Source organism: Pseudomonas sp. SD17-1, from assembly GCF_029201585.1.
GTDB classification, from domain to species: domain Bacteria; phylum Pseudomonadota; class Gammaproteobacteria; order Pseudomonadales; family Pseudomonadaceae; genus Aquipseudomonas; species Aquipseudomonas palmensis.
The window spans coordinates 4638757-4694484 of record NZ_CP104044.1; the positions used below are offsets into that span (position 1 = coordinate 4638757).

Annotated in this window: 54 protein-coding genes (2 of these 54 cut by a window edge); 26 read left to right on the plus strand and 28 right to left on the minus strand. The window is 64.9% G+C overall.

Translation table 11 applies throughout. From position 1 onward, the window contains the following. The 3 genes in view from N0B28_RS21060 to N0B28_RS21070 are tightly spaced (each overlapping or abutting the next) and all read left to right on the plus strand, a layout consistent with a single transcriptional unit that may run on beyond the window. A protein-coding gene (locus tag N0B28_RS21060; RefSeq protein ID WP_116052210.1) for a glycosyltransferase family 1 protein crosses the window boundary here: on the plus strand, positions 1 to 71 show its 3' end. 1054 nt of this gene lie to the left of the window's left edge; 71 of the gene's 1125 nt are visible here — the last part of the coding sequence; the start codon falls outside the window, past its left edge; the stop codon is at positions 69 to 71. Further along, complete coding sequence (locus N0B28_RS21065; RefSeq protein ID WP_058540899.1) at positions 64 to 837, plus strand: polysaccharide deacetylase family protein; 774 nt, start codon at positions 64 to 66, stop codon at positions 835 to 837. Before N0B28_RS21060 ends, N0B28_RS21065 begins: the two co-directional genes overlap by 8 nt. Then, positions 834 to 1826: a lysylphosphatidylglycerol synthase transmembrane domain-containing protein gene (locus tag N0B28_RS21070; protein WP_054914811.1), complete on the plus strand. Its 993-nt coding sequence runs from the start codon at positions 834 to 836 to the stop codon at positions 1824 to 1826. Before N0B28_RS21065 ends, N0B28_RS21070 begins: the two co-directional genes overlap by 4 nt. 50 nt (positions 1827 to 1876) lie before the next feature. Here the strand turns inward: N0B28_RS21070 and purU are convergent, their stop codons facing one another. Then, on the minus strand, positions 1877 to 2725 hold the full coding sequence (gene purU, locus N0B28_RS21075) for a formyltetrahydrofolate deformylase (protein ID WP_043862127.1): 849 nt from the start codon (positions 2723 to 2725) through the stop codon (positions 1877 to 1879). A 300-nt stretch (positions 2726 to 3025) separates the two neighbouring features. Between purU and mvaT the strand changes: the two genes are divergently transcribed. Continuing rightward, positions 3026 to 3403, plus strand: a complete 378-nt coding sequence (gene mvaT / locus N0B28_RS21080) for a histone-like nucleoid-structuring protein MvaT (RefSeq protein WP_043862126.1) — start codon at positions 3026 to 3028, stop codon at positions 3401 to 3403. Between the two features lie 72 nt (positions 3404 to 3475). Here mvaT and sbcB read toward each other — a convergent pair whose 3' ends face one another. From sbcB to N0B28_RS21095, 3 genes are all read right to left on the minus strand, one after another. Beyond that, positions 3476 to 4909, minus strand: coding sequence for an exodeoxyribonuclease I (sbcB, locus tag N0B28_RS21085; protein ID WP_058540898.1), 1434 nt, complete (start codon positions 4907 to 4909; stop codon positions 3476 to 3478). A gap of 38 nt (positions 4910 to 4947) precedes the next feature. Next, a complete protein-coding gene (locus tag N0B28_RS21090; protein WP_043862124.1) occupies positions 4948 to 5307 on the minus strand; it encodes a PilZ domain-containing protein in 360 nt (119 codons plus the stop codon). A gap of 157 nt (positions 5308 to 5464) precedes the next feature. Further along, a complete protein-coding gene (locus N0B28_RS21095) occupies positions 5465 to 5854 on the minus strand; it encodes a lipoprotein (RefSeq protein WP_043862123.1) in 390 nt (129 codons plus the stop codon). 203 nt (positions 5855 to 6057) lie between these two features. Between N0B28_RS21095 and pyk the strand changes: the two genes are divergently transcribed. Continuing rightward, positions 6058 to 7509 (plus strand): pyruvate kinase, encoded by a 1452-nt coding sequence (gene pyk, locus N0B28_RS21100; RefSeq protein WP_043862122.1) that lies wholly within the window; start codon positions 6058 to 6060, stop codon positions 7507 to 7509. A gap of 547 nt (positions 7510 to 8056) precedes the next feature. Here pyk and N0B28_RS21105 read toward each other — a convergent pair. After that, entirely contained in the window at positions 8057 to 8983 is a 927-nt protein-coding gene (locus N0B28_RS21105; protein ID WP_275728552.1) for an iron-sulfur-binding ferredoxin reductase, read from the minus strand. After that, on the minus strand, positions 8976 to 10088 hold the full coding sequence (locus tag N0B28_RS21110) for a GGDEF domain-containing protein (RefSeq protein WP_043862120.1): 1113 nt from the start codon (positions 10086 to 10088) through the stop codon (positions 8976 to 8978). Before N0B28_RS21110 ends, N0B28_RS21105 begins: the two co-directional genes overlap by 8 nt. Positions 10089 to 10371: 283 nt before the next feature. On the opposite strand from N0B28_RS21110, the gene N0B28_RS21115 reads away from it, so the two are divergent. Beyond that, positions 10372 to 11895, plus strand: coding sequence for a fumarate hydratase (locus tag N0B28_RS21115; protein WP_275728554.1), 1524 nt, complete (start codon positions 10372 to 10374; stop codon positions 11893 to 11895). Between the two features lie 104 nt (positions 11896 to 11999). On the opposite strand, the gene N0B28_RS21120 is transcribed toward N0B28_RS21115, so the two are convergent. The 4 genes from N0B28_RS21120 to N0B28_RS21135 all read right to left on the minus strand — a co-directional run bounded on the left by N0B28_RS21120 (position 12000) and on the right by N0B28_RS21135 (position 15350). Next, complete coding sequence (locus tag N0B28_RS21120) at positions 12000 to 12581, minus strand: DJ-1/PfpI family protein (RefSeq protein WP_043862118.1); 582 nt, start codon at positions 12579 to 12581, stop codon at positions 12000 to 12002. A gap of 41 nt (positions 12582 to 12622) precedes the next feature. Then, positions 12623 to 13780 carry a phosphatidylserine/phosphatidylglycerophosphate/cardiolipin synthase family protein gene (locus tag N0B28_RS21125; RefSeq protein WP_054914815.1) on the minus strand — a complete coding sequence of 386 codons (1158 nt, stop codon included), beginning with the start codon at positions 13778 to 13780 and terminating at the stop codon, positions 12623 to 12625. Position 13781: 1 nt separating this feature from the next. Then, positions 13782 to 14363, minus strand: coding sequence for a YceI family protein (locus tag N0B28_RS21130; protein ID WP_043862116.1), 582 nt, complete (start codon positions 14361 to 14363; stop codon positions 13782 to 13784). Between the two features lie 93 nt (positions 14364 to 14456). Next, positions 14457 to 15350, minus strand: coding sequence for an acyl-CoA dehydrogenase family protein (locus N0B28_RS21135; RefSeq protein ID WP_043862115.1), 894 nt, complete (start codon positions 15348 to 15350; stop codon positions 14457 to 14459). A gap of 133 nt (positions 15351 to 15483) precedes the next feature. On the opposite strand from N0B28_RS21135, the gene olsB reads away from it, so the two are divergent. Together olsB and N0B28_RS21145 are read left to right on the plus strand one after the other, a co-directional pair. Next, positions 15484 to 16239 (plus strand): L-ornithine N(alpha)-acyltransferase, encoded by a 756-nt coding sequence (gene olsB, locus N0B28_RS21140; protein WP_043862114.1) that lies wholly within the window; start codon positions 15484 to 15486, stop codon positions 16237 to 16239. Next, entirely contained in the window at positions 16239 to 17024 is a 786-nt protein-coding gene (locus tag N0B28_RS21145; protein ID WP_275728560.1) for a lysophospholipid acyltransferase family protein, read from the plus strand. Before olsB ends, N0B28_RS21145 begins: the two co-directional genes overlap by 1 nt. On the opposite strand, the gene N0B28_RS21150 is transcribed toward N0B28_RS21145, so the two are convergent. Then, complete coding sequence (locus N0B28_RS21150) at positions 17000 to 17590, minus strand: ACP phosphodiesterase (protein ID WP_043862112.1); 591 nt, start codon at positions 17588 to 17590, stop codon at positions 17000 to 17002. The two genes, N0B28_RS21145 and N0B28_RS21150, sit on opposite strands and share 25 nt — an antisense overlap. A 159-nt stretch (positions 17591 to 17749) precedes the next feature. Between N0B28_RS21150 and N0B28_RS21155 the strand changes: the two genes are divergently transcribed. From N0B28_RS21155 to N0B28_RS21165, 3 genes are read left to right on the plus strand one after another with little or no spacing between them, the layout of a single operon-like run. Further along, entirely contained in the window at positions 17750 to 18052 is a 303-nt protein-coding gene (locus N0B28_RS21155; protein WP_043862111.1) for a helix-turn-helix transcriptional regulator, read from the plus strand. A gap of 13 nt (positions 18053 to 18065) precedes the next feature. Then, complete coding sequence (locus N0B28_RS21160; RefSeq protein WP_210014209.1) at positions 18066 to 19235, plus strand: MFS transporter; 1170 nt, start codon at positions 18066 to 18068, stop codon at positions 19233 to 19235. 20 nt (positions 19236 to 19255) lie between these two features. Then, complete coding sequence (locus tag N0B28_RS21165; RefSeq protein WP_043862109.1) at positions 19256 to 20305, plus strand: alkene reductase; 1050 nt, start codon at positions 19256 to 19258, stop codon at positions 20303 to 20305. Positions 20306 to 20414: 109 nt separating this feature from the next. Here N0B28_RS21165 and N0B28_RS21170 read toward each other — a convergent pair whose 3' ends face one another. From N0B28_RS21170 to N0B28_RS21180, 3 genes are read right to left on the minus strand one after another with little or no spacing between them, the layout of a single operon-like run. Further along, complete coding sequence (locus tag N0B28_RS21170; protein WP_254996598.1) at positions 20415 to 21239, minus strand: ATPase; 825 nt, start codon at positions 21237 to 21239, stop codon at positions 20415 to 20417. A gap of 39 nt (positions 21240 to 21278) precedes the next feature. Beyond that, positions 21279 to 22274: an NAD-dependent epimerase/dehydratase family protein gene (locus N0B28_RS21175; protein WP_058540892.1), complete on the minus strand. Its 996-nt coding sequence runs from the start codon at positions 22272 to 22274 to the stop codon at positions 21279 to 21281. 12 nt (positions 22275 to 22286) lie between these two features. Continuing rightward, positions 22287 to 23213, minus strand: coding sequence for a LysR family transcriptional regulator ArgP (locus N0B28_RS21180; RefSeq protein WP_043862106.1), 927 nt, complete (start codon positions 23211 to 23213; stop codon positions 22287 to 22289). Positions 23214 to 23335: 122 nt separating this feature from the next. Between N0B28_RS21180 and N0B28_RS21185 the strand changes: the two genes are divergently transcribed. From N0B28_RS21185 to N0B28_RS21225, 9 genes are all read left to right on the plus strand, one after another. Beyond that, entirely contained in the window at positions 23336 to 23935 is a 600-nt protein-coding gene (locus N0B28_RS21185) for a LysE/ArgO family amino acid transporter (RefSeq protein WP_043862105.1), read from the plus strand. A gap of 186 nt (positions 23936 to 24121) precedes the next feature. Continuing rightward, positions 24122 to 24718 (plus strand): Fe-Mn family superoxide dismutase, encoded by a 597-nt coding sequence (locus tag N0B28_RS21190; protein ID WP_054914821.1) that lies wholly within the window; start codon positions 24122 to 24124, stop codon positions 24716 to 24718. A 294-nt stretch (positions 24719 to 25012) separates the two neighbouring features. Beyond that, on the plus strand, positions 25013 to 27064 hold the full coding sequence (locus N0B28_RS21195) for a bifunctional diguanylate cyclase/phosphodiesterase (RefSeq protein ID WP_054914822.1): 2052 nt from the start codon (positions 25013 to 25015) through the stop codon (positions 27062 to 27064). A 144-nt stretch (positions 27065 to 27208) separates the two neighbouring features. Further along, positions 27209 to 28540, plus strand: coding sequence for an imelysin family protein (locus N0B28_RS21200; protein ID WP_043862102.1), 1332 nt, complete (start codon positions 27209 to 27211; stop codon positions 28538 to 28540). A 169-nt stretch (positions 28541 to 28709) separates the two neighbouring features. After that, positions 28710 to 30137 (plus strand): di-heme oxidoredictase family protein, encoded by a 1428-nt coding sequence (locus N0B28_RS21205; protein WP_078479535.1) that lies wholly within the window; start codon positions 28710 to 28712, stop codon positions 30135 to 30137. 14 nt (positions 30138 to 30151) lie between these two features. After that, positions 30152 to 31216 carry an imelysin family protein gene (locus tag N0B28_RS21210; protein WP_275728569.1) on the plus strand — a complete coding sequence of 355 codons (1065 nt, stop codon included), beginning with the start codon at positions 30152 to 30154 and terminating at the stop codon, positions 31214 to 31216. A gap of 2 nt (positions 31217 to 31218) precedes the next feature. Continuing rightward, complete coding sequence (locus tag N0B28_RS21215; RefSeq protein ID WP_078479534.1) at positions 31219 to 32316, plus strand: DUF1513 domain-containing protein; 1098 nt, start codon at positions 31219 to 31221, stop codon at positions 32314 to 32316. A gap of 176 nt (positions 32317 to 32492) precedes the next feature. Further along, positions 32493 to 33644 (plus strand): efflux RND transporter periplasmic adaptor subunit, encoded by a 1152-nt coding sequence (locus tag N0B28_RS21220; RefSeq protein WP_104571979.1) that lies wholly within the window; start codon positions 32493 to 32495, stop codon positions 33642 to 33644. Between the two features lie 13 nt (positions 33645 to 33657). Beyond that, positions 33658 to 36705, plus strand: a complete 3048-nt coding sequence (locus N0B28_RS21225; protein WP_275728573.1) for a multidrug efflux RND transporter permease subunit — start codon at positions 33658 to 33660, stop codon at positions 36703 to 36705. Between the two features lie 86 nt (positions 36706 to 36791). On the opposite strand, the gene N0B28_RS21230 is transcribed toward N0B28_RS21225, so the two are convergent. From N0B28_RS21230 to colR, 5 genes are all read right to left on the minus strand, one after another. Further along, positions 36792 to 37019 carry a hypothetical protein gene (locus N0B28_RS21230; protein ID WP_043862096.1) on the minus strand — a complete coding sequence of 76 codons (228 nt, stop codon included), beginning with the start codon at positions 37017 to 37019 and terminating at the stop codon, positions 36792 to 36794. Next, complete coding sequence (locus N0B28_RS21235) at positions 37016 to 37729, minus strand: lipopolysaccharide kinase InaA family protein (RefSeq protein ID WP_116052217.1); 714 nt, start codon at positions 37727 to 37729, stop codon at positions 37016 to 37018. Before N0B28_RS21235 ends, N0B28_RS21230 begins: the two co-directional genes overlap by 4 nt. A 4-nt stretch (positions 37730 to 37733) precedes the next feature. Next, entirely contained in the window at positions 37734 to 38414 is a 681-nt protein-coding gene (locus tag N0B28_RS21240) for a class I SAM-dependent methyltransferase (protein ID WP_043862094.1), read from the minus strand. Positions 38415 to 38511: 97 nt separating this feature from the next. Then, positions 38512 to 39813: a HAMP domain-containing sensor histidine kinase gene (locus N0B28_RS21245; RefSeq protein WP_100633518.1), complete on the minus strand. Its 1302-nt coding sequence runs from the start codon at positions 39811 to 39813 to the stop codon at positions 38512 to 38514. Continuing rightward, on the minus strand, positions 39803 to 40486 hold the full coding sequence (gene colR, locus N0B28_RS21250; protein ID WP_043862092.1) for a two-component system response regulator ColR: 684 nt from the start codon (positions 40484 to 40486) through the stop codon (positions 39803 to 39805). The genes N0B28_RS21245 and colR overlap by 11 nt, the downstream gene beginning before the upstream one ends. Before the next feature lie 181 nt (positions 40487 to 40667). On the opposite strand from colR, the gene N0B28_RS21255 reads away from it, so the two are divergent. Next, positions 40668 to 41423: a phosphatase PAP2 family protein gene (locus N0B28_RS21255; protein ID WP_054914826.1), complete on the plus strand. Its 756-nt coding sequence runs from the start codon at positions 40668 to 40670 to the stop codon at positions 41421 to 41423. 87 nt (positions 41424 to 41510) lie between these two features. Here N0B28_RS21255 and groL read toward each other — a convergent pair whose 3' ends face one another. The 5 genes from groL to N0B28_RS21280 all read right to left on the minus strand — a co-directional run bounded on the left by groL (position 41511) and on the right by N0B28_RS21280 (position 46135). Then, positions 41511 to 43169 (minus strand): chaperonin GroEL, encoded by a 1659-nt coding sequence (gene groL, locus N0B28_RS21260; RefSeq protein WP_275728580.1) that lies wholly within the window; start codon positions 43167 to 43169, stop codon positions 41511 to 41513. Positions 43170 to 43215: 46 nt separating this feature from the next. Beyond that, complete coding sequence (locus N0B28_RS21265) at positions 43216 to 43509, minus strand: co-chaperone GroES (protein WP_009050540.1); 294 nt, start codon at positions 43507 to 43509, stop codon at positions 43216 to 43218. 261 nt (positions 43510 to 43770) lie between these two features. Continuing rightward, positions 43771 to 44229 (minus strand): FxsA family protein, encoded by a 459-nt coding sequence (locus N0B28_RS21270; RefSeq protein WP_054914827.1) that lies wholly within the window; start codon positions 44227 to 44229, stop codon positions 43771 to 43773. Between the two features lie 66 nt (positions 44230 to 44295). Continuing rightward, complete coding sequence (locus N0B28_RS21275) at positions 44296 to 45027, minus strand: HugZ family protein (RefSeq protein ID WP_043862088.1); 732 nt, start codon at positions 45025 to 45027, stop codon at positions 44296 to 44298. 100 nt (positions 45028 to 45127) lie between these two features. Continuing rightward, the gene (locus N0B28_RS21280; RefSeq protein WP_043862087.1) at positions 45128 to 46135 is read right to left on the minus strand and encodes a DUF481 domain-containing protein; all 1008 of its coding nucleotides are present in this window, start codon (positions 46133 to 46135) and stop codon (positions 45128 to 45130) included. Positions 46136 to 46278: 143 nt separating this feature from the next. On the opposite strand from N0B28_RS21280, the gene N0B28_RS21285 reads away from it, so the two are divergent. Both N0B28_RS21285 and N0B28_RS21290 read left to right on the plus strand, forming a co-directional pair. Beyond that, positions 46279 to 46632 (plus strand): MGMT family protein, encoded by a 354-nt coding sequence (locus N0B28_RS21285; protein WP_275728585.1) that lies wholly within the window; start codon positions 46279 to 46281, stop codon positions 46630 to 46632. A gap of 43 nt (positions 46633 to 46675) precedes the next feature. Next, the gene (locus N0B28_RS21290; RefSeq protein ID WP_043862085.1) at positions 46676 to 48229 is read left to right on the plus strand and encodes an AmpG family muropeptide MFS transporter; all 1554 of its coding nucleotides are present in this window, start codon (positions 46676 to 46678) and stop codon (positions 48227 to 48229) included. Here N0B28_RS21290 and N0B28_RS21295 read toward each other — a convergent pair. From N0B28_RS21295 to N0B28_RS21305, 3 genes are all read right to left on the minus strand, one after another. Then, positions 48226 to 49470 carry an MFS transporter gene (locus tag N0B28_RS21295; protein ID WP_043862084.1) on the minus strand — a complete coding sequence of 415 codons (1245 nt, stop codon included), beginning with the start codon at positions 49468 to 49470 and terminating at the stop codon, positions 48226 to 48228. The two genes, N0B28_RS21290 and N0B28_RS21295, sit on opposite strands and share 4 nt — an antisense overlap. Before the next feature lie 195 nt (positions 49471 to 49665). Then, positions 49666 to 50511: a mechanosensitive ion channel family protein gene (locus N0B28_RS21300; RefSeq protein WP_043862083.1), complete on the minus strand. Its 846-nt coding sequence runs from the start codon at positions 50509 to 50511 to the stop codon at positions 49666 to 49668. A gap of 117 nt (positions 50512 to 50628) precedes the next feature. After that, the gene (locus N0B28_RS21305) at positions 50629 to 51114 is read right to left on the minus strand and encodes a YajQ family cyclic di-GMP-binding protein (protein ID WP_043862082.1); all 486 of its coding nucleotides are present in this window, start codon (positions 51112 to 51114) and stop codon (positions 50629 to 50631) included. Between the two features lie 116 nt (positions 51115 to 51230). On the opposite strand from N0B28_RS21305, the gene N0B28_RS21310 reads away from it, so the two are divergent. The 3 genes from N0B28_RS21310 to N0B28_RS21320 are packed head-to-tail and all read left to right on the plus strand — an operon-like array spanning position 51231 to position 54794. Next, positions 51231 to 52148 (plus strand): putative 2-dehydropantoate 2-reductase, encoded by a 918-nt coding sequence (locus tag N0B28_RS21310; protein WP_043862081.1) that lies wholly within the window; start codon positions 51231 to 51233, stop codon positions 52146 to 52148. Positions 52149 to 52194: 46 nt separating this feature from the next. Further along, positions 52195 to 54231 carry an ATP-binding protein gene (locus N0B28_RS21315; RefSeq protein ID WP_043862080.1) on the plus strand — a complete coding sequence of 679 codons (2037 nt, stop codon included), beginning with the start codon at positions 52195 to 52197 and terminating at the stop codon, positions 54229 to 54231. Between the two features lie 2 nt (positions 54232 to 54233). Further along, a complete protein-coding gene (locus N0B28_RS21320) occupies positions 54234 to 54794 on the plus strand; it encodes a cob(I)yrinic acid a,c-diamide adenosyltransferase (protein ID WP_043862079.1) in 561 nt (186 codons plus the stop codon). Between the two features lie 78 nt (positions 54795 to 54872). Here the strand turns inward: N0B28_RS21320 and N0B28_RS21325 are convergent, their stop codons facing one another. Then, positions 54873 to 55728 carry the 3' portion of a Nudix family hydrolase gene (locus N0B28_RS21325; RefSeq protein ID WP_275728595.1) on the minus strand. The gene runs 89 nt beyond the window's last position, so 856 of the gene's 945 nt are visible here — the last part of the coding sequence; the start codon falls outside the window, past its right edge; it ends in the stop codon at positions 54873 to 54875.

Genomic DNA, 55728 nt, shown 5'->3' on the forward strand with positions numbered 1-55728 from the left:
TCGGCGGCCTGCTCGAACACTATCGGGCCGTGCTGGGCCATCACGAGCAACCGGTGCGCGCCCATGCCTGAACAGCCTGACCTGCACAACCAGCACCCCAGCGTGCTGCTGGTGCTGCACGACGTGGCCCCGGAAACCTGGCCCGACTACCAGCCCTTCGTCGAAGCCGTCGACGCCCTGGGCGACATCCCCATGACCCTGCTGGTGGTACCCGACTTCCACCGGCGCAACCCTGTGCAGCAGGCCCCGGCCTTTCGCCAGGTGCTGGAGCGGCGACTGAGCCGGGGCGACGAACTGGCCCTGCATGGCTACTACCATGCCGACGACGGCCCGCCGCCACGTTCGCCGCGCGAGTACTTCATGCGCCGCATCTATACCTGGGAGGGTGAGTTCTACGCCTTGGGCCAGGCCCAGGCGCTGCATCGCCTGAATGCCGGGATCGAGCTGTTCCAGGCCTGCGATTGGCCGCTGACCGGCTTCGTTGCCCCGGCCTGGCTGATGAGCGAAGGCACTCGCCAGGCCCTGCGCGAAACCCCGCTGCACTACACCAGCGACCCGCAGCACCTGTTCCGCCTGCCCGACTTCAGCCGCATCGACGCCCCGGGGCTGGTGTGGAGCGCCCGCAGTGCCTGGCGCCGCGGGCTGTCGAAAGTACTCAGCGAGGCGCGCCGGGCACGCCTGCAGCAGGCGGCCACGATCCGCCTCGGGCTGCACCCGGTGGACATGCGCCATGCCTATTCGCGCCGCTACTGGCTCGACACCCTGCAGCAACTGCTGCAGCAGGGCCGTACCCCCATGACCAAGATGGCGTGGCTGGCCAGCAGGCCCGGCGCATGACTCGCCTGGGCTGGCTCACGCTGGCCCTGCTGCTGGCGCTGCTGGTACCGACGCTGCTGGGCGGCAGCGACCTGCTGCCGCGCCTGCAGCGGTTCCCGCTGGCGCTGCTGATGGGGTTGTTCGGCATGATCGTGCTGTGCTGGTGCATCAACGCCCTGCGCCTGCGTCTGCTGCTCGGCACCCAGGGGGCGGCGCTGGGGCGGGTGCGCAGCCTGGGGGTGATCATGGCCACCGAGTTCGCCATCTGCTCCACCCCCGGCGGCAGCGGCGGGCCATTGGCGCTGGTGGCCCTGCTGGCCAGGCACCGGGTGCGCCCGGCCCAGAGCAGCGCGGTGTTCGCCATGGACCAGCTCAATGACCTGGTGTTCTTCCTGTGCGCGATGTTCGGGATTGTCATCTACATGCTGTTCCACCGCTTCAGCGCAAGCATGCAGGGCATGCTGCTGGCCAGTGCGCTGATGATGTTCGCCGCCCTGCTGGCGGGGCTGGCGATACTGCGCTGGCGCCGCGGGTTGATGCGTGCGATGGGCCGTCTGCTGCGGCGGTTGAAGGTGCGTGACGCCACGTGCCGACGCTGGGCGCGCAAGGTGCTGCACTTCTTTCGCGCGTTTGCCGCCACCTGGCGCCTGCCCAAGCGGGTACTGGCACTGGTGTTCGGGCTCACCTGCCTGCACTGGGCGTTGCGCTACAGCGTGCTGTACCTGGTGTTGCGCGGGCTGGGGGCAGACCTGCAGTGGGTGTCGAGCTTTCTGGTGCAGATGCTCGCCCTGAGTGCCGGCCAGTTCAGCCTGTTGCCCGGCGGGGCTGGCGCGGCGGAGTTGACCTCGGCGACGCTGCTGACGCCCATGGTGGGCAAGTCGACCGCAGCAGCGGCGATTCTGATATGGCGGGTGGTGACGTACTACTTCTATCTGGTGGTGGGCGGCCCGGTGTTCGTCTGCCTGCTGGGCAAGCCGCTGCTGGAGCGGTTGCGCCTGGCACGGCGGTAGACACGCGTTGTGCCCTTCGCCAGCAAGGCTGGCGAAGGGCCGGTGCGGTCCTAGAACACCACCGTCTTGTTGCCGTGCACCAGCACGCGGTCTTCCAGGTGATAGCGCAGGCCGCGGGCCAGCACCATCTTCTCGACGTCGCGACCGAAACGCACCATGTCCTCGATGCTGTCGCTGTGGCTCACACGCACCACGTCCTGCTCGATGATCGGGCCGGCATCCAGCTCTTCGGTCACGTAGTGGCAGGTGGCGCCGATCAGCTTCACGCCTCGCATCGACGCCTGGTGATACGGCTTGGCCCCCACGAACGACGGCAGGAAGCTGTGGTGAATGTTGATCACCTGCTGGGCGTATTCCTGGCACAGCTGTGGCGGCAGGATCTGCATGTAGCGCGCCAGCACCACCACGTCGGCGGCATGCTCCTTGACCAGGCGCGACACCTCGGCAAATGCCGGCTGCTTGTTCTGCGGGTCGACCGGTACGTGGTAGAACGGAATGCCGTGCCACTCGACCATGCTACGCAGGTCGTTGTGGTTGGAGATCACGCACGGGATATCGCAGTCCAGCTCATTGCTGTGCCAGCGGTGCAGCAGGTCGGCCAGGCAATGGGACTCGCGGCTGGCCATCAGCACCACGCGTTTCTTCTGGTCGGTGTCGGTAATGCGCCACACCATCGAAAACTCTTCGGCAATCGGCGCGAACGCTTCGCGCAGCGCCTCGATGCCGAAAGGCAGGGTATCGGCACGGATTTCGTGACGCATGAAGAACCAGCCGCTCAGGTCATCGGAATGATGGCTCGCTTCGGTGATCCAGCCGTTATGGGACGCCAGAAAATTACTGACTTTGGCGACGATGCCGACACGGTCGGGGCAAGCGATCACCAGCCGATAGGTGCGCATGAGAGGGGCTCCAGAGTTCGCAAAGGCGCGTATTCTAACGACTGCCCGGAAAAACTGCAGTAGTGATTGCATACCGTGTATCACAACCTCACACCGCAGCCAGCCTGGGCTTGCACCTCGTCAAGGGCACATTAAAGTTATTTAACAATTGAAGCGGATAATTGGGAGTATCTCGTCACAATACCCTTTCAATTATGAAGGTATTCCGCAATGACGGCGGTTTAATGTTTACTTGTATTAAGTGTCTGACTATTATTGCTGCACCGCTGTCCTGCGTCCCTTCCCTCCAAGGAATACCTCATGTCCCTGATCAACGAATACCGCGCTACCGAAGAAGCCATCAAAGAACTGCAAGCCCGCCTGAAGAACCTGTCCGAAGACAACAAGCTGAAAACCGAGCTGGAGTTTGAAGCCAAACTGCGCGAGCTGATGGGCGAGTACTCCAAGTCGCTGCGCGACATTATTGCTCTGCTGGACCCTGAGGCCAAACTGAACAAGGCCCCTCGCGGCCCGGTTAAAACCACCGGCACCAAGCGTGCACGCAAGGTCAAGCAATACAAGAACCCGCACAATGGCGAAGTCATCGAAACCAAAGGTGGCAACCACAAGACACTCAAAGAGTGGAAAGCCAAGTGGGGTGGTGACGTAGTAGAAGGCTGGGCGACCCTGCTCGGTTAATCGCTGGACACTGTAACCCGGTTACAGGTCAGCCCAAAACGCCAGCATGCTGGCGTTTTTTATTGCCTGCAATTACTGCAGGGCAAACCGTTCGCGCAAGTTCCTGGCATGGGCTCGCCATTGCGCCAGCAACTCGCGCTGCGTGGCATCGGCATCCAGCCAGGCGCTCTGCAATGCCTGCTCGAAGCCTTCAAGGGTATTCGGAGCGCCCATTGCCGGGTCGCTCAGGCGCTGCTGGCAGAATCCGAGCCAACGCTGGCGCTCCTGTGCATCCAAGGTCTGCGGAAAATTGCGCGCACGGTAGCGAAACAGCAACTCCGGCAATCGTGCATCGTCGAACATCCACTGACCCGTGGCTAATTGCTCGGGCTCCACGGTTCTTACTTGTTCACACAGGCGTCGGTCGCGATCACCGATAAACCCGTCATACAGCTGTTGCTCGGGGTCTTCGCTCGGGGCGAATTCCTGACTGTCATAAATAGCGCTCAACTTGTTCTGCCACACGGCCTGGGCGGCACTCAACTGCTCGGCGCGCTGTTGATACAACGTCATATCCAGGCCAAGGCGTTGCTGATCTTCACCGCGCAATACACTCAAGGGCGCGACCACCGGGCAGCGATTGATCTGAATTAATTTCAACGGTACCGGCAATTGTCCCTCGGACATTTCCTCGCGTCGGGTGTACAGACGCTGACGCAACACTTCGGCATCTTCCGTCAGCAATGGGGCGATATCCTGATGCAAGTCGCACACAATCAGCGCATTGCGATTGCGTGGATGCCAGGCGAGGGGCAGCACCACGCCAAGATAATTACGTGCCGCAGAAAAGCGTCCGGAAATATGCACAAGCGGTTGCAACAAACGCACTTGATCGAGGACTTTCTGCTTGCTGCGCAACTGGAACAACCATGCATACAGCCTGGGTTGCTTCTCGCGAATCAAGCGCGCCATTGCCAACGTGGCACGCACATCCGCAAGCGCCTCGTGCGCCTGCCCGTGATCGATGCCATTGGCCGCCGTCAGCAACTCCAGCTTCAGGCTCACCTGGCCGTCGCGCTGCGGCCACTGCATGCCATCGGGGCGCAAGGCGTAGGCAGTGCGCACCACATCGATAAGGTCCCAGCGGCTGTTGCCGCCCTGCCACTCGCGGGCATAGGGGTCGAAAAAGTTGCGATACAGGCTGTAACGCGTCACTTCGTCGTCGAAACGCAGCGAGTTGTAGCCGGCCCCGCAGGTACCCGGGCGCGCCAGCTCGGCGTGCACCCGAGTCATGAACTCGGCTTCGCACAGACCCTGGGTGGCCAGCTGCGCCGGGGTAATGCCGGTTATCAGGCACGCCGCAGGGTGCGGCAGAATATCGTCGGCGGGTTGGCAGAAGAGGTTGACCGGCGGCTCGATCTCGTTGAGGTCCAGATCGGTGCGCACCCCTGCCACCTGCAGGGGCCGGTCGCTGCGTGGGTTGATACCGGTGGTTTCATAGTCGTGCCAGAAAATGCTGGAGCTCACGGCGTCGTCCTGAACAGAAAATCTGCCGGGAGTCTACCTCAGGCCGACGCACTCAACGGGTGGAAGCTGAAATAGTTGCGCAGCGACGACACCAGTTCGTCGTATTCGCGAGGGGCCTGCAGCAGCATGAAGCCGGAATCGTAGTGCCCCGGGTTCTCGTCTTCGTGGCACCACAGGCAGCTGGCGGTGAGGTTGATCACGTGCAGCGCACCGGCGCGCCCGGGCACCTTGAGCTGCAGTTCGAAATCGGGGCCCACCAGCAGTGGCAGGTCGCTGATCAGCATCAGGCCGTCTTCGGACACATTGCCCAGATAACCGATGGGCAACCCGGTAAACCGGTTGAAGACCTTGAGGTAATACGGGAGCAGGTGACGCTCGATTCGACGTTCGGTAAACATGATAGGAGTCGCTGTCGAAGACCCTTGAGCAGGGTCGCGCTGGATCGTTCTGGTGTACCGCATGTACCTCACAAGCCTAGCGCAACCTGACTGCCCCGTCACATTCGGACCCGCGCACTTTAGTATTAACGTCAGTATCGACGTCGTTGCGCGGCCATCAACGCCAGGGGGTGCTGCTGGCCGGACGGGCGATGGCCGGCTCGCCATTGGGGCGATAGTGGCCAAGCTGCTCGAGGGTCTGCAGGCGGGCGCGGGCACGGTAGGCGTACTCGTTGCGCGGGTACTGGGTGATGATGTACTGGTAGGTCTGCGCCGCATCCACATAGAGCTTCTGGCGCTCCAGGCACTGACCGCGCAGCATCGACGCCTCGGGGTGGATGAACGGGCGCGCACGGCTGGTGCGGTCGACCTGCGACAGCTCGAGCATGACCTGCTCGCAGTTGCCGCGATCATAGGCGCGGTAGGCATTGTTCAGGTGATGGTCCATCGACCAGCGGGTGCAACCGACGACACTGGTCGCCAGGGCTAAAACGATCAAGGCTCGCATGGGGGGTCTCCTCTACTGAGCAGTGTATCGGCGCTTTCCTTGAAAGCTATAGGAGGAACAGCGGCAAGCGGACTGCATTGCGCTTGCCGCTTGCCACTCGTTCAACCGCCCCTCCTCCTCCCACCAAGGTAGTGCAAAGGAACAATGACTACAGCGATTTTCCGGAGTAGCCTTTCGCTGCGCTTCACTACAGGAGTCTGTGCATGACCATCCGCCGCACCAAAATTGTCGCCACCCTTGGCCCCGCCAGCAACTCGCCGGAAGTTATCGAGCAACTGATCCTTGCGGGTCTGGACGTCGCTCGCTTGAACTTCTCGCACGGCACCCCGGACGAGCACAAGGCTCGCGCCCGCATGATCCGTGACATCGCTGCCAAGCATGGCCGCCACGTCGCGCTGCTGGGCGACCTGCAAGGGCCGAAGATCCGCATTGCCAAGTTTGCCAACAAGCGAATCGAACTCAAGGTCGGCGACCGCTTCACCTTCTCCACGGCTCACCCGCTCACCGAAGGCACCCAGGATATCGTCGGCATCGACTACCCGGACCTGGTCAAGGACTGCGGCGTGGGTGACGAACTGCTGCTCGACGACGGCCGCGTGGTCATGCGCGTCGAAACCGCCAGCGCCGACGCCCTGCACTGCGTGGTGCTGATCGGCGGCCCGCTGTCGGACCACAAGGGCATCAACCGTCGCGGCGGCGGCCTGACCGCCCCGGCCCTGACCGAGAAAGACAAGGCCGACATCAAGCTGGCGGCCGAGATGGACCTGGACTACCTGGCCGTGTCGTTCCCGCGTGATGCCAGCGACATGGAATACGCCCGTCGCCTGCGTGACGAGTCCGGTGGTACGGCCTGGCTGGTGGCCAAGATCGAACGTGCCGAAGCCGTGGCCGACGACGAGACCCTCGACGGCCTGATTCGCGCCAGTGATGCAGTGATGGTGGCCCGTGGTGACCTGGGTGTGGAAATCGGCGACGCCGAGCTGGTGGGCATCCAGAAGAAGATCATTCTGCATGCACGCCGCCACAACAAGGCGGTGATCACCGCGACCCAGATGATGGAGTCGATGATCCAGAACCCGATGCCGACCCGTGCCGAAGTGTCCGACGTGGCCAACGCCGTGCTCGACTACACCGACGCGGTAATGCTGTCGGCCGAGAGTGCTGCCGGTGCCTACCCGCTCGAGGCGGTACAGGCCATGGCGCGGATCTGCCTGGGCGCCGAGAAGCACCCTACCAGCAAGACCTCCAGCCACCGCATGGGCACGCAGTTCAGCCGTTGCGACGAGAGCATCGCGCTGGCGGCCATGTACACCGCCAACCACTTCCCGGGTGTGAAGGCGATCATTGCCTTGACCGAGAGTGGCTACACCCCGCTGATCATGTCGCGTATTCGTTCGTCGATCCCGATCTTCGCCTTCTCGCCGCACCGCGAGACCCAGGCGCGGGTTGCGATGTTCCGTGGCGTGTACACCGTACCGTTCGACCCTGCGGCGCTGGCGCCGGAGCAAGTCAGCCAGGCGGCGGTGGACGAGCTGCTCAAGCGTGGCGTGGTCGAGCAAGGTGACTGGGTCATCCTGACCAAGGGTGACAGCTACCACACCATCGGTGGCACCAATGGCATGAAGATTCTGCATGTCGGTGATCCGTTGGTCTGAAGCTGACCGGTTGTCACTAGAGCCCCGCCTTGATGGCGGGGCTTTTTTATGGGTGCCGATACGCCGGTGCCGGTGCCGGTGATCTTGGTCTTAATCTGGCTTTGATCTGCCGGCCCTTCAGAAGGCCGAGTGGAATCGCCATTCAGGCTGGATAATCTCTCAACTGGATCAGTGGTTCCAATGACAGCGAGCATATCCAACATGAATACAGACGCCGAGGGCCCCTTCCGCTCTTACAGCGGCTTACTTTTTTCTTGGAAAAAGTAAGCAAAACCGCTCCGTCCATCATCAGGCCCTACGCTTCGCTACGGGTCCCCTCCCTCCGGCGCCGATCCGGGGGCACGCGACCCGAGTTGCAAGCAACTCTAACAGTCGCTCGCTTCGGCTAACGCCGAAGGGGCTTCGCCCCGCCCCCTGCACGACACCTCCACTCGGCCTTCTGGGGGACGGAAGATCAAAATCAAAAGCAGATCAAGAGCCAGAGCCAGAGCCAAGGCCAGCGCAAACGCCGCAGGAGCCTGCAGTACCTCCTTATGGGAACAGGAGCTCAGGCATGCCCCACGAATACATCCGCAAACAGCTGATTACGCGGCAACCCCGCCAGAAACATCCCACGCGCAAACCGCTCCACACTCGACGCAGAGCCACAAGCCAGCGCAATCGTCTGACGCGATGCCAGACGCATCGGCCCCAACTCCTCCGGTATCAGCAACTGCACCTCCACCTGCGGGTACCGCCGCGCCAGGTCATCCAGCTCCCGCTGCAGGTAATGCCCACCCGCCTCGCTCGCCACATGCACCACCCTGATCGCCCCCTGATGCTCCTGACGCAGCGCCTCGCGCACAATCCCCCACAGTGGCGCCAGCCCGGAACCCGCCGCCAGCAGCCACAACGGCCGGGCCTGCCAATCCGGATCGTAATGCAGCGCGCCACCGCGCAACTCCCCCAGGCGCACCAGGTCGCCCACCTGCAACCCCTGCGCCGCGCTGCAGAACGCCCCGGCATGCCGGCAATCCAGGTGAAATTCGAGCCATTCATCCTCGCCCGGCACGCTGGCCAGCGAATACGGTCGCGCAACACCCTGCGCGCTCCACAGCACCAGATGCTGCCCCGCCTGATAACGCAACGGCCTGTCCGGTTGCAGGCGCAGGCGCAGCACCTGCGCGCCCAGCCAGTCCAGCGCAACGACCCGCGCCGGCGCCCCATCGCGCACCGGGTCGAACACCGCCACCTGCAGGTCACTCTCGACCCGGCACTGGCAGGCCAGCCGCCAGCCCTCCAGGCGCTTGCCTTCGCTCAGCGCATCGGGCCTGGCATCACCCGGCACACCCGCCAGACAGCGCACCAGGCATGCATGGCAGCTCCCCGCCCGGCAGCTGTAGGGCACGCCCACGCCAGCCTCGTTCAGCGCATCCAGCAGGTTGCTGCCCTCGGCCACCTGCCAACTGCGCTCACCTACGCACAACTCAGGCATCCACCACCTCCCAGGCCGGCACACAGCGATTTCGGCCACTGCGCTTGGCGCGGTACAGCGCCTGGTCGGCACGGTGCAATGCATTGTCCAGGTCATCCTCGGCTGTCAGCAGGGTCATGCCGACCGACAGGCTCAAGGGCCCCACCTGCCCCTGCATCGCCGCCGAGGGCAACGCACCGAAGGCCTGACGCAGACGCTCGCAGCAATGTTCCAGGGCCTGGGCCGTGCAATCAGGCAACAGCAGCACGAACTCCTCGCCGCCATAGCGGGCCAGCACCGCGGCGTCGCACAGGTGCTCGCTGGCAACCTGGGCAAAGGCCTGCAGTACCCGGTCGCCGACCGCATGCCCGTGGGCGTCGTTGATGCGCTTGAAATGGTCCAGGTCGATCAGCGCCAGACCATGCCGGCTCCCCATGGGCATGCTGGCCAGGGCATCGCTGGCCAGGCGCAGAAAATGCCGGCGGTTGAATAGGCCGGTCAGCTCGTCGGTGGCCACCAGTTCCTCCAGTTGCCCCATCATGCCGCGCAGGGTGTCCTGGTGCGCCTGCAGGGCGATGCGGCGCTGGCGCATGCGCTGGCGCGAGGCCTGCACGTAGCGGGCATACAGGCACAACCAGCACAGCACCACGAACAGCGTGCATACCTGCAACGCCGCCAGCGCCGGGTCCGACAGGCGCCCGTTGCCCCACTCCCACAGGTTCAGGCCGAGAAAGCTGCACAGCACCACCAGCGCGCAGCGGGTGAACGAACGGCCGTTGAGGTGGAACAGGCCGAACATCAGGATCAACGGGTACAGCACCAGGAAGGTGCCACGGGCCTGGTCCAGGTTGGCCAGCAGCCAGGTTTGCCAGGCCGCTGCCAGCAGCACCTGGAACTCCGTGAGGCTGGGGTCGCGCCAGCGCAGGTTGACGCCACTGGCAAACACCCAGCCCAGCCACGCCAGGTTGAGCAACAGCAGCACACTGCTCGCGCCGATGACCGGCACCGGCGCCTGCACATGCCCGCCCAGCACGGCGACCCAGGCCAGCAGCAGCACCAGCAGGTAACTGCCGGCAGCCAGCAGGAAACGCTTGAGAAGAAGCTTTTGCAGAGCGGTTTCGGTCACGGGTGACTCACCAGGCAGCCGAGCGGCAGCGGTTGTGACGGGGGGCAGTCGGTACTGTAGGACGTGTTCGAAATAATTGCCACGCAAAAACAGTGCCTGGCAGCAGGCGACCATGGTTGGCCGCACTGGCGCGTGTACCGGCAGGCGATGCGCGCTATACTGCCGCGCCTTTTTGCGTCGGCCACTGCGTGTCGGCGCGCCTTGAAAGGTCATTGCGACGCCTCGGCCCGTGAACGTCGCGATACCTTAATGAATGTTCCCGTCTTTAAGAGGAGCGCGCTGCATGACCGTGATCAAGCAAGACGACCTGATTCAGAGCGTTGCCGACGCCCTGCAGTTCATTTCGTACTACCACCCCGTCGATTTCATCCAGGCCATGCACGAGGCCTACCTGCGTGAAGAGTCGCCGGCTGCGCGCGACTCCATCGCGCAGATCCTGATCAACTCGCGCATGTGCGCCACCGGCCACCGGCCGATCTGCCAGGACACCGGTATCGTCACCGTGTTCGTGCGCGTCGGCATGGACGTGCGCTGGGATGGCGCGACCATGAGCCTGGACGACATGATCAACGAAGGCGTGCGTCGCGCCTACAACCTGCCCGAGAACGTGCTGCGCGCCTCGATCCTGGCCGACCCGGCAGGTGCCCGCAAGAACACCAAGGACAACACCCCGGCCGTGATCCACTACTCGATCGTCCCTGGCGACAAGGTCGAGGTGGATGTCGCGGCCAAGGGCGGCGGTTCGGAAAACAAGTCGAAGATGGCCATGCTCAACCCGTCCGACTCGATCGTCGACTGGGTGCTCAAGACCGTTCCGACCATGGGCGCCGGCTGGTGCCCGCCGGGCATGCTCGGCATCGGTATCGGCGGTACTGCCGAGAAGGCCGCGGTGATGGCCAAGGAAGTGTTGATGGAGTCCATCGACATCCACGAGCTCAAGGCCCGTGGCCCGCAGAACCGCATCGAAGAGATCCGCCTGGAACTGTTCGAGAAGGTCAACCAGCTGGGCATCGGCGCCCAGGGCCTGGGCGGCCTGACCACCGTGCTCGACGTCAAGATCATGGACTACCCGACCCACGCAGCCTCGCTGCCGGTGTGCATGATCCCCAACTGCGCAGCCACCCGTCACGCGCACTTCGTGCTCGATGGTTCCGGCCCTGCAGAGCTGGAAGCACCGTCGCTGGACGCCTACCCGGAAATCGTCTGGGAAGCCGGCCCGTCGGCCCGTCGCGTCAACCTCGACACCCTGACCCCGGAAGACGTGCAAAGCTGGAAGCCGGGCGAGACCATCCTGCTCAACGGCAAGATGCTGACCGGCCGCGACGCCGCGCACAAGCGCATGGTCGAGATGCTCAACCGTGGCGAAGAGCTGCCAGTGGACCTCAAGGGCCGCTTCATCTACTACGTCGGCCCGGTTGATCCGGTGCGCGAAGAAGTGGTTGGCCCGGCAGGCCCGACCACCGCAACGCGGATGGACAAGTTCACCCGTCAGATCCTGGAGCAGACCGGCCTGCTGGGCATGATCGGCAAGTCCGAGCGCGGCCCGACCGCCATCGACGCGATCAAGGACAACAAGGCCGTGTACCTGATGGCCGTGGGTGGCGCTGCCTACCTGGTGGCTCAGGCGATCAAGAAATCCAAGGTGCTGGCATTTGCCGAACTGGGGATGGAAGCGATCTACGAGTTCGACGTGAAAGACATGCCGGTGACCGTTGCGGTCGACAGCAAGGGCGAGTCGGTGCACATCACCGGGCCTGCGCTGTGGCAGAACAAGATCGCGCAAAGCCTGGCAGTGGAAGTGAAGTAAGCGCCAGCGCTACAAGCTGAAAGCTGAAAGCGGCAAGGGAGTGATCCCTTGCCGCTTTTTTGTTGCCTGTACCGGCCTCTTCGCCGGCACGCCAGCGAAGGCTTTCAGAGGGTAATGCGCGTACCCAGCAACCCCAGGAACCCCGCCAGCCACGCCGGGTGCGCAGGCCAGGCCGGCGCACTGGCCAGGTTGCCCTGCACATGCGCCGCCGTCACCTCGATCTCGACGTAACGCCCACCTGCCAGGCGCACCTCCGGCGCACACGCCGGGTACGCACTGCACTCGCGCCCCTCCAGCACCCCGGCCGCCGCCAGCAGTTGCGCCCCATGGCACACCGCCGCAATCGGCTTGCCCGCCTGGTCGATGGCGCGCACCAATTGCAGCACCTCTTCATTCAGGCGCAGGTACTCCGGCGCACGCCCGCCCGGGATCACCAGCGCGTCGTAGTCTTCGGCACGCACCTGGGCGAAATCGAAGTTCAGGCCAAAGTTGTGCCCCGGCTTCTCGCTGTAGGTCTGGTCGCCCTCGAAGTCATGGATGGCGGTACGTACCGACTGCCCGGCCGACTTGCCCGGGCACACCGCATGCACCGTGTGGCCAACCATCTGCAGCGCCTGGAACGGCACCATCACTTCATAGTCTTCGACGTAATCGCCGACCAGCATGAGAATCTTTTTCGCTGCCATTTCGTCAACTCCTTCTGATGCGGGGGAAAATCGAAAGAACCTCAGTCGCGCCGGTCCAGCAGGTTGACCACCACCCGGTCCAGCCAGCCCCAGATACGCTGTTTCACACGCCGCCACAGCGGCCGCGCCTGCCAGTCGTCCAGGTCGACCTGGCGGCTCAGGGCAAAGTCGCGCTCGAAGCTCGCCACCACGTCGGCGGTCAGTTGCGGGTCGATGGCCTCGACGTTGGCCTCAAGGTTGAAACGCAGGTTCCAGTGGTCGAAATTGCATGAGCCAATGCTCACCCAGTCGTCCACCAGCACCATCTTCAGGTGCAGGAAGCATGGCTGGTATTCGAATATCTTCACCCCTGCCCGCAGCAGGCGCGGGTAATAGCGATGACCGGCATAGCGTACCGAAGGATGGTCGGTACGCGGGCCGGTCAGCAGCAGGCGCACATCGATGCCCAGCGCGGCCGCGCGGCGCAAAGCCCGGCGCACCTTCCAGGTGGGCAGAAAATACGGCGTGGCCAGCCAGATACGACGCTTGCCGCTGATCAGCGCGCGCACCAGCGACTGCAGGATGTCGCGGTGCTGGCGGGCGTCGGCATAGGCCACCCGGCCCAGGCCCGGGCCTGCAACCGGCACCCGCGGCAGGTGCGCCAGGCCGAAATGGGTGGGTGGGCGCCACGCGGTGCGGCGCAGGTTGGAACGCCACTGGCGATCGAACAGCATCTGCCAGTCGGCCACCAGCGGCCCCTGCATCTGCACCATCACCTCGTGCCATTCGCTGACCGGCTCGCCCGGTGTCCAGAACTGGTCAGTGACCCCGGTACCGCCGACCACCGCCCAGGCCTGGTCCACCAGCAGCAGCTTGCGGTGGTCGCGGTACAGGTTGCGCAGCCCCCGGCGCCAACGCAGGCGGTTGTACCAGCGCAACTCAACGCCGGCGCCCAGCAGGCGCTGACGCAGGCTCAAGGTAAAGGCCAGCGAGCCGTAGTCATCGAACAGGCAGCGTACCCGCACGCCGCGCTCGGCGGCCTGCACCAGCGCCTGCACCATGGCCTCGGCACACGCCCCGGCCTCGACCAGGTACAGCTCCAGGTCGACCTGGTGCTCGGCACCCATGATCGTCTGCAGCATGCGCGGGAAGAACTGCGGGCCGTCGATCAGCAGTTCGAACTGGTTGCCGGCACGCCATGGAAACACCGGCCCGGCCATTTCAGCGCGCCGTGAAGATCAGTACCGCACCCACCGGCACCGACAGGTTGATCGACTGCAGCCCGGCGAGCTTCTGCAACGTCTTGAGGCCGGGCAGCAGGTCGAAGTGATCGGCGCTCAGTACCAGCGGCTCCAGGGTCACCACCTGGAAACGCCGCTCGTCGAGCCGGGTGGCGAGCAGCTGCGCGTTGTAGCTGTGGGTCTTGCCGTGCAGGTTGACGGTCACCGGCAGGCGCAGTTCGACCTGGGCACCGTTGGCCAGGTCGTTGATCGGACGCAGGTCGATCTGCGCCTGGATGGTCGCGTCGGGGTATTTGGCCACCTCGAACAGGTCGTTGCGCATGCGCTCGTCACGCAGCGGGATGCCGCTGCTGACCGAGTCCATCTCGATCTGCAGCTCGGCCGCACCCTTGCGATCGACCTTGCCATGCAGCACCAGAAAGCGATGCACCTCGGACACGTTGCCGTTCTTGCTGGTGATGAACGACAGGCGCGACGATTCGCCGTCCAGGTGCCAGTTGGCCTGGGCAGGCAGGCTCGCCAGGGCCAGCAGGGCGAGAGCGATTCGGGGCAGGCTGAACATGCAGGTTCCTGAAAGCGTAAAGCCGCCAACATTACCCGCCTGCCCGCACGGCAGCAAGCGACAGCCTGTGGCCATGCGGGCAGCCCGGCAACTTCAGGCCAGCCCGCTGCCGGCCCATGCCTTGGCCAGGCGCCTGGCCCGCGCCGCGCTGGCGATCTGCAGGATGCCCTGGTCGCGCTGCCACAGCTCGGCCCAGGGCCCCGGCGTGCTCGTCAGCGCCTGGTCGAGCTCGCCGCTCAGTTGCGAGAACTGCGCGAACAGGCCGCCCAGCAACAGGTGGAACGCCGCCGAATCGGCGCATTGCCGGCTGCCTTCGGCACACCCGGCCAGCAGCCCGATCAGGCGCAGCAAAAGCCCCTGCGGCCAGGCATTGGCGCGGCCTACCCCGTACAGCCAGGCGCTCAGGGCGCTGAGCACGTACAGGTCTTCCAGCGAGCGGAACGGCTTGACGTAGGCATCCCAGCCGTCACCGGCCAGGCGTTCGCACAGGGCCTGTTCAAGGTGCAGGCGGGCATGCCCGACCTCAGGCATCAACGGCAGGCTCGGCAAGGGCTCCACGCGCACACCCGGCTCCCCCGGGTACACCACCGCCAGGCTCAGCCGAGGCGCCTGGCCCGGTGCTTCGCAGCGCGCCGCCACCAGCAGCCAGTCGGCGTCCGGCCCGGCGGTGACGAAGTCCTTGCTGCCGCTCAGGCGCAGCGTGTCGAGCGCCAGGCGCATGCCCATGTCGGCGGCGCGCACGCTGCGCCGCTCACTCGCACACAGGGCGCCGAGGCCCGCCGGGGCGCTGGGCCACAGCACGCGCAAGGCGGCCTGGTAGCCCACCAGAAACGCCAGCCCCGGGGTCGGCATGGCTTGCCCGCCCAGCACTGCCAGCTCGAACGGGCTGACCGTGCCCAGCTGCTCCAGCAGGCTGGCGTAGGTGTCGCCCAGGTTACCGGTTGCCAAGGGCGGAATGGGGTCGTTGAGTCGCTGCAGCCAGGCCATCGGCGTGCTCCTTGAGGGCTGTCATACAAGCATCACCAAAGCTTCATGGGGGTGACACCGCGTCTACCTAGGCTGAGCTTGCACAACATAGTCGACCGGCCGCAACCCCATGGCTGGCTTATGGAGACTCGCAATGACCCTGACTGCATGCCCTGGCGACACCCGTAACGAACGCCGTCTGCAGGCCGAGCGCCTGGTCGGCCCCGCGGCGCTGCACGAAGCCCAGGCATTGCGCTTTCGCGTGTTCAGCAGCGAATTCAAGGCCAGGCTCAAAGGCGCCGAACACGGGCTGGACATGGACGACTACGACATCCACTGCCAGCACATCGGCGTACGCGACCTCAACAGCGGGCACCTGGTGGCCACCACCCGCCTGCTCGACCACCAGGCCGCCAGCAGCCTGGGGCGCTTCTACAGCGAAGAGGAGTTCAGCCTGCATGGCCTGGGCCATCTGCAGGGCCCCATCCTTGAACTGGGGCGCACCTGCGTCGACCCGGCCTACCGCAACGGCGGCACCATCGCGGTGCTGTGGGGCGAGCTTGCCGAGGTACTCAACGAGGGCCGCTACAGCTACCTGATGGGTTGCGCCAGCATCCCCATGCAGGACGGCGGCGTGCAGGCCCACGCGATCATGCAACGCCTGCGCGAGCGCTACCTGTGCACCGAGCACCTGCGCGCCGAACCGAAGAACCCGCTGCCCAGCCTGGCACTGCCCGGCAACGTCATCGCCGAGATGCCGCCGCTGCTCAAGGCCTACATGCGCCTGGGCGCCAAGATCTGCGGCGAGCCGTGCTGGGACGAAGACTTCCAGGTGGCCGACGTGTTCATCCTGCTCAAGCGCGACGAGCTGTGCCCACGCTACGCCCGCCACTTCAAGGCGGCGGTGTGATGCAACGCCTGCGCGTGTATGCGCGAATCGTCCGGGTGCTGCTGGTGGTGATGTTCGGGCTGGGCATGGCCAGCCTGTTCAGCCTGTACGAGCGCCTGCACCTGAGTACTCACGACGACCGCCGCCAGCGCTGGTCGCAACTGTTCATGGCCCGGCTTGCCCGGGCCTTGCCGTTCAAGGTCACGGTGATCGGCAACCGCCCGCAGCAACCGATGCTGTGGGTCAGCAACCACGTGTCGTGGACCGACATCCCGCTGCTGGGCATGCTCGCGCCGATGTCGTTCCTGTCCAAGGCCGAGGTGCGCCAGTGGCCGGTAGCCGGCTGGCTCGCGCTCAAGGCCGGCACCCTGTTCATCCGCCGCGGTGGCGGCGACAGCCAGTTGCTGCGCCAGCAGATCGCGCGGCACCTGCAACAGGCCTGCCCGGTGCTGATCTTCCCCGAAGGCACCACCACCGACGGGCGCAGCCTGCGCACCTTCCACGGGCGCCTGCTGGCCAGCGCGATCGACACCGCCACGCCCGTGCAACCGGTGGCCGTACGCTACCTGCGGAGCGGCAAGCTCGACCCCATCGCGCCGTTCGTGGGCGATGACGACCTGCTCTCGCACCTGCTGCGCCTGTTTGCCCACGACTGTGGCGAGGTGCAGATCCACCTGCTGGCGCCCATCCAGAGCGCCGGCCAGGAACGTGCAGCACTGGCGTTCAATGCCCAGCTGGCGATCCACACGGCGCTGTTCGGCTCCCAGCCGGTGGCCCAGCCTCAGCGCCGCGCCAAGGCGGCCTGAGCGTCGGCCGCAAAGCCCTGCAGTTCGGGGTAGAAGTGGCGAAAGTCTTCCATCAGCGGGCCGTACAGCGCCTGTACCTCCTGCATCGCGCCTGCCATACCCTCGGGGCGTGACAGGCGCCGGGCGATACCGTTGAACACCTGTTCAAGCACCGCGAACTCGCGGTACGAGCCCAACCAGTCGTCCGCCGCCATGTACGGCGCAATCTGCGCCAGGCGCCCGGGCAGCTCGGGCTCGGCCGCCAGCACCTGGTACACGCGCCCGGTGAACTGGCTCAGCGGCTGCCGGGCATAGTCGTGCCAGTGCAGCGCCAGGCAGTGGTCGAAAAACACATCGAGGATGATCCCGGCATAACGGCGCCGCTCGCGCGGAAAACGCGCCAGCGCCGCCAGTACCCGCGGGTGGCTGTCGGTGTACACATCGATCTGGCGGTGCAGGCGGATGGCGGCTTCCAGCGGCTGGGCAAAGCGCCCCTGCAACGGCCCCTTGACGAAGTCGCCGTACAGGCTTCCGAGCAGTTGTTCGGGCTGCTGGCCGCCCAGGTGAAGGTGTGCGAGGTAGTTCATAGGCCGCAGTCTAGCACCGCTTGCCCGCTTGAATATCGTTATAACCCGATATAGCGATTCATGCGCACGCCAGAACCAAATCATATTTGTATATCGCGAAATACCGATTTATATTTCGCCCCATCGCGATATAACGCTATACCCACCACGAGCCCACCCATGCCTCTTGATCTCGACGAAATAATAAAAGCCCTGGCCCACCCAGTACGGCGAGAAATCCTGAACTGGTTGAAAGACCCGCAAGCCTGCTTCCCTGACCAGCACCACAGCACCGAACACGGTGTGTGCGCCGGGCAGATCGACCAACGCTGCGGCCTGTCGCAGTCCACGGTCTCGGCCCACCTGGCCACCTTGCAGCGCGCGGGGCTGATCAGCAGCCAGAAGATAGGCCAGTGGCACTTCTTCAAACGCAACGAGGAAACCATCCAGGCCTTCCTCCAGCAGATGAGCCAAGAGCTCTGACAAGGACCTTGCAATGCCCCTTTCGCTGTTGATCCTGGCGCTGAGCGCCTTCGCCATCGGTACCACCGAGTTCGTCATCATGGGCCTGCTGCCGGATGTGGCAAGCGACCTGGGTGTGTCGATCCCCGGTGCCGGCTGGCTGGTGACCGGCTACGCGCTGGGCGTGGCCATCGGCGCGCCGTTCATGGCCCTGGCCACCGCCCGGCTGCCGCGCAAGGCCGCACTGGTGGCGCTGATGGGGGTATTCATCATCGGCAACCTGCTGTGCGCCCTGGCCACCGACTACAACGTGCTGATGTTTGCCCGCGTGATCACCGCGCTGTGCCACGGCGCCTTCTTCGGTATCGGTTCGGTGGTGGCGGCCAACCTGGTTCCGGCCAACCGCCGCGCCTCGGCCGTGGCGCTGATGTTCACCGGCCTGACCCTGGCCAACGTGCTGGGCGTGCCACTGGGTACCGCGCTGGGCCAGGTGTACGGCTGGCGCTCGACGTTCTGGGCAGTGACCGTGATCGGCGTGATCGCGCTGATCGGCCTGATCCGCTTCCTGCCGATCAAGCGCGACGAAGAGAAACTCGACATGCGTGCCGAGCTGGCTGCGCTCAAGGGCGCCGGTATCTGGCTGTCGCTGTCGATGACCGTGCTGTTCTCGGCCTCGATGTTCGCCCTGTTCACCTATGTGGCGCCGTTGCTGGGTGATGTCACCGGCGTGTCGCCGCGCGGTGTGACCTGGACCCTGCTGCTGATCGGCCTGGGCCTGACCCTGGGCAACATCCTGGGCGGCAAGCTGGCCGATCGTCGGCTGGCTGCCACCCTGATGGGCGTGTTCGCCGCCATGGCGGTCATCTCCACCGCGCTGAGCTGGACCAGTACCGCGCTGATTCCGGCCGAGATCACCCTGTTCCTCTGGGCCACCGCCGCATTCGCCGCCGTGCCGGCCCTGCAGGTCAACGTGGTGAGCTTCGGCAGAGCGGCACCAAACCTGGTGTCGACCCTGAACATCGGTGCCTTCAACCTGGGCAATGCGCTGGGCGCCTGGGTCGGCGGCACCGTGATCGACCAGGGCCTGGGCCTGACCCGCGTGCCCCTGGCGGCAGCGGCGCTGGCCGTGCTGGCCCTGATCGTCACCCTTATCACATTCAGCCAGGGCGGCAACAACGCCGACCTGGCACCTGCCACTCACTGATTGCCACGAGGTTCACGCACATGACAACGCTATTCGACCCGATCACCCTTGGCGACCTCGAGTTGCCCAACCGCATCATCATGGCCCCGCTGACCCGCTGCCGGGCCGACGAAGGCCGCGTACCCAACGCGCTGATGGCCGAGTACTACGTACAGCGCGCCAGCGCCGGGCTGATTCTCAGCGAGGCCACCTCGGTGACCCCGCTGGGCGTGGGCTACCCCGACACACCGGGCATCTGGAGCAACGACCAGGTGCGTGGCTGGACCAACGTGACCAAGGCGCTGCACGGTGCTGGCGGGCGCATCTTCCTGCAACTGTGGCACGTGGGACGCATCTCGCACCCGCTGTACCTGAACGGCGAAACGCCGGTTGCGCCGAGCGCGGTGCAGCCCAAGGGGCATGTGAGCCTGGTGCGCCCGATCACCGAATTCGTCACCCCGCGCGCGCTGGAAACCGAGGAAATCGCCGACATCATCGAGGCCTACCGCGTCGGTGCCGAGAACGCCAAGGCGGCCGGCTTCGACGGTGTGGAGCTGCATGCGGCCAACGGCTACCTGATCGACCAGTTCCTGCAGAGCAGCACCAACCAGCGCACCGACGAATACGGTGGCTCGCTGGAGAACCGTGCACGGCTGCTGCTGGAAGCGACCGATGCGCTCATCGACGTGTGGGGCGCGCAGCGCGTGGGCGTGCACCTGTCGCCACGGGCCGACCTGCACGACATGGGCGATGCCAACCTGACCGAGACGTTCACCTACGTGGCGCGGGAGCTCGGCAAACGTGGCATCGCCTTCATCTGTGCGCGTGAGCGAGTGGCCGAAGACAGCATCGGGCCGTTGCTCAAAGAGGCGTTTGGCGGGCCGTACATCGCCAACGAACGCTTCGACAAGGCCAGTGCGAATGCTGCCATTGCCAACGGCACGGCCGATGCGGTGGCCTTCGGCGTGCCGTTCATTGCCAACCCCGACCTGCCGGCACGGCTGCAAGCGGATGCACCGCTGAACGAGCCACGGCCTGACACGTTCTACTCCAAGGGCCCGGTCGGGTACATCGATTACCCGGTGATGTAAGCGTCGGCTCTGTCGCGGGTCAAGCCCGCTCCCACAAGGGTATCGGTGGTCTGCAGACAGCCACTGTACCGGTGGGAGCGGGCTTGACCCGCGATAGGTTCACAGCGGATCAGGGCTTGGCGTTGATCTGCCGCTGCAGGTTCTGCACCTGGCTCTGCAAGGTAGTGAGGTTGCGGGTCACCTGCCCGCGAAACGCATCGAACTCCGCCGTCGAGGCACCCGCCCCGGCAGCCACCGCCGGGCGATTCTCCTGCTCGCTCTTGAGCACGATCAGGTCCTGTTCCAGGCGCTGGATCGCCGCCCCCGGATCCCCCTGCTTCTTCAATGCGGCAATCTCCGTCGACAGGCTCTTGAGCTGCGCATCGACCTTGCCGGTATCAGCCTGCGCCGCCTTCACCGCTGCCAGCTCCGTGGCCACGGCCTTGAGTTGCGCCTGCAACTGGGCATTGGTTGCCTGCTGCTCGCCAACCTGCGCCAGGGCCTGCTCCAGCCGCTTGCCCAGGTCACCCTGCTGCCCGGCTACGCCCTGCTGCTGCTTGCTCTGCTCGGCGAGGCTGGCCTGCAACTGCTTTATCTGCAGCTTCAGTGCCTCGCTGCCGGTGCTGACGCTCGACTCGCTGGCCGCCACCTTGCCGCTGATGTCCTGCAGGCGCCCGGCAGCTTCTTCACTGATGCGCGCAAAGCTTTCCTGGGTGGCCACCAGTTGCTGCTCCATCAGCGAAATCTGCTGGAAGCTCCACCAGCCAAGCCCCGCCAGGGCGATGAACGAAGCGCCCACCAGCGCCCACAACGGCCCGGTGGCCGCCGGCTTGCGCGGTTTGCCGCGCACGGCGGCCACCCGTGCACCTGGCGACGGGGCAAAGTCGTCATCATCGCGACCGCCGGCCTTGAGGCTGGGTACATCATCGAAATCGTCGTGAGCATCGTTGCGCATGGATCAACCGCCGTGAGTGCAAATGAGCGCCAGTATAAGTCAGTGGCCGCCGTGCTGGGCCTTCCACCAGCCGCAGAATTCATCCAGCGCCGCCCACAGGCTGACCTGCGGGCGGTAGTCCAGTTGCTGGCGGGCGCGGCTGATGTCCAGGGTGAAATCCTTGTTCATCACCTGCACCGCCAGGCGCGACAGGGTCGGTTGCGGACGGCCCGGCCACAGCAGGCAGGCCCCCTCGTTCAGCGCGCCCAGGCTGTAGGCCAGGCCACTGGAGCGGTAGCGCGTGACCTGGGGCAGGTCCATGCGCCGCATCACGTAGTTGATCACGTCCCACAGCGGCAGCGGGTGGCCGTTGCTGATGTTGTAGGCCTGCCCAAGCGCGTCGTTGCCGGCCAGCACCGCGTTGATCAGCGCCTCGTTGAGGTTCTGCACGCTGGTGAAGTCGACCTTGTTCAAGCCGTTGCCGATGATCGCCAGACGGCGTTTCTGCTGCATCTTGAGCAGGCGCGGGAAGATGCTCACATCCCCTGCCCCGGTGACGAAGCGCGGGCGCAGGGCCAGCACTTCCAGGCCGAACTCCTGGGCACCGAAAACCTTCTGCTCGGCCAGGTACTTGGTGGTCGCGTAGGCATCGTGCAGGCGCCGCGGCACCTGCTCTTCGGTCACCCCCAGGCGCGAGCGCCCGTTCCAGTAGATCGACGGCGAGGACAGGTGCACCAGGCGACGAACGTGTTCCTTCAGGCACGCCTCCACCACGTTCTCGGTGACCACCACGTTGCCCTGGTGAAAGTCCTGGTAGCGTCCCCAGTTGCCCACCGCACCGGCGCAGTGCACCACGGTTTCGACGCCCTGGCAGACCCGCCGGGCCAACTCCGGGTCGCCCAGGTCCCCCGGAATGAACTGGGCGCCGCGGCGCACCAGGTGCTCGACGCCTTCGGCCCGCCGGCCATTGACCCGTACCTCCATGCCCTGCTCCAGGGCAAAGCGTGCAAAGCGCCCGCCAATGAAGCCGCTTGCGCCGGTGACCAGAATTCGCATGAAGCACTCCGCCTACTTGTTTGCAGATGATGCAGACGCCGGCAAACCCGACCACGGCACCAACCAACTGCTGGCGCTGCGCCGCAGGTGGTCGGTGAGTTGGCCGAGCAATTGCCCGCCATTGCGCCAATGATGCCAGTACAGCGGCACATCGATAGGCTTATCCGCCAGAATTTCCACCAGCTGCCCGCTGGCCAGTTGCGCCTGGGCCTGCAATTCGGGCACCAGGCCCCAGCCCACGCCGGCCTCGGTCATGCGCAGAAAGCCCTCCGAAGACGGGCACAGGTGATGCAGGAATGCACCATCGATACCCAGCGACACCAGGTAGCGATGCTGCAGAAAATCGTCCGGGCCGAACACCACGGCCGGGGTGCGGGCCAGGCGCGCCACCTCTACCCCCTGGGGAAAGTGGCGCGCCATGAAGTCGGGGCTGGCCAGCGCACGGTAGCGCATGGCGCCGAGCAGCTCGCTGCGCGCCCCGGCAACCGGTCGCTCGCTGGCGCAAAGGCAGGCCGCCACTTCGCCGGCGCGCATGCGCTTGAGGCCCACCTCCTGGTCTTCCACCACCAGCTCCAGCAGCACCCGCTCCTGCGCACAGAACGCCCCGACCGCCGCCGCCCACCAGGTGGCCAGGCTGTCGGCGTTGAGCGCTACCCGCAGACGCTCGGGCTGGCCGCCATCGTCCAGCGCCGGCACCTGATGCTGCAGGTCGCGCTCGAGCAGTCTCACCTGCTGTACATGGTTGAGCAGGCGCTTGCCGATCTCGGTGGGCGCTGGCGGCGCGGCGCGTACCAGCACCGGCTGGCCAACGCGCGCCTCCAGCAGCTTGATGCGTTGCGAAATGGCCGATTGCGACAGCCCGAGCAACTGTGCGCCCCGCTCGAAACCGCCCTGCTCGATCACCGCCGCCAGGGCGGAAAGCAACTTGTAGTCGAACATCAGTTTCCCTAATGCCGGATGAGGTTTATTGGTTTTTCTTATACGCCCACTGTCCGCACAATAGCCAGCGATCCCCCCTGTATTTTCGGCAGCCCGTGTGGCTGCTTCGCGGAGCACCTCCCATGTGGCAAAGCTACCTCAACGGCCTGCTGGTCGCCTTCGGGCTGATCATGGCCATCGGTACCCAGAACGCTTTCGTGCTGGCGCAGAGCCTGCGCCGTGAGCACCACCTGCCGGTGGCGGCGCTGTGCGTGTTCTGTGATGCGGTGCTGGTGGCGCTTGGCGTGTTCGGTCTGGCCACGGTGCTGGCGCAGAACCCGACCCTGCTGGCGGTCGCGCGCTGGGGTGGAGTGGTGTTTCTGCTGTGGTATGGCAGCAAGGCGCTGATCCGCGCCTGCTCCAGCCAGAGCCTGGAGCAGGGCGAGGGCCTGGGTCAGCGTTCGCGTCGCGCGGTGTTGCTCAGTGCCCTGGCGGTGACCCTGCTCAACCCCCACGTGTACCTGGATACCGTGTTGCTGATCGGCTCACTGGGTGCGCAGCAAAGCGTGCCAGGTGCCTACGTGGCGGGTGCGGCCAGTGCCTCGCTGCTGTGGTTCTTCACCCTGGCGCTGGGTGCGGCCTGGTTGGCGCCGTGGCTGGCCCGGCCTGGCACCTGGCGCCTGCTGGACCTGATGGTGGCGGTGATGATGTTTGCGGTGGCGTTGCAACTGGCGCTGGGCTGACCCGTTCGTCAGGTGTCGGCAAAGGCTCTGGAACCTCTATTCCATACACTTGTTGCGTGGTTTAGGTCAGGGCCCGGTGCTATGATCCCGAATCTGCGTCGCAAAGAGTAAAAACTCGCCGATGCATTCCGGCCGCCCGTGATCGGCCTTGCGCTCACCGCAACAGACCTGATTAGGAGAATCACCATGGCTTTTGAATTGCCGCCGCTGCCTTACGCACACGATGCCCTGCAGCCGCACATTTCCAAGGAAACCCTGGAATACCACCACGACAAGCACCACAACACCTACGTCGTGAACCTGAACAACCTGGTGCCAGGCACCGAGTTCGAAGGCAAGACCCTGGAAGAGATCGTCAAGACTTCTTCGGGCGGTATCTTCAACAACGCCGCTCAGGTCTGGAACCACACCTTCTACTGGAACTGCCTGGCGCCAAACGCTGGTGGCCAGCCTACCGGTTCGCTGGCTGAAGCCATCAACGCCGCGTTCGGTTCGTTCGACAAGTTCAAGGAAGAGTTCACCAAGACGTCGGTTGGCACCTTCGGTTCCGGTTGGGGCTGGCTGGTCAAGAAAGCTGACGGCTCCCTGGCGCTGGCCAGCACCATCGGTGCCGGCAACCCGCTGACCAGCGGTGACACCCCGCTGCTGACCTGCGACGTGTGGGAGCATGCCTACTACATCGACTACCGTAACGTGCGTCCGAAGTATGTCGAGGCGTTCTGGAACCTGGTCAACTGGAAGTTCGTGGCTGAGCAGTTCGAAGGCAAGACCTTCACTGCATAAGTGCTGCTTCTGAAAAAACCCGGCTCAGGCCGGGTTTTTTTATGCCGAAAAAGCGGCAAAGAGCAAAACCCCACCCACCAACCTTTTTTAACCAATTTCACCAACACCCTCTCTTGCTGCCCCCCCATACCGCGCTAACATCAATCGTTGGGAAACTTGTCGTACATCGCTCAAGTCGCAAGGCCGGGCAACCGATACAGTGACCGCTGGATCATGAATCCTGCCAACGGCCGATAGTGGATTGCCACAGATGATGGCAAAATGATGCCATGCGCATGGATTAAGGAAACCCCATTGAAGCTGGAACTCAAAAACAGCTTGTCGGTCAAGTTGCTCAGAGTGGTCCTGCTCTCGGCACTGGCCGTGGGCGTGGTACTCAGCTGTGCGCAGATCGTCTTCGATGCCTACAAGACCCGCCAGGCTGTCGCCAACGACGCCCAGCGAATCCTCGACATGTTCCGCGACCCTTCCACCCAGGCCGTATACAGCCTGGACCGCGAAATGGGCATGCAGGTCATCGAGGGGCTGTTCCAGGATGAGTCCGTGCGCATGGCCTCCATCGGTCACCCCAACGAAACCATGCTGGCAGAAAAGTCGCGCCCTCTGCAGGAACTGCCGACCCGCTGGCTCACCGACCTGATCCTCGGCCAGGAACGCACCTACACCACCCAGCTCGTCGGCCGCGCGCCCTACAGCGAATACTACGGCGACCTGAGCATCACCCTCGACACCGGCGCCTACGGCCAGGGCTTCGTGGTCAATTCGGTGATCATCTTCATTGCCGGCGTGCTCCGCGCCCTGGCCATGGGGCTGGTGCTGTACCTGGTCTATCACTGGCTGCTGACCAAGCCACTGTCCAAGCTCATCGAGAACCTCACTCAGATCAACCCCGACCGCCCCAGCCAGCATCAGCTGCCGCTGCTCAAGGGCCACGAGAAGAACGAACTCGGTCTGTGGGTGAACACCGCCAACCAACTGCTGGCGTCCATCGAACGCAATACCCACCTGCGCCACGAGGCCGAGAACAGCCTGCTGCGCATGGCCCAGTACGACTTTCTCACCGGCCTGCCCAACCGCCAGCAACTGCAACAGCAACTGGACAAGATCCTGGTCGATGCCGGGCGCCTGCAGCGCCGGGTTGCGGTGCTGTGCGTAGGCCTGGACGACTTCAAGGGCATCAACGAACAATTCAGCTACCAGGCCGGCGACCAGTTGCTGCTGGCCCTGGCCGACCGCCTGCGTGCCCACAGCGGTCGCCTGGGTGCCCTCGCCCGCCTGGGCGGCGACCAGTTCGCGCTGGTGCAGGCCGACATCGAACAACCCTACGAGGCCGCCGAGCTGGCCCAGAGCATTCTCGATGACCTGGAAGCGCCGTTCGCCCTGGACCATCAGGAGATCCGCCTGCGCGCCACCATCGGCATCACCCTGTTCCCCGAAGACGGCGACAGCACCGAGAAGCTGCTGCAAAAGGCCGAACAGACCATGACCCTGGCCAAGAGCCGTTCGCGCAACCGCTATCAGTTCTACATCGCCAGCGTCGACAGCGAGATGCGCCGGCGCCGCGAGCTGGAAAAGGACCTGCGCGAAGCCCTGCCGCGCAATCAGCTGTACCTGGTTTACCAACCGCAGATCAGCTACCGCGACCACCGCGTGGTGGGCGTCGAGGCGCTGCTGCGCTGGCAGCACCCGGAGCTGGGCATGGTTCCGCCCGATCAGTTCATACCGCTGGCCGAACAGAACGGCAACATCATCGTGATCGGCGAATGGGTGCTCGACCAGGCCTGCCGGCAACTGCGCGAATGGCACGACCAGGGCTTCAGCGACCTGCGCATGGCAGTCAACCTGTCGACCGTGCAACTGCACCACAGCGAGCTGCCCCGGGTGGTCAACAACCTGCTGCAGATCTACCGCCTGCCGCCGCGCAGCCTGGAACTGGAAGTGACCGAGACCGGCCTGATGGAAGACATCAGCACTGCCGCCCAGCACCTGCTGAGCCTGCGCCGCTCCGGCGCGCTGATCGCGATCGACGACTTCGGCACCGGCTACTCCTCGCTCAGCTACCTCAAGTCGCTGCCGCTGGACAAGATCAAGATCGACAAGAGCTTCGTGCAGGACCTGCTCGACGATGACGACGACGCCACCATCGTTCGCGCGATCATCCAGCTGGGCAAGAGCCTGGGCATGCAGGTGATCGCCGAGGGCGTGGAAACCGCCGAGCAGGAAGCCTACATCATTGCCCAGGGCTGTCATGAAGGTCAGGGCTACCACTACAGCAAGCCGCTGCCGGCACGCGAGCTGACCGCCTTCCTCAAAGCAGCGCAACGCAACCAGGTATCGATTCTGTGAGTGACGCTGCCGCCAAGGGCAGCGTGAACAGCATTTGAATTTTTACGTGGCAACCTCTTTACAGAAAATGCATATCTTTCGCATTATGTTGCACCTTTGCGTGCGGCTGCACGCCTGTTCAACCTCTCGACGCAGGAATAGCCCATGATTCGTATGCCTCTGGCCACCGCCAGTCTGCTGGCCATTGCCATCTCCCTCGCCGGCTGCGGCGATGACAAGGACAAGGCCGCCGCACCACAGGCCGCCGCACCTGCTGCCGCCAGCACCACCCAGGCGTCCGGGGCCGTCGACGAAGCCGCCGCCCAGGCGGTGGTCAAGCACTACGCCGAGATGGTGTATGCCGTGTACAGCGACTCGCTGAGCACCGCCAAGACCCTGCAGACCGCAGTCGATGCCTTCCTTGCCAAGCCCGACGCCGACACCCTGGCCGCCGCCAGGACTGCCTGGGTAGCCGCCCGTGTACCGTACCTGCAGAGCGAAGTGTTCCGCTTCGGCAACACCATCATCGACGACTGGGAAGGTCAGGTGAACGCCTGGCCGCTGGACGAAGGCCTGATCGACTACGTCGACAAGAGCTATGAACACGCCCTGGGCAACCCGGCCGCCACCGCCAACATCATCGCCAACACCGAGATCCAGGTGGGCGAAGACAAGGTCGACGTCAAGGACCTGACCCCCGAGAAGCTGGCCAGCCTGAACGAGCTGGGCGGTTCGGAAGCCAACGTCGCCACCGGCTACCACGCCATCGAATTCCTGCTGTGGGGCCAGGACCTCAACGGCACCGGCCCGGGCGCCGGCAACCGCCCTGCCTCGGACTACCTGCAAGGCGAAGGCGCCACCGGCGGTCACAACGAGCGTCGTCGTGCCTACCTCAAGGCCGTGACCCAGCTGCTGGTCAACGACCTGGAAGAAATGGTCGGCAACTGGAAGCCGGCAGTGGCCGACAACTATCGCGCCACCCTGGAGGCAGAACCTGTCGCCAACGGCCTGCGCAAGATGCTGTTCGGCATGGGCAGCCTGTCGCTGGGCGAACTCGCGGGCGAGCGCATGAAGGTCTCGCTGGAAGCCAACTCGCCTGAGGACGAGCAGGACTGCTTCAGCGACAACACCCACTACTCGCACTTCTACGACGCCAAGGGCATCCGCAACGTCTACCTGGGCGAGTACACCCGCACCGACGGCACCAAGCTGAGCGGCCCGAGCCTGTCGTCGCTGGTGGCCAAGGTCGATCCGGCCACCGACAACACCCTGAAGGCCGATCTGGAAGCCACCGAGGCGAAGATCCAGGTGATGGTCGACCACGCCCTCAAGGGTGAGCACTACGACCAGTTGATCGCTGCCGACAACGCTGCGGGCAACCAGATCGTGCGTGACGCCATCGCCGCGCTGGTCAAGCAGACCGGTGCCATCGAACAGGCTGCGGGCAAACTGGGCATCACCGACCTGAACCCGGACACCGCTGACCACGAGTTCTGAGTGGTAGCGTGCTGAAACAGAGGCGGCCTTCGGGTCGCCTTTTTTTGTGGGACCTCTTCGCTGGAAGCTGAAGCAGATTTCATCCAGCAAACGCAAATCCCTCTTATTCATATCCCCCGCGCCTGCTAAGCTTGCACGCCGGTTTTACGCTAGCCATTCAGGATTCTCGATGCCCGCTCCGCTTCACCGCGCCCTTCCCCTGCTGCTGGCCCTGGCCCTGAGCGCCTGTGACGACGCCCCGCGTTTCACCAAGGCCGAACCTGGCGAGGCACGTGCCGGTGGCAGCACCACCGTGAACAAGCGCGACCGCAACGCCTACTCCATGCCCTCGGCCAACCTCACCCCGAGCCAGCGCCTGGACTTCAGCGTGGGCAACAGCTTCTTCCGCAGCCCGTGGGTGATCGCCCCGTCCACCACCACCGCACGCGATGGCCTGGGCCCGCTGTTCAACACCAACGCCTGCCAGAACTGTCATATTCGCGACGGGCGCGGGCACCCGCCCGCAGAGGGCGCCAAAAACGCGGTATCGATGCTGGTGCGCCTGTCGATCCCCGACCAGCCCGAATACGCCAAGGTGATCGAGCAACTGGGCATCGTGCCCGAGCCGGTCTATGGCGGGCAGTTGCAGGACATGGCCGTGCCCGGCGTGGCCCCCGAGGGCAAGGTGCGGGTCAGCTACACCCCGGTGAACGTCACCTTCAAGGACGGCACCCAGGTCGAACTGCGCAAGCCGCAGCTGCAGATCACCCAGCTTGGCTACGGCCCGATGCACCCCGACACACGCTTCTCGGCACGCGTCGCGCCGCCGATGATCGGCCTGGGCCTGCTCGAGGCCATCCCTGATGAGGCCATCCTGGCCAACGCCGACCCCGAGGGGCGCAACGGCAACGGCATTCGTGGCCGGCCCAACCTGGTATGGGACGACGCCCAGGGCAAGCAGGTACTTGGCCGCTTCGGCTGGAAGGCCGGGCAACCCAACCTCAACCAGCAGAATGCCCATGCGTTCTCCAGCGACATGGGCCTGACCAGCAGCCTGGTGCCGCGCGACGACTGCACCCCGGCGCAGCTCGATTGCCTGGCCCAGCCCAATGGCAACGGCGCCGATGGCGAGCAGGAGGTCAGCGACAATATCCTGCGCCTGGTGCTGTTCTACACCCGCAACCTGGCGGTGCCGGTACGCAAGGACGTCGATTCGCCCCAGGTGCTGGCTGGCAAGAACCTGTTCTTCCAGGCCGGCTGCCAGGGCTGCCACACCCCCACATTCACCACCTCGGCCAATGCCGCCGAACCGGAGCTGGCCAACCAGACCATCCGCCCCTACAGCGACCTGTTGCTGCACGACATGGGCCCGGGGCTGGCCGACAACCGCAGCGAATTCGCCGCCGGTGGCCAGGACTGGCGCACCGCGCCGCTGTGGGGCATCGGCCTGAACCAGACCGTCAGTGGTCATACCCAGTTTCTGCATGACGGGCGCGCCCGCAACCTGCTCGAGGCCGTGCTCTGGCACGGCGGCGAAGCCGAGCCTGCGCGCCAGCACGTCTTGACCTTCAATGCCGAGCAACGCGCCGCGTTGCTGGCGTTCCTGAACTCACTCTAGAGAAGGAGCCGGACATGTTCCGTCCCAAGCTGTTGTTCACCAGCCTCGCCGCCATCGCCCTGGGCGCCTGCTCGCCGCAGGACCCGCAGGCCGTGACCTCTGCCGCGATCGCCAAGCAGGTGATCCTGCCGACCTACAGCCGCTGGGTCGAAGCCGACCGCCAGCTGGCCGTCAGCGCCCTGGCCTTCTGCGAAGGCAAGGCCGACCTGGCCACCGCACGCGCCGACTTCCTGCACGTACAAAAAGCCTGGGCCGAGTTGCAACCGCTGCTGATCGGCCCGCTGGCCGAGGGCAACCGCGCCTGGCAGGTGCAGTTCTGGCCCGACAAGAAGAACCTGGTGGGCCGTCAGGTCGAGCAACTGGTCAACGGCGACAAGCCGGTGGATGCCGAGACCGTGGCCAAGTCCAGCGTCGTGGTGCGCGGCCTGTCGGCCTACGAGTACATCCTGTTCGACAGCAAGCCGGACGTCGCCACCGCCGAACAGAAGGCCCGTTATTGCCCGCTGCTGGTGGCCATCGGCGAACACCAGAAGAACCTCGCCGAAGAGATCCTCAAAGGCTGGAACAGCACCGACGGCATGCTGGCGCAGATGACCAAGTTCCCCAACCAGCGCTACGCCGACTCCCATGAGGCGATCGCCGACCTGCTGCGCGCCCAGGTCACCGCGCTGGACACCCTGAAGAAGAAGCTCGGCACGCCGATGGGGCGCCTGAGCAAGGGCATCCCGCAGCCGCTGCAGGCTGAAGCCTGGCGCAGCCACTCCTCGCTCAAGAGCCTGGAAGCCAGCCTGATCGCCGCCCAGACCGTGTGGGTCGGGGTCGACAACCAGGGCCTGCGCGGCCTGCTGGGCAAGGACCAGAAGGCCCTGGCCGACAAGATCGACGCGGCCTATGCTGATGCCCTCAAGCAACTGAAGGCGATCGACCGGCCCCTGGGCGAAATGCTCCAGGACGATGCCGGCCGCGAGCAACTGAACGCCTTCTACGACAGCCTGAACGTGGTTCACCGCCTGCATGAAGGTGAACTGGCCAAGGCGCTGAACATCCAGCTGGGCTTCAATGCCAACGACGGTGACTGATCATGTTGCGACGCCAGGCCCTCAAACTCGGTAGCGTGCTGCTCAGCGCCCTGACCCTGGGCGGCTGGACCCTGTGGCGCAGCAAGGGCCAGCAGCCACTGCTGCTGTCGGCCCGTGACGATGCCGACGGCAAGCACTATGCCGTGGGCTATCGCCTGGACGGCACCCAGGTGTTCGCCACCCAGGTCGGCCTGCGCTGCCACGACATCATCAACCACCCCGAGCGGCCGATCGCGCTGTTCGTGGCGCGCCGCCCCGGCACCGAGAGCTACCTGATCGACCTGCGCGACGGGCGCCTGCTGCAGACCCTGGCCTCGCAGCCTAACCGGCACTTCTATGGCCACGCGGTGATCCACAAGGGCGGCGAATGGCTGTACGCCACCGAGAACGACACCACCGACCCGGGCCGTGGCGTGCTGGGTGTGTACCGCTTCGAAGGCGAACGCCTGGCCCATCATTCGGAAATCCCGACCCACGGCATCGGCCCGCACCAGGTGTCGTGGCTGCCTGACGGCGAGACCCTGGTGGTGGCCAATGGCGGTATCCGCACCGAAGCCGAGAGCCGGGTGGAGATGAACCTGGATGCGATGCAGCCCAGCCTGGTGCTGATGCAGCGCGACGGCACCCTGCTGAGCAAGGAAACCCTGAGCCAGCAGATGAACAGCGTGCGCCACCTGGCGATTGCCGACGACGGCACCGTGCTGGCGTGCCAGCAGTTCATGGGCGGCTCGGAAGAAACCGCCGAATTGCTGGCGATCAAGCGTCCGGGGCAGCCGTTCGTGGCCTTCCCGGTGCCGGAGCGCCAGTTGCAGTCCATGGCCCAGTACACCGCCAGCGTGGCGGTGCACAGCGAGCTGCGACTGGTGGCGATGACCGCGCCACGGGCCAACCGCCTGTTCATCTGGGACCTGGACAGCGCCGAGGTGAAGCTGGATGCGCCGATGCCGGACTGCGCGGGCGTGGGCGCAGTGGCCGATGGCTTTGTGGTGACCTCCGGGCAAGGGCGTTGCCGGCTGTACGACTGCCGCAAGGCAGCGCTGGTGGGGCAACCGCTGCAACTGCCTTCGGGGTTGTGGGACAACCATCTGCACCTGATCTGATATCCGGTCGCCCCTTTCGCCGGCAAGGCCGGCTCCTACGGGTTGGGCGCCGTCTGTAGGAGCCGGCCTTGCCGGCGAAGGGGCCGGTACTGGCAGCAAATATCCCCAAGCAACACCCGGCCCCCTGCGCCGCGACCGACTAGACTTGCGCAACAACGCTTCCAGGGAGCTGGTCCATGCTGCGCCGTCGCATGCTCATCATGCTGGGTATCGTCCTGCTGCTGGTGCTGGCCCTGGGCGGCTACAAGGGTTTGTCCATCTACCGCCAGATCCAGCAGTTCTCCGCGCCCAAGCCGCCGGTCAGCGTCGCCGCCGCCGAGGCGCGCGAGCAGCCCTGGCAAAGCCGCCTGCCCGCCGTGGGCAGCCTCAAGGCCCTGCAAGGGGTGGACCTGAGCCTGGAGATCGCCGGCACGGTCAAGGCCCTGCACTTCGAATCCGGCCAGCAGGTCAAGGCCGGGCAACTGCTGCTGCAGCTGGACAGCGACGTGGAGACGGCCCTGCTCGGCACCGCCCAGGCCGACCTCGGGCTGGCCCAGGTGGATTATCAGCGAGGCAGCCAGCTGGTCGGCAGCCAGGCCATCTCCAAGGGCGAATTCGACCGCCTGCGCGCCCAGCTGCTGCGCAACCAGGCGGTAGTGGCGCAACTCAAGGCATCCCTGGCGAAAAAGAGCATCAACGCGCCGTTCACCGGCACCATCGGTATCCGCCAGGTCGACCTGGGCAGCTACCTGGCCAGCGGCACGGTGATCGCCACCCTGCAGGACCTGAGCAGCCTGTATGTCGACTTCTTCGTGCCGGAACAGGCGCTGCCCAACCTCAGCCTCGGCCAGCAGGCGCTGGTCTCGGTGGCCGCCTACCCGCACCGCAGCTTCACCGCCACCCTCAGCGCGATCAACCCCAAGGTCGACGACACCACCCGCAACCTGCAGGTGCGCGCCACCCTGGCCAACCCCGACGGCACGTTGCTGCCGGGCATGTTCGCCAGCCTGCAGGTGTTGCTGCCCAACCCGCGCAACGCGGTGGTGGTGCCGCAGAGCGCCGTCACCTACACCCTCTATGGCAACTCGGTGTATGTCGCCGTGCCGAAAAAGTCCGAAGACGGCAAGGTGCAGACCACGGCCGATGGCCAGCCGCAACTGATCGCCGAGCGGCGCTTCGTCGAGACCGGCGAGCGCCGCGACGGCCTGGTGGTGATCGCCAAGGGCCTCACGCCCGGCGAAACGGTGGTCACCGCCGGCCAGTTGAAGCTGACCCAGGGCGCTGCCGTCACCCTGAGCGCCGACAAGACCCTGCAAGCCGAACCGACCAGCCAGCCCGGCGCCGACTGACCAAGGAACCGCCATGGCCTTTACCGACCCGTTCATCCGTCGCCCGGTGCTGGCCAGCGTGGTCAGCCTGCTGATCGTGCTGCTGGGGTTCCAGGCCTGGAGCAAACTGCCGATCCGCCAGTACCCGCAGATGGAAAACGCCCTGATCACTGTGACCACCGCCTACCCAGGGGCCAACGCCGAAACCATCCAGGGCTACATCACCCAGCCCCTGCAGCAGAGCCTGGCCAGTGCCGAAGGCATTGACTACATGACCTCGGTGAGCCGGCAGAATTTTTCGGTGATCTCGATCTACGCGCGCATCGGCTCCGACAGCGACCGGCTGTTCACCGAGCTGCTGGCCAAGGCCAACGAGGTCAAGAACAAGCTGCCCCAGGACGCCGAGGACCCGGTGCTGAGCAAGGAGGCCGCCGATGCCTCGGCGCTGATGTACATCAGCTTCTACAGCAAGGAGCTGAGCAACCCGCAGATCACCGACTACCTGTCGCGGGTGATCCAGCCCAAGCTCGCTACCCTGCCCGGCATGGCCGAAGCCGAGATCCTCGGCAACCAGGTGTTCGCCATGCGCCTGTGGATCGACCCGGTGAAGCTGGCCGGCTACGGCCTGAGCGCCGGCGATGTGACTGCCGCGGTGCGCCGCTACAACTTCCTGTCCGCCGCCGGCGAGGTCAAGGGCCAGTACGTGGTCACCAGCATCAACGCCACCACCGAACTCAAGTCGGCCGAAGCCTTCGCCGCCATCCCGCTCAAGACCAAGGGCGACAGCCGCGTGCTGCTGGGCGATGTGGCACGGGTGGAGATGGGCGCGGAGAACTACGACACGGTCAGCTCGTTCGACGGCACGCCGTCGGTGTACATCGGCATCAAGGCCACCCCGGCCGCCAACCCGCTGGACGTGATCAAGGAGGTGCGCAAGCTGATGCCGGAGCTGGAAGCGCAGTTGCCGCCCAACCTCAAGGCCTCCATCGCCTATGACGCCACGCTGTTCATCCAGGCCTCCATCGACGAGGTGGTCAAGACCCTGGTCGAGGCGGTGCTGATCGTGATCGTGGTGGTGTTCCTGTTTCTCGGCGCGCTGCGCTCGGTGCTGATCCCGGTGATCACCATCCCGCTGTCGATGATCGGCGTGCTGTTCTTCATGCAATTGATGGGCTACTCGCTGAACCTGTTGACGCTGCTGGCGATGGTGTTGGCCATCGGCCTGGTGGTGGACGATGCGATCGTGGTGGTGGAGAACATCCACCGCCATATCGAGGAGGGCAAGACGCCGTTAGACGCCGCGCTGGAAGGCGCCCGGGAGATCGCCATGCCGGTGGTCTCGATGACCATCACCCTGGCGGCGGTGTACGCCCCCATCGGTTTCCTGGAGGGCCTCACCGGGGCCCTGTTCAAGGAGTTCGCCCTGACCCTGGCCGGGGCCGTGGTGATTTCCGGCATCGTCGCGCTGACCCTGTCGCCTATGATGTGTGCCCTGCTGCTGCGCCCGGAGCAGAACCCCAGCGGCCTGGCCCATCGTCTCGACCAACTGTTCGAGCGGCTCAAGCGCCGCTACCAGACGCTTTTGCACGGCACCCTCGAGACCCGGCCGGTGGTGATCGTGTTCGCCCTGATCGTGCTGTGCCTGATCCCGGTGTTTCTGATGTTCAGCAAGAACGAGCTGGCCCCGGACGAAGACCAGGGCATCATCTTCATGATGGCCACCGCCCCGCAACCGGCCAACCTCGATTACCTGAACGCCTACACCGACGAGTTCATCACGATCTTCAAGTCATTCCCCGAGTACTACTCCTCGTTCCAGATCAACGGCTTCAACGGCGTGCAATCGGGCATCGGCGGCTTTCTGCTCAAGCCGTGGAACCAGCGCAGCCGCACCCAGATGGAGTTGCTGCCCGAGGTGCAGGCCAAGCTGGCGACCATCAGCGGCCTGCAGATCTTCGGCTTCAACCTGCCCTCCCTGCCGGGCACCGGCGAAGGCCTGCCATTCGCCTTCGTGATCAACACGCCGAATGACTACGTGTCGTTGCTGGAAGTGGCGCAGCGGGTCAAGGACCGCGCCCAGGCCTCGGGCAAGTTCGCCTTCCTGGACATCGACCTGGCATTCGACAAGCCGGAGGTGGTGGTGGATATCGACCGGGCCAAGGCGGCGCAGATGGGGGTGTCGATGGATGCCCTGGGCGGCACCCTGGCCACGCTGCTGGGCGAGGCCGAGATCAACCGCTTCACCATCGAGGGGCGCAGCTACAAGGTGATCGCCCAGGTCGAGCAGGCCTACCGCGACAACCCCGGCTGGCTGAACAACTACTACGTGAAGAACGAGCAGGGCCGGATGCTGCCCCTGTCGACCCTGATCAGCGTCAGCGACCGCGCGCGGCCGCGCCAGCTCAACCAGTTCCAGCAGCTGAACTCGGCGATCATCCAGGGCTTCCCGCTGGTGAGCATGGGCGAGGCCCTTGAGACGGTGCGCAGCATCGCCCAACAGGAGGCACCGGCAGGCTTCGCCTTCGACTACAGCGGGCAGGCACGTCAGTTCGTGCAGGAAGGCAGTGCGCTGTGGGTGACCTTCGGCCTGGCGCTGGCGATCATCTTTCTGGTGCTGGCGGCGCAGTTCGAGAGTTTCCGCGACCCGCTGGTGATCCTGGTGACGGTGCCCCTGTCGATCTGTGGAGCATTGATCCCGCTGTTTCTGGGGTGGTCGAGCATGAACATCTACACCCAGGTGGGGCTGGTGACACTGATCGGGCTGATCAGCAAGCACGGCATCCTGATCGTCGAGTTCGCCAACCAGTTGCGCCTGCACAAGGGGCTGACTGCGCGGGATGCCGTAGAGGAAGCGGCAGCGATACGCCTGCGGCCGGTGCTGATGACCACGGCGGCGATGGTATTCGGCATGGTGCCGCTGATACTGGCGACTGGCGCCGGGGCGGTGAGTCGGTTCGACATCGGCATGGTGATCGCCACCGGGATGTCGGTGGGCACGCTGTTCACGTTGTTCGTGTTGCCGTGCGTGTATACGTTGCTGGCCAGGAAGGAAATGCCAAGTACGGCGCTGGAATCGAGTTGAACGCATCGCGGGTCAAGCCTGCTCCCACAAGGATCACTGCAACCCTGTGGGAGCGGGCTTGACCCGCGATGGGTCGATACATTTCATCACCCGTTGGAGCGCAGCCCCCGGCTCATGCCGAACAGGAACAACAGCAGGTCATGGTCCGGTTGCGCCGTGACGACCGGCTTGGCCGTCCGCGGCAGCGGACACTGCGCGCCCAGGTCGATGGAACTGAGCACCTGCGGACGCGGCTCCTCCCACGCGGCGAAAGCCACCGAAGCCACCGCCAACGCCACAAGCAGAAACAAACCTCGTGCTATTTCTAGTTTCATTGCTCTAAACCTTTGACAGCGCTGCCAAACGCCACTTCGTAAAAGTAGAGCAACTTCTTCCAGTCCGCATCGTTCCACGACGAATGGCGGCGCAGTTGCTTCAGGTCATTGGCGGCCGCACGCTGGCAGCTGATGCGCCGGCGGCACTTCTCCAGGTCCAGCAAGGCGACCTCGGCACGCGCATCCGCGCCCTCGCCGGTCACCTTCACGAAAATATGCTTGCTGTACAGGCAGCCATGCTGCCAGTGCCCGCGGTGCATGCGCGCCAGGTTGCCGGCCAGGTCCTCGAGCACCCGGTCGTGCAGCACCTCGCCGTGCTGCTCGCGCCCGCCGCCGGCGTACCACAGGTCGATCTCCTCGAAACCGTCCAGCGCCTCGCTGACCAGCAGCGCCCGCCACTGGTGCTGGGCATCGCGCTCCACGCCGCAATAGACGATATGCGGCACCCGCACGCCCAACTGCTCGAAACTGCTCAGGGCAGCGAACTCACGCAATACCGTGGGGCGACCGAAAGGGTGCAACAGGCTGCGGTAGATATGCCCGACCTGGCGCTTGGCATACAGCAGATGGCCCGTCTCGTCGCTCAGGCGCTGCACGCCGCTTTCGCCGCCACGCCGCTGGTTGGGCGCCTCCACCCATTCGCCCTGGCGCTGCCAGAAGTAATCGAATTGATCCGAGACCGCCGTACCGCCCGTTCCTTCCACAGCCATTCCTTCACCCCTTGCGCAATACGTAAACTCGCCACATCGCATAGAACGGCAAAAAGTCCATTCGTTCCTGAATACGGAAACCTGCGGCCTCGAACTCCTGTTCAACCGTAGCAGCTGGTAACACAAAACGGTTCTGGTAACTGCCATCGGCCTGCCCGTTGTTACGGCGTGCTTCCAGGCGTTTACGCCGCCAGGCCTTGATGTTGCCGTCCACCCACAACGAGATGATCACGCTGTCGCGGCTAACCCGTTGAAACTCCGAAAGAATCGCCTTGCGATGGGCCGCTTCGCCAATGTGGTGGAACAGCCGCATGCAGAAAATGCTGTCTACCGCGTTGTCCGGCAGATCGATGGCGAAGGCTGATGTCTGCAAGGGCCGTACCCGTTTGACCACTTCTGCCGGTTGCGACCCGCAGGCGATCTGCAGCATGGCGGCGGAATTGTCGGCGCCGATGATCACGCGGTTGGCCTTTTCGGCCAGCAGCGGCCAGAAACGGCCGGCACCGCTGGGCAGGTCCAGCACCAGGCCAGGCTCGCCGGCCAGCGCCAAGGCACGCCGGGCCAATTGCTCGTCACGCTGGTGGGACAAGCGGCGGGCAATGCCGTCCTGGTGCTTGTGCAGGTACTGTTGAGCGTGCTGCTCGTCGTACTTTTCGGAAAACTTGAGCTTGATGGGACTGCGCATGGTGCATCTCCTGACTCCAATGCCGCCTACCTTAAGCAGGGCGACGTTGGCGTCAGGTCATGCGAACGTGAAAAAAATGTCAGGTTGCATCGGTAAGTTACAAGGTGTTTCCGGGGGCCTGCGACCCGGCCGTGCCCAATTTCACATGGAACCGGCAACCATGGGGCTCGGCGGCGCTCAGGCTGACGCTCCAGCCCTGGTCCTCGCAGATCCGCTGCACCAGCGACAGGCCCAGCCCGAGCCCTTCCCCGCGTTTTTCGCCGCCGCGCACGAACGGCTGGAACATGGCCTCGCGATGCTCCTCGGGAATTCCCACGCCGCTGTCCTCGACGGTGAAGCCATCGGGCTCCAGGGTGAGGCGGATGTACCCCTGGTCGGTGTAGTGCGCCGCATTGCGCAGCAGGTTGCCCATCACCGATTGCAGGAACGTGGCGTTGTACAGGGTCGGCAGCGCGCCGGTGTCGTGGTAGGTGAGGGTCAGCCCCTTCTGCTCGATGGTGTCGCGCCAGACGCCGATCAGTTCGTTGCCCACCTCGCGCAGGCTTGCCCGCGAAGCGACGGCACCCTCGTCGCGCTGGGCGCGGGCGAGCATGAGGAAGGTCTGCACCAGTTCGCGCATTTCTTCGGTGGCCCGCGAAATGCGCTCGACCTGGGCGCGGGCGCGATTGTCGATGGCCGGGTTCTCCAGCAGCAGCTCGCACGAGCTGGCCAGCACCATCAGGGGCGTGCGTAGTTCATGGCTGACATCGCTGGTGAACAGCCGCTCGCGGGTCAGTGCATCGCGCAGGCGCCCCAGGGTGGCGTCGAAGGCCACCGCCAGTTGCCCCACTTCGTCGGCCGCGTAGTCCGGCGCCAGGGGCGGCGCCAGGCCCAGCAACTGGTCGCGGTGGCGCACCTGGCGCGCCAGCCGGATCACCGGGGCCATCACCCGCCGTGCCAGCACCCAGCCGAGGAACACCGCCAGTGCCAGGCTGAGCACGAAGCCCACCACCACCACGGCGAACAGCACACGCTCGCGTTCTTCGAAATCGCTCTGGTCCTGCAGCAGCACGTAGTGCCGCCCGTCCACCACCTCGACCATGGCGTGGTACGACAGGTGCTCGCGAAACACTTCGTGAAACCCCGGGGTGAGGTGACGCAGGTCCTTGGGCAGGTCGAAGTCGTCGCGCCCGCCACTGTAGTAGAACAACTGGTCGGGCCGCGGGCGGTGGCTCCACTCCGATACGCTGTCCATCAGCAGCATGCGCTTGAGGTCGCCCCCCAGTACCGAGGAGATCAGGCGCTCTTCCACCAGGTGCACGGTGGCCACGATGCCGAAGGCGAAGGCCCCGGCCACCAGCGCGCTCATCAGCGCGAAGGCGATGATGATGCGCTGGGCAAGGCTTTGCTTAAACTCCATCACGACCCTCGGCCAGTCGATAGCCAACACCGTGCACGGTATGCAGCAGGGGCTTGTCGAATGGCTTGTCGATCACCTGGCGCAACTGGTGGACGTGGCTGCGCAGGCTGTCACTGTCGGGGCAGTCGTCGCCCCACAGGGCTTCTTCCAGTACCTCACGGCGCAGCACGTGGGGGCTCTTCTGCATCAGCACTGCAAGCAGCTTGAGGCCGACCGGGTTGAGCTTGAGGAACTTGCCCTGGCGGGTGACCTCCAGGGTGTCGAGGTCGTAGCTCAGGTCGCCGACGTTCAGGCTGCGCCGGCCACCGCCCTGGGCCCGGCGCAGCACCGCTTCGATGCGGGCGGCCAGTTCCGACAGGGCGAACGGCTTGAGCAGGTAGTCGTCGGCGCCGGAGCGAAAGCCCTGCAGGCGGTCGTCGAGCTGGTCGCGGGCGGTCAGCATGATCACCGGGGTATCGCGCCGGGCATCCTCGCGCAGGCGCTTGCACAAGGTGTAGCCGTCGATGCCGGGCAGCATGATGTCGAGCACGATCAGGTCGTAGTGCTCGGTGGCAGCCAGGTGCAGGCCCGACAGGCCGTCCTGGGCGCAGTCGACGGTGTAGCCCTTGAGGCCCAGGTAATCGGCCAGGTTGGCCAGGATATCGCGGTTGTCTTCAACCAGTAGAATTCGCATCGGTACCTCTCCCCCGTCCTCGTTTGCCTGCTTGGCAGGCGCAGCTTAAGGCCATCGTCCAGGCCCCGCCAGCGCCGCATGGATTTAATCGCAACTGACATTTTTTTCACCCCAGCTTCACACATAGCGTAGGCGCGGCGGCACACAATCGGCAGTTTCCATTGCCTGCCTGGACCCTGCCATGCCTGCCACTCCCCCTTTACCCGCGTCCCGCCCGCTGAACCTGTGGATTGCCCTGGGCATTCCGCTGCTGACCGCCGTGTGCCTGATCCTGCTGGAGCTGACCGACCTGGACATGGCCCTGGCCAACCTCGCGTTCGACCCGCAGGCGGGCCAGTTCATCGGTCGTCACAGCTATTTTCTCGAAGACATCCTGCATGACCGCGCCAAGGAGCTGGTGATCCTGTTCGCGGTGCTGGCCATCGTCGGCTTTGCCGCCAGCTTTGTGCTGCAGCGCCTCAAGAGCTGGCGCCGGGAACTGGGTTGCCTGGTGCTGGCGATGGGCCTGTCGACCGGCTTCGTGACGCCGCTCAAGGCCGCGACGGCGGTGCAGTGCCCCTGGAGCCTGAGCGAATTCGGCGGCCAGGAAACCTACAGCAAGCTGTTAGAGGCCCGCCCCGCCACCGACAAGCCAGGGCGCTGCTGGCCGGGCGGGCATGCGGCCACGGGGTTTACCCTGTTTGCGCTGTTTTTTGTCCTGCGTGATCGCAAGCCACGCCTGGCCAAGGCCGCGCTGGTGTTCGCCTTTGGCCTGGGGGTGGTGTTTTCGGTGGGCAGGATGCTGCAGGGCGCCCACTTCTTTTCGCACAATGTGTGGACCGCAGTGTTCTGCTGGCTGATCGGGTTGGGGTGCTACTGGCTGGTGTTGTATCGCAAGCCGTCACTGGCCGCTTCGCCAGCCAGGCTGGCACCTACAGGATTCGCTGAACGTCTGTAGGAGCCAGCTTTGCTGGCGAAGGGTTTCTGCCAGACATAAAAAAGCCCCGCACAAGGCGGGGCTCTTCTTCAAGCGGGTGAGGCTGGCTTACATCATGCCGCCCATGCCGCCCATGCCACCCATGCCACCCATGCCGCCCATGTCAGGCATGCCACCGGCAGCCTTGTCTTCAGGCGCATCGGCAACCATGGCTTCGGTAGTGATCATCAGACCACCGATCGAGGCCGCGGCCTGCAGAGCCGAACGGGTCACCTTGGCAGGGTCCAGGATGCCCATTTCGATCATGTCGCCGTACTCGCCGGTAGCAGCGTTGTAACCGAAGTTGCCCGAACCTTGCTTGACCTTGTCGACTACCACGCTTGGCTCGTCGCCGGCGTTGGCAACGATCTGGCGCAGTGGGGACTCGACGGCGCGACGCAGCAACTGGATACCCACGTTCTGGTCTTCGTTGTCGCCCTTGAGCTCGGCAATGGCCTGCAGCGAGCGAACCAGCGCCACGCCACCGCCAGGTACCACGCCTTCTTCGACGGCTGCGCGGGTAGCGTGCAGGGCGTCTTCAACGCGGGCTTTCTTCTCTTTCATTTCAACTTCGGTGCCGGCACCGACCTTGATCACGGCAACACCGCCAGCCAGCTTGGCCAGACGCTCTTGCAGTTTTTCACGGTCGTAATCCGAGGAAGTCTCTTCGATCTGGGCACGGATCTGCTTGACGCGTGCTTCGATGTCGGCTTCAACGCCAGCACCGTCGATGATGGTGGTGTTTTCCTTGGACAGGGTCACGCGCTTGGCGTTGCCCAGGTGCTCCAGGGTGGTCGACTCCAGGCTCAGGCCGATTTCTTCGGAGATCACGGTACCGCCGGTCAGGACGGCGATGTCCTGCAGCATGGCCTTGCGGCGGTCGCCGAAGCCAGGTGCCTTGACCGCAGCCACTTTCACGATGCCGCGCATGTTGTTGACCACCAGGGTAGCCAGCGCTTCGCCTTCGACGTCTTCAGCCACGATCAGCAGCGGACGACCGGCCTTGGCAACGGCTTCCAGTACTGGCAGCAGTTCGCGGATGTTGGAGATCTTCTTGTCGACCAGCAGCAGCAGCGGGCCGTCGAGCTCGGCAACCATGGTGTCCGGCTTGTTGACGAAGTAAGGGGACAGGTAGCCACGGTCGAACTGCATGCCTTCTACAACCGACAGTTCGTTTTCCAGGCCCGAGCCTTCTTCGACGGTGATCACGCCTTCTTTACCGACTTTTTCCATGGCTTCGGCAATGATTTCACCGATGGAGGTGTCGGAGTTGGCCGAGATGGTACCGACCTGAGCGATGGCCTTGGAATCGGCGCATGGCTTGGACAGGTTCTTCAGCTCTTTGACGATGGCGATGGTGGCCTTGTCGATACCGCGCTTGAGGTCCATCGGGTTCATGCCGGCAGCAACGGCCTTGAGGCCTTCGCTGACGATGGCCTGAGCCAGAACGGTAGCGGTGGTGGTGCCGTCGCCCGCTTCGTCGTTAGCCTTGGAGGCCACGTCTTTCAGCAGTTGGGCGCCCATGTTCTCGAAGGCGTCCTTGAGTTCGATTTCCTTGGCAACCGAAACACCGTCTTTGGTGATGGTTGGCGCGCCGAAGCTCTTGGCCAGAACCACGTTGCGGCCTTTCGGGCCCAGGGTCGCTTTTACCGCGTCAGCCAGAACGTTGACGCCAACCAGCATTTTCTTACGGGCGGAATCGCCGAATTTTACGTCTTTAGCAGCCATGATCGTTTAATCCTTGAATACTTTGGAGTAACGGGAAACCAGCGGATCAGCCTTCGATAACGGCGAGAATCTCGTTCTCAGCCATTACCAGCAGGTCTTCGCCGTCAACTTTCACAGTGTTGCTGCCCGAGTACGGGCCGAAAACCACCTTGTCACCCACTTTCACGGCCAGCGCGCGCACTTCGCCGTTGTCCAGGATGCGGCCGGTACCCACGGCGACGATTTCGCCACGGTTGGGTTTTTCAGCGGCCGAGCCTGGCAGAACGATACCGCCAGCGGTTTTCGATTCTTCTTCGCTGCGACGGATGACGACGCGGTCATGCAGAGGACGAAGCTTCATTGTCGATCTCTCCTGATAGTGGTTTTCATCGGCCGGTATCGTTACCGGCGTGTTGATGCTTTCGGCGTAGCCGATCGTGGACCGCGGGGCGGGCCACGCATGTATTGTCTGGGGCAAATGCCCAGAAACCTTGCGGTGACCCATACATGAGGTCGGCCAAGGCGATTACAAGGCTTGCCGATGAAAATTTTTGCAGCCCGGCGCGCCAAATGAAAAACGGCCCCGAAGGGCCGTTTCATGCTACGCGGGCGAGCGCTCGCGTCACGGGTCACGCTTTTCGTATTCGCCTTCGATCACATTGGGCTGACGCGGTGCGCCGGGCGGCGCATTGAACGGGTCGTCGCCGAAGGCGCGCTGACGCATGGCCTGGGCTTCGGCGCGCTGGCGCAGCTTGTTGGCCAGCAACCGGCGGCTGAACGGTAACAGCACGATCAGGCCGATCACGTCGCTGATGAAGCCGGGGAGCAACAGCAGACCGCCACCCAGGGCCAGCATCAGGCCGTGGAACATGTCTTCGGCCGGCAATTCGCCGCGCTGCAGGCTCGCCCGCGCACGCAGCGCGGTGGCAAGGCCTGCGACCCGCACCACCAGCACACCAAGGGCCGAGCCCGCGATGATCAGCAGCAGCGCCGGGAAAAATCCGATCGCGGTGCTGACCTTGAAAAACACATACAGCTCGAGCACCGGGAAAAGCAGAAACAGCAGTAGAAAAGCACGCATCAAGGGTTCCTCTACGCAAGATGTCCTTGCAGGTACGACCTTAAATGGTTGCTGGCCGTTGCAATTTCAACCCTCGACCGCCTCGCGATCAGGCCACTGTTCGGCGCGGGCCAGCAAAACCAGGGCTTCGCGTACTTGTATCGGTGTATTGCAAGACCTTGGAAACGCCAGCCAGTGCAGGCCCTGGCCGATGCGCAGGTGCATGCCCTCGGTATCGATCCCTACCAGCGAGGCCGGTGCACTGGCCGGCAGGCCGCTGAGTTCGACGTAGTGCGCGATGGCGTTGGCATGGTCGTCGTTCATGTGCTCGACCATGCTCACCTCGGCCTTGCCGGCGAACGGGTTGGCCAGGGTCACGTCGTCCAGCCAGTGAATCGCGCCGAAGCCACCGATATAGCGATGGCGCACCGGCCTGAGCACCCAGAAGTCGAAGTCGTGGGCACTGTGGTACTGGCTCGATTCGGGGAAGTAGCGGTAATAGCGCCCGGCGGCGGCCTCGATGGCCTCGGGGTCGGCCAGCTTGTGGGCCTCGGCCATCAAGGTAAGACGACCCACCGCCTGCACGTCCTCGGCATCGCGCTCGCCTACCAGCAGCGAACACTTGGGGTCTTTTTGCAGGTTGTGGGTGTGCTGGGCAATGCGACTGATCAGGATCAGCGGGTTACCGTCGGCGTCCAGGCAATACGGCACCACGGAACCGAAGGGGAAGCCGGGCATCGATTTGGAATGGGTCGAGAGTACGCCACGGTACTCCTTGAGCAGCAGCTCTCTTGCCTGCCTTGCAGCCTTCGCGCTCACGGGGGTGCTCCTGGGAAAGGTGTGATCGCGACAAGCTAATCATTATCAGTGGCGATTGCCAAGGGGCCTGCAGGCGCCGGCCCCTGAATGCGAAAGCGGTTTACCAGGCCACGCCGAAGCCGACGGTGTAGCGCGTCTTGTCCAGGTCGCTGTCGCTGGTGCCGCTGATGATGTCCTTCTCGGCCTTCAGGTTCAGCGATGCCCACTCGGTGACCTTGTAGCGCAGGCCCACCTCGGCATCCAGGCTGTAGTCCGCCACGCCGCCCAGCGGCTTGCCAACCTCGCCGTTGGTGAACAGCTCGACCGACTTGCCGATCAGGTAGCGGTTGTAGTCCCACTTCACGCCCAGCGAATAGAAGTTGTCCTTGCCGCCGTCGCTGTACTCGTAGTCGGTGCGGTTGAGCAGCGAACCCAGCGAGAACGCGCCCAGCTCGTCGTCCCAGAACTGGTAGCCCGGGCCGGTACCGACCGTGCGCTGGCGGGTCAGGTCTTCGATGTGGTCGCGCTTGTAGTTCAGACGCCCCTGCCAGAACCACTGCTCGGTAATGAAGCGGTCCAGCGCGTATTCGGCGCTCCAGTTGTTGGTGGTGGTCGTGTCGTTCTTGGTCTCGCGGTTGTACTCGCCCTCGGCGTTATGCCGCCAGCGACCGTGACGGGCAGTGGTCTTGAAGTCGACGTCGTAGTCGTCACTGTCGGTCTCGGCGCGCTTGTAGTCCAGCGCCAGGTCGATGTTGCCCTTCCACAGCATGTCTTCGACCAGCGGCTTGGGCTTCATGATCTGCTGGATGCTGGCCAGTTCAACCGCCTTGGGCGCCTCGCCATTGGCCAGGATCACCTGGCCGTCTTCACCGGCCTGCAGCGACTTGGCCTTCTCGCCGGTGTAGGCGTCCTGCTTGACCAGCAGTTCCTGGTCGCTCTCCAGGGTCTTGACCTTCTTCCAGTCCAGCGCGATGGAGCCACCGTACTCGGTCTGCAGCACCAGCTTGCCACCGTCGAAGACCTTGATCTTGCCGCTGAGCCGGTCGCCGTTCTTCATCCATACGGTATCGGCCACCGCAGGGGCGCAGACACCGGTCATCACAAGGCACAACAAGGCTCTAGAATACATAGGCAGTACAGAAACTCGGGTTCGCAGAAAAATCGGGCATTATCCAGATACCCGCCAGCAGAACAAGGACTGACCCAGCCAATGCCGATGAGTTCAATTCGTATTTGTGCGCCCTGCCCCCTTCACTGCCCCGCAACGCCCCGATGAGCGCGGCCTTGACCGACGCGCAGCAGCGCGCAGAAGACCGACGGACGGCGCTCTACCTGGTGCTGGGCCAACTGCCGCCAGGCAAGGTGGTCAGCTATGGTGAACTGGCGGCCATCGCCGGCCTGGGCAGCGCGGCGCGTTGGGTGGGGCGCACCCTCAGCCAGTTGCCGAGCGACACTCGCCTGCCCTGGCACCGCGTGCTGGGCGCCGGCGGACGCCTGAGCCTGGCCCTTGGCACGCCCTCCGGGGATGAGCAGCGGGCCCGCCTGCGGGCCGAAGGGGTGACCGTCCGGAACAATCGTGTGGATATGTTGCGCCATGGCTGGCGCCCGATGGAGCACAGCGGTTAGAGTGCGCGCTTTGTTTTCGCAAACTTGAGGCAGATGTTGGCCCATGCCCCGTAAAACCTGGCGCGCTGCGCTCGCTGCCTATGCCAGCCCGTCGACCCTGGTGCTGTTGCTGCTCGGCTTTGCCGCCGGCCTGCCCTATATGTTGGTGTTCTCGACCCTGTCGGTATGGCTGCGCGAAGCCGGGGTTGCCCGTGAAACCATCGGTTATGCCAGCCTGATCGGCCTGGCCTACGCCTTCAAGTGGGTATGGTCGCCACTGCTGGACCAATGGCGCCTGCCATTGCTGGGCAAGCTTGGCCGACGCCGTTCCTGGCTGGTGCTGTCACAGATCCTGGTGGTCATCGGCCTGGTCGGCATGGGCTTTTGCGACCCGCAGAAGCACCTGTCGTGGCTGATCGCGCTGGCGGTGCTGGTGGCCTTCGCCTCGGCCACCCAGGACATCGCCGTGGATGCCTACCGCCTCGAGATCGCCGGCGACCAGCGCCAGGCCGCCCTGGCCGCCAGCTACATGGCCGGCTACCGGGTCGCCGCCCTGCTGGCCACCGCGGGCGCGCTGTTCTTTGCCGAAGGGTTCGGCTCCACCGGCTTCAGCTACAAGCACAGCGCCTGGACCGGCACCTATGTGCTGTTCGGCGTGCTGATGGTGCCCGCCCTGATCACCAGCCTGCTGATGCGCGAGCCGCCCGTACCCCTGCGTACCCAGCTGTCGGCGGCGCGCTACGGCTTCGGCCACCAGCTGGCCTCGGTCTTCGTGCTGATCATTCTGCTGGTGTCGGTACCGGCGATGTTCACCCAGCTGTACAACACCGATTTCGCCAGCGTGCTGTTCGAAGGCGCCAGCCTGCTCGACCTGCTGCTTGAAGACCGCGCCTTCCTGCGCGCGATCCTCTACATCACCCTCACCACGCTGTGCCTGTCGTCCATGGGGCGACGCGGGCTGGCCCCGGTGCTGACTCCGGTCAACGACTTCATCGTGCGCTACCGCTGGCAGGCGCTGCTGCTGCTGGGGCTGATCGCCACCTACCGCATGTCGGACACGGTGATGGGCGTGATGGCCAACGTGTTCTATATCGACCAGGGCTTCACCAAGGACCAGATCGCCAGCGTCAGCAAGATCTTCGGCCTGTTCATGACCCTGTTCGGGGCCGGCATGGGCGGCCTGCTGATCGTGCGCTTCGGCATCCTGCCGATCCTGTTCATCGGCGGTGTGACCTCTGCGGCGACCAACCTGCTGTTCCTGATGCTCGCCGACATGGGGCCGAACCTGCAGATGCTGGTGGTGACCATCTCGCTCGACAACTTCAGCTCGGGTCTGGCGACCTCGGCCTTCGTGGCCTACCTGTCGAGCCTGACCAACCTGAAGTTCTCGGCCACCCAGTACGCCCTGCTCAGCTCGATCATGCTGCTGTTGCCGCGCCTGATCGGTGGCTACTCAGGCGTGATGGTCGAGAAGTACGGCTATCACGACTTCTTCCTGATCACCGCGATGCTCGGGGTGCCAACGCTGATCCTGATCGCCTTGCACTGGCACCAGGAACTGCGGCGCGGCAAGCTGGCCCCCGTGGAGCCCGAGACCACCGAGCGCCCCGGAGCCTAGGCCAGCGACGCCAGTTCGGCGTCGTCCTGCAGCACCGTGCGCAACGGCCACAGCGCCAGCAACCCGGCGCAACCTGCCGCCAGGGCGAAGCTCAACAGGCTCGCCCCTGCCCCCAGCATCGCCAGCAAGGCGCCGCCCAGGCCCAGCAAGGCGATGGTGATCATGCCCAGCATCGCCGATACCAGGCCCTTGCTCTGCTCGCTGGAGAACAGCGTCATGCGGTACAGCACCGCGTTGGCGATGCCCAGGCCCAATGCGTACAGCGACATGCCCGCCACCAGGCTGAACACCGAAGGGTACAGCCAGGTGCCCAGCATGGCCGCGCCCAGGCCGATCAGATACGGCCACAGGGCCTTGCGGATCAGCGCGCGCAGGCTGTAGCGCTCGGCGATGCGGTTGATGATCAGGTTGCCTGCAATCAGGCCACCGAACACCGGCAATTGCCACAGTGCATAGTCCAGGGTGCTCAAGCCCTCGTCATGAATCAGCAGCACCGGCGACAGACCGATCCAGCCGATCAGCGGCAGGCCCACCAGGCCCAGGGCAGCGCTGCCGGCAACGAAGCGGCGGTTGCCCAGCAGTTGCCCGTAACCGGCCAGCAAGGGCAGCAGGTGGATGGGCTGGAAGGCCAGGCGCGTACCGTCGCGCCGCTCCACCCCCAGGGTTTCAGGCATGAAGCGGTACAGCGCGCACCAGGTCAGCACGGCGAACCCTGCGAACAGTACGAACAGCCAGCGCCACGAGACCCATTCCAGCAGCACGGTGCCTACCAGTGGGCCGAGCAGCGGCGAAAGCAGGGCGATGTTGGCCAGCAGGGCCATCATGCGCACCGCATCCGCCTCGCTGAAGGCTTCGTTCAGGGCCGGGTAGCTGACCGTGACCACAAAGCCCAGGCCGATGCCCTGCAACAGGCGCAGCAGGTTGAACAGCTCGATGCCCTCGACCCAATAGGTGGCCAGGCAGGCCAGGCAGAAGATGGCGCATCCCCACAGCAGCAGCGGACGCCGCCCGTAGCGGTCGGCCAGCGGGCCGATCAGCCACTGCAGCAGCACACCGCCAAGCAGGTAGAGGTTCAGCGCATGGGGGATGAATTCGGGGCTGGCATTCAGGTCGCCCACCACCGTGGGCATGGCAGGCATCACCACGTCGCTGGCCAGGTAGGTCAGCAGCTCGAACAGCGCCAGGGTCATGGCGAAACAGAATGCCCGGAACGGGGTGATGTTTATCAGCGGGGTAAGCATGGCAAGGCCTGGCAGGGAAAATCAGCCAGCCTGTATGCCAGAAAAGGCAAAGGTCGGACAGTAACAAGAAGTGAACAAGTGTAATCGGTGCACCCGAATCGCGGGGCAAGCCGCGTTCCCACGCGGTAATCACTGTCTCCAGACACATGATGTACCTGTGGGAGCGGGCTTGACCCGCGATGAGCTCGAGGCGTGTTACTGCACGGCCGCTTCCTGCACCACACGGATTACCCGCTGCGGAAACGGGATGTCGATGCCCTCGGCCTTCAACCGGTCGCGCGCATGCTCGTTGAGCATGAACATCACGTCCCAGTAGTCAGCCGTCTTCACCCAGGCTCGCAGCGACACGGTGATCGAGCTGTCGCCCAGTGCCGAAATCACCGCCTGGGGCGCGCCCGGTTCCTGCAGCACCCGCGGGTCATTGGCCAGGTCCAGCAGCACCTTGCGCGCTACCTGCAGATCGGCCTCGTAGTCCACGCCCACATCGAACACCACCTTGCGGGTCGGCTGGCGGTTGGTGTTGGTGATGATGCCGTTGGACAGGCTGCCGTTGGGCAGGATCACCGTCTTGTTGTCACCGGTACGCAGCACCGTGTGGAAGATCTGGATGCTGTCCACGGTACCGCTGACCCCCTGGGCCTCGATCCAGTCGCCCAGGCGGAACGGACGGAACAGCAGGATCAGCACCCCACCGGCGAAGTTCGCCAGGCTGCCCTGCAAGGCCAGGCCGATGGCCAGGCCGGCGGCACCGATGGCGGCCACGAACGAGGTGGTCTCGATGCCGATCATCGAGGCCACGCTGACCACCAGCAGGATCTTCAGAATGATGTTCGCCAGGCTGCTGATGAAGCCTTGCAGCGCCAGGTCGGCGTTGCGCAGGGCCAGCAGCTTGCCCAGGCGGTAGGTGACCTTGTTGATCACCCACCAGCCGATGGCCAGGGTCAGCAGCGCCAACAACAGGCGACTGCCATATTCCATGATCATCGGGATCCAGGTCTGCGAAGTCCTGACCAGCTGATCCACTTCAGCGTTCAAATCCATAGGTTGTCTCCTGATGCCGGGCGGCAAAAAACGGGGAAAGCGTGGCGCCGCAATCGTTTCAGCGGCCGCAGAAACCTCGGACGCCGAAACGGCGCCAAGGTTCCGGGTGCACGGGGATCAGTCGCGGAAGTTGTTGAACTGCAGCGGCATGCCGAACTCCTTGGCACGCAGGGCCGCGATGGCTTCCTGCAGGTCGTCGCGTTTCTTGCCGGTGACGCGTACCTGCTCGCCCTGGATGGCGGCCTGGACCTTGAGCTTGGCGTCCTTGATGTGGGCGACGATCTTCTTGGCCAGTTCCTTGTCGATGCCTTCCTTCAGCGTCGCTTCCTGCTTCATCACCTTGCCCGATGCGAAGGCATCCTTGACCTCCAGGCACTGCACGTCGATCTTGCGCTTGACCAGCGCCAGCTTGAGGATGTCGATCATCGCCTCGAGCTGGAACTCGGCCTCGGCGGTGAGGTTGACGGTCAGTTCCTTTTCCTTGAACTCGAAGCTGCCCTTGCCCTTGAGGTCGTAGCGGCGGTCGAGCTCCTTGACCGCGTTTTCCACGGCGTTGGTGACTTCGTGCTTGTCCAGTTCCGATACCACGTCGAACGACGGCATATCCATTCTCCAAAAAAATAAACGCACGCTCATGGGCCCCTGGTCGCAGAGCATGATGGAGCGTGCCGGGTTTGACGGTTAAAATGCGGGTTCATTATAACGGTTGCGAAACGCAGATGAGCAGCACCTGGCATATTCTCGGCGCCGGCAGCCTGGGCAGCCTCTGGGCCTGCCGCCTGGCACAGGCCGGCAAGGCGGTCCGCCTGATCCTGCGCGACCCTGCGCGCCTGCACGCCTACGAGGCGGCGGGCGGCCTGAGCCTGGTACACAACGGCCAGGCGCAGCGCCACGCGATCCCCGCCGAAACCGCCGATGCAGGCACGCCTATCCACCGGCTGCTGGTGGCCTGCAAGGCCTACGACGCGCCCGCGGCAGTGGCGCAGCTGGCGCCGCGACTGGCGCGCAATGCCGAGCTGGTGCTGCTGCAGAACGGCCTGGGCAGCCAGGACGAAGTCGCCAGCCAGGTCCCCCACGCACGCTGCATCTTCGCCTCCAGCACCGAGGGCGCGTTTCGCGAAGCCGACTGGCAGGTGAACTTTGCCGGGCATGGCTTCAACTGGCTGGGCGACCCGGCCAACCCGCTGCCGCCCGATTGGCTCGACGATCTGACCGACGCAGGCATCCCGCACCAGTGGACCCCGGACATCCTCACCCGGCTATGGCGCAAGCTGGCGCTCAACTGCGCCATCAACCCACTGACCGTGCTGCATGCGTGCCGCAACGGCGGCCTGGCCGAGCATCACTGCGAGGTGGCCACGCTGTGCGCGGAGCTGGCCGAGCTGCTGCAGCACTGCGGCCAGCCCGAAGCCGCCACCGATCTGCAGGTCGAGGTCGAACGGGTCATCCAGGCCACGGCGGCGAACTACTCTTCCATGTACCAGGACGTGCGCCAGGGCCGACGCACCGAGATCCACTACCTGCTCGGCCACGCCTGCCGCGTTGCCGCCCGCCACGGCCGCCATCTGGCGCACCTTGAACGGCTGCACCGGCGCCTGGTCGAACACCTGAACGCACGCGGGTTGCCCAGCGACTGAGGGCAACGCTACCCTGCCCCTCCACCCACAGGATCACGCCGTCACCATGCCCTTGCGCGAACGCCTGGAAAACCTGCCGGTCGGCCAGAAGCTGCTGGCCGCCCTGCTGGTGCTGCTGATCACCATTCTGCTGGTGGCCAACCTGACCTTCATCAGCGCCGCCTACTGGATCTCCCAGGAGGCCATGGCGCCCCAGGCCCTGCAGACCATCGGCCGCCTGGTATCGCACCCGGAGCTGGCACAGCGCGCCGCCGACTCGCCAGAGGCGGCCAACGACCTGCTCAAGGAACTGGACAGCTACACACCGCTGCGCGCCGCCGCGCTGTATGGCAGCGACGGCAAGCTGCTGGCGCAGTTGCAGCACGGCGAACCCCTGGCTGTGCCCAAGCGCTACCGCAACATCGAGAGCTGGCGCCTGACCGAGTTTCGCAGCACCCAGCTGGTAACCCTGCCGCGCCCCGGCAGCCCGCCCGGGCATCTGCTGCTGGTGGCCAGCAGCGAGCTGCCGATGGCCTTCTATACAGGCACACTGACCGCCAGCCTGGGCATCCTGGTGTTCAGCATCCTGCTATGGATGCTGATTGCGCGGCAGATCAAGCGCCTGATCACCCAGCCGATCTACCAGCTCGAACAGCTCTCGCGCCAGGTGACCCGCGAAGAGAACTATGCCCTGCGCGCGCGCCCCGGCAACCGCGACGAAATCGGCAGCCTGGCCGAGGCGTTCAACACCATGCTGTCGCGCATCGAAGCCCGCGAACAGCAACTCAAGCGCGCCCGCGACGAATTCCAGACCGCCTATGACCAGGCCCAGGGCTTGGCCGAGGAAACCCGTCACACCAACCGCAAGCTGGAACTCGAAGTACAGGTGCGCAGCAAGATCGAGCGCAAGCTCACCGGCTTTCAGAACTACCTCAACAGCATCATCGACTCCATGCCCTCGGCACTGATCGCCCTGGACGAACAGCTCTACGTGACCCAGTGGAACCAGGAGGCCAGCGCGCTTTCCGGCACGCCGCTGGACGAGGCGCTGAACCAGCCTATCTTCCTCGCGTTCGAGCCGCTCAAGCCGTTCCTGCCGCAGCTCAAGGAAAGCGTCGAGAAGCACCGCGTGGCCAAGATCGAGCGGGTCACCTGGACCAGGGGCGACGATGCGCGCCACTATGCCCTGACCTTCTACCCGCTGATGGGCGGTGGCGGGCGCGGCGTTGTGATTCGCATCGACGACATCACCCAGCGCCTGTCGCTCGAAGAGATGATGGTGCAGTCGGAGAAGATGCTCTCGGTCGGTGGCCTGGCTGCTGGCATGGCCCACGAGATCAACAACCCGCTGGGGGCGATCCTGCACAACGTGCAGAACATCCGTCGACGCCTGTCCCCCGACCTGCCGAAGAACCTGGAGCAGGCCAGCGAAACCGGCATCGACCTGGGTACGGTCAACCAGTACCTGGAAAACCGCCAGGTACCCCAGTTGCTCGATGGCATCCAGCAGGCCGGCGCACGGGCGGCCAAGATCGTCACCCACATGCTCAGCTTCAGCCGCCGCAGCAACCGCCAGATGGCACCGTGCGACCTGCCGGCACTGATCGACCAGGCGGTGGAGATCGCCGGCAACGACTTCGACCTGACCGAAGGCTTCGACTTCAAGGGCCAGGCCATCGTGCGCCAGTTCGACCCGGCCCTGGGCCCGGTGCCCGGCACCGCCAACGAGCTGGAACAGGTGCTGCTCAACCTGCTCAAGAACGCCGCCCAGGCGATTCACCAGCGCGAAGACGACAGCGAACCGGGGCGTATCATCCTGCGTACCCGGCTCAACCCGCCGTGGGCCGAGATCCAGGTCGAAGACAATGGCGTGGGCATGCCCGAGGCGGTGCGCAAGCGCACCTTCGAGCCGTTCTTCACCACCAAGGAAATCGGCCAGGGCACTGGCCTGGGCCTGTCGGTGTCGTATTTCATCATCACCAACAACCACAAGGGCCAGATGGAGGTGCAGTCGGCGCCGGGTCAGGGCACGTGCTTCACCTTGCGCCTGCCGCTGAGCAACCTGCCGATGCCACCCCCCGGCCCGCCAACGATGGAGTCATGAGCATGGGTTTTCGCTTGTCGAAGATTTACACCCGCACCGGCGACAAGGGCGAAACCGGCCTGGGCGACGGCCGTCGCGTCGCCAAGGACCATCCGCGCATCGAGGCCATCGGCGAGGTGGACACGCTCAACAGCCAGCTGGGCGTGTTGCTGGCAGGCCTGGCCGAGCAACACCTGGACGAGGTGGTCGAAGTGCTGGCGCCGTGTCAGCATCGGCTGTTCGACCTGGGTGGTGAGCTGGCGATGCCCAGTTACCAGGCCTTGAACGAGGCCGAGGTACAGCGCCTGGAAGCGGCGATCGACCACTGGAACGAAGAGCTGGGGCCTCTGGAGAACTTCATTCTGCCGGGCGGTTCGGCGCTGATTGCCCAGGCCCATGTATGCCGCAGCCTGGCCCGCAGTGCGGAGCGGCGGTGTCAGCAGTTGAATGCGGCAGAGCCGCTGGCGGGGGTGGGGCTGGCGTACATCAATCGGCTGTCGGACTTGCTGTTCGTGGCGGCGCGGGTGATTGCGCGGCGCCAGGGGGTGGCGGAGGTGTTGTGGCAGGCTGCGGCCAGGCCATGACGCCGCTTCGCCGGCAAGGCCGGCTCCTACAAAGGTCAGCGCCGTCTGTAGGAGCCGGCCTTGCCGGCGAGGCTTCACTCAGGCCTCAGGCCAGAACGCTCGAATTCCGGCCACGCCTTGAGCGCCGAACTGCCAGGCCCGCTCGCAATCAGCCGGCCCCACGCCACCCAGCACATACACCGGCCGGTTGAAGCCTTCGATCAGCTCGCTGGCCTGCTCCCAGCCCAACGGTACCGCCTCGGGATGCGTCTGGGTCGCCTGCACCGGCGACAGGGTGACGAAATCCACCCCCATCTGCTCGGCCAGCACCAGTTCTTCGGCGTTGTGACATGACGCGGCCAGCCAGCGCTCCCTGGGGAACGGTCGGCCCTTGGGCGCGTATTTGCGCAACTGCTCGGCCGTAAGGTGCCACCCTGCCGCCGGGAAATCGCCCAGCCACTCCAGCGGCCCCTTGAGCATCAACTGCGCCTTGCCGGCACACAGCCCCACCGCATCCACCGCCACATCGCGGTACTTGGGGTCGTAGCCGTTGGGCGCACGCAACTGCACCAGCTTGATCCCGCCGGCAATCGCCTTCTGGATGCCGCGCAGCAACTGCGGGGCTTCCAGTTCGCCCGGGGTGATCAGGTAGTGGCCAGGCAACCGCGCGGCCGCCACGATGGGCTGGTTGGCTTCAGGGAAGTAGTATTGCGGCAGTTCGCGTGGCGACACCCAGGCCAGTGGCTGGCCTTCGGCGCCATGGGGCTCGCCGGTAAAGCCGTCGACCTCCCACACGTCCAGCAGCACCTGCTTGTCGGGGTAGTCGTGACGCACCTTGATCAAGGGCCGTGCACGGGTCACGACGATGCCCAGTTCCTCGTGCAGCTCGCGGGCCAGGGCGATCTCGACCGCCTCCCCCGCCTCCACCTTGCCGCCGGGAAACTCCCACAGGCCG

Excerpts from the sequence above, each read along its gene's own strand:
- N0B28_RS21065 (WP_058540899.1), top strand. The coding sequence starts at position 64 with ATGCCTGAACAGCCTGACCTGCACAACCAGCACCCCAGCGTGCTGCTG.
- N0B28_RS21070 (WP_054914811.1), top strand. The coding sequence starts at position 834 with ATGACTCGCCTGGGCTGGCTCACGCTGGCCCTGCTGCTGGCGCTGCTG.
- purU (WP_043862127.1), bottom strand. The coding sequence starts at position 2,725 with ATGCGCACCTATCGGCTGGTGATCGCTTGCCCCGACCGTGTCGGCATC.
- mvaT (WP_043862126.1), top strand. The coding sequence starts at position 3,026 with ATGTCCCTGATCAACGAATACCGCGCTACCGAAGAAGCCATCAAAGAA.
- N0B28_RS21090 (WP_043862124.1), bottom strand. The coding sequence starts at position 5,307 with ATGTTTACCGAACGTCGAATCGAGCGTCACCTGCTCCCGTATTACCTC.
- N0B28_RS21095 (WP_043862123.1), bottom strand. The coding sequence starts at position 5,854 with ATGCGAGCCTTGATCGTTTTAGCCCTGGCGACCAGTGTCGTCGGTTGC.
- pyk (WP_043862122.1), top strand. The coding sequence starts at position 6,058 with ATGACCATCCGCCGCACCAAAATTGTCGCCACCCTTGGCCCCGCCAGC.
- N0B28_RS21105 (WP_275728552.1), bottom strand. The coding sequence starts at position 8,983 with ATGCCTGAGTTGTGCGTAGGTGAGCGCAGTTGGCAGGTGGCCGAGGGC.
- N0B28_RS21115 (WP_275728554.1), top strand. The coding sequence starts at position 10,372 with ATGACCGTGATCAAGCAAGACGACCTGATTCAGAGCGTTGCCGACGCC.
- N0B28_RS21120 (WP_043862118.1), bottom strand. The coding sequence starts at position 12,581 with ATGGCAGCGAAAAAGATTCTCATGCTGGTCGGCGATTACGTCGAAGAC.
- N0B28_RS21125 (WP_054914815.1), bottom strand. The coding sequence starts at position 13,780 with ATGGCCGGGCCGGTGTTTCCATGGCGTGCCGGCAACCAGTTCGAACTG.
- N0B28_RS21130 (WP_043862116.1), bottom strand. The coding sequence starts at position 14,363 with ATGTTCAGCCTGCCCCGAATCGCTCTCGCCCTGCTGGCCCTGGCGAGC.
- N0B28_RS21135 (WP_043862115.1), bottom strand. The coding sequence starts at position 15,350 with ATGGCCTGGCTGCAGCGACTCAACGACCCCATTCCGCCCTTGGCAACC.
- olsB (WP_043862114.1), top strand. The coding sequence starts at position 15,484 with ATGACCCTGACTGCATGCCCTGGCGACACCCGTAACGAACGCCGTCTG.
- N0B28_RS21145 (WP_275728560.1), top strand. The coding sequence starts at position 16,239 with ATGCAACGCCTGCGCGTGTATGCGCGAATCGTCCGGGTGCTGCTGGTG.
- N0B28_RS21150 (WP_043862112.1), bottom strand. The coding sequence starts at position 17,590 with ATGAACTACCTCGCACACCTTCACCTGGGCGGCCAGCAGCCCGAACAA.
- N0B28_RS21155 (WP_043862111.1), top strand. The coding sequence starts at position 17,750 with ATGCCTCTTGATCTCGACGAAATAATAAAAGCCCTGGCCCACCCAGTA.
- N0B28_RS21160 (WP_210014209.1), top strand. The coding sequence starts at position 18,066 with ATGCCCCTTTCGCTGTTGATCCTGGCGCTGAGCGCCTTCGCCATCGGT.
- N0B28_RS21165 (WP_043862109.1), top strand. The coding sequence starts at position 19,256 with ATGACAACGCTATTCGACCCGATCACCCTTGGCGACCTCGAGTTGCCC.
- N0B28_RS21170 (WP_254996598.1), bottom strand. The coding sequence starts at position 21,239 with ATGCGCAACGATGCTCACGACGATTTCGATGATGTACCCAGCCTCAAG.
- N0B28_RS21175 (WP_058540892.1), bottom strand. The coding sequence starts at position 22,274 with ATGCGAATTCTGGTCACCGGCGCAAGCGGCTTCATTGGCGGGCGCTTT.
- N0B28_RS21180 (WP_043862106.1), bottom strand. The coding sequence starts at position 23,213 with ATGTTCGACTACAAGTTGCTTTCCGCCCTGGCGGCGGTGATCGAGCAG.
- N0B28_RS21185 (WP_043862105.1), top strand. The coding sequence starts at position 23,336 with ATGTGGCAAAGCTACCTCAACGGCCTGCTGGTCGCCTTCGGGCTGATC.
- N0B28_RS21190 (WP_054914821.1), top strand. The coding sequence starts at position 24,122 with ATGGCTTTTGAATTGCCGCCGCTGCCTTACGCACACGATGCCCTGCAG.
- N0B28_RS21200 (WP_043862102.1), top strand. The coding sequence starts at position 27,209 with ATGATTCGTATGCCTCTGGCCACCGCCAGTCTGCTGGCCATTGCCATC.
- N0B28_RS21205 (WP_078479535.1), top strand. The coding sequence starts at position 28,710 with ATGCCCGCTCCGCTTCACCGCGCCCTTCCCCTGCTGCTGGCCCTGGCC.
- N0B28_RS21210 (WP_275728569.1), top strand. The coding sequence starts at position 30,152 with ATGTTCCGTCCCAAGCTGTTGTTCACCAGCCTCGCCGCCATCGCCCTG.
- N0B28_RS21215 (WP_078479534.1), top strand. The coding sequence starts at position 31,219 with ATGTTGCGACGCCAGGCCCTCAAACTCGGTAGCGTGCTGCTCAGCGCC.
- N0B28_RS21220 (WP_104571979.1), top strand. The coding sequence starts at position 32,493 with ATGCTGCGCCGTCGCATGCTCATCATGCTGGGTATCGTCCTGCTGCTG.
- N0B28_RS21225 (WP_275728573.1), top strand. The coding sequence starts at position 33,658 with ATGGCCTTTACCGACCCGTTCATCCGTCGCCCGGTGCTGGCCAGCGTG.
- N0B28_RS21230 (WP_043862096.1), bottom strand. The coding sequence starts at position 37,019 with ATGAAACTAGAAATAGCACGAGGTTTGTTTCTGCTTGTGGCGTTGGCG.
- N0B28_RS21235 (WP_116052217.1), bottom strand. The coding sequence starts at position 37,729 with ATGGCTGTGGAAGGAACGGGCGGTACGGCGGTCTCGGATCAATTCGAT.
- N0B28_RS21240 (WP_043862094.1), bottom strand. The coding sequence starts at position 38,414 with ATGCGCAGTCCCATCAAGCTCAAGTTTTCCGAAAAGTACGACGAGCAG.
- N0B28_RS21245 (WP_100633518.1), bottom strand. The coding sequence starts at position 39,813 with ATGGAGTTTAAGCAAAGCCTTGCCCAGCGCATCATCATCGCCTTCGCG.
- colR (WP_043862092.1), bottom strand. The coding sequence starts at position 40,486 with ATGCGAATTCTACTGGTTGAAGACAACCGCGATATCCTGGCCAACCTG.
- N0B28_RS21255 (WP_054914826.1), top strand. The coding sequence starts at position 40,668 with ATGCCTGCCACTCCCCCTTTACCCGCGTCCCGCCCGCTGAACCTGTGG.
- groL (WP_275728580.1), bottom strand. The coding sequence starts at position 43,169 with ATGGCTGCTAAAGACGTAAAATTCGGCGATTCCGCCCGTAAGAAAATG.
- N0B28_RS21265 (WP_009050540.1), bottom strand. The coding sequence starts at position 43,509 with ATGAAGCTTCGTCCTCTGCATGACCGCGTCGTCATCCGTCGCAGCGAA.
- N0B28_RS21270 (WP_054914827.1), bottom strand. The coding sequence starts at position 44,229 with ATGCGTGCTTTTCTACTGCTGTTTCTGCTTTTCCCGGTGCTCGAGCTG.
- N0B28_RS21280 (WP_043862087.1), bottom strand. The coding sequence starts at position 46,135 with ATGTATTCTAGAGCCTTGTTGTGCCTTGTGATGACCGGTGTCTGCGCC.
- N0B28_RS21285 (WP_275728585.1), top strand. The coding sequence starts at position 46,279 with ATGAGCGCGGCCTTGACCGACGCGCAGCAGCGCGCAGAAGACCGACGG.
- N0B28_RS21290 (WP_043862085.1), top strand. The coding sequence starts at position 46,676 with ATGCCCCGTAAAACCTGGCGCGCTGCGCTCGCTGCCTATGCCAGCCCG.
- N0B28_RS21295 (WP_043862084.1), bottom strand. The coding sequence starts at position 49,470 with ATGCTTACCCCGCTGATAAACATCACCCCGTTCCGGGCATTCTGTTTC.
- N0B28_RS21300 (WP_043862083.1), bottom strand. The coding sequence starts at position 50,511 with ATGGATTTGAACGCTGAAGTGGATCAGCTGGTCAGGACTTCGCAGACC.
- N0B28_RS21305 (WP_043862082.1), bottom strand. The coding sequence starts at position 51,114 with ATGCCGTCGTTCGACGTGGTATCGGAACTGGACAAGCACGAAGTCACC.
- N0B28_RS21310 (WP_043862081.1), top strand. The coding sequence starts at position 51,231 with ATGAGCAGCACCTGGCATATTCTCGGCGCCGGCAGCCTGGGCAGCCTC.
- N0B28_RS21315 (WP_043862080.1), top strand. The coding sequence starts at position 52,195 with ATGCCCTTGCGCGAACGCCTGGAAAACCTGCCGGTCGGCCAGAAGCTG.
- N0B28_RS21320 (WP_043862079.1), top strand. The coding sequence starts at position 54,234 with ATGGGTTTTCGCTTGTCGAAGATTTACACCCGCACCGGCGACAAGGGC.